59 protein-coding genes, 3 tRNA genes and 1 pseudogene are annotated in these 54482 nt (G+C 61.7%); 41 read left to right on the top strand and 22 right to left on the bottom strand.

What is annotated here, in order from left to right; all coding sequences use genetic code 11:
- Positions 1 to 12: 12 nt before the first annotated feature.
- From OGL93_RS17300 to OGL93_RS17260, 9 genes are all read left to right on the top strand, one after another.
- Positions 13 to 528, top strand: a complete 516-nt coding sequence (locus OGL93_RS17300; RefSeq protein WP_263264036.1) for a phage baseplate assembly protein V — start codon at positions 13 to 15, stop codon at positions 526 to 528.
- A gap of 2 nt (positions 529 to 530) precedes the next feature.
- Positions 531 to 929, top strand: a complete 399-nt coding sequence (locus tag OGL93_RS17295) for a phage GP46 family protein (RefSeq protein ID WP_263264125.1) — start codon at positions 531 to 533, stop codon at positions 927 to 929.
- Entirely contained in the window at positions 919 to 1959 is a 1041-nt protein-coding gene (locus tag OGL93_RS17290; RefSeq protein WP_263264035.1) for a baseplate J/gp47 family protein, read from the top strand. The genes OGL93_RS17295 and OGL93_RS17290 overlap by 11 nt, the downstream gene beginning before the upstream one ends.
- Entirely contained in the window at positions 1947 to 2546 is a 600-nt protein-coding gene (locus tag OGL93_RS17285; RefSeq protein ID WP_263264034.1) for a YmfQ family protein, read from the top strand. Before OGL93_RS17290 ends, OGL93_RS17285 begins: the two co-directional genes overlap by 13 nt.
- 9 nt (positions 2547 to 2555) lie before the next feature.
- Complete coding sequence (locus OGL93_RS17280) at positions 2556 to 3716, top strand: hypothetical protein (protein WP_263264033.1); 1161 nt, start codon at positions 2556 to 2558, stop codon at positions 3714 to 3716.
- Positions 3716 to 4228 carry a DUF4376 domain-containing protein gene (locus OGL93_RS17275; RefSeq protein ID WP_263264032.1) on the top strand — a complete coding sequence of 171 codons (513 nt, stop codon included), beginning with the start codon at positions 3716 to 3718 and terminating at the stop codon, positions 4226 to 4228. The genes OGL93_RS17280 and OGL93_RS17275 overlap by 1 nt, the downstream gene beginning before the upstream one ends.
- Positions 4229 to 4430: 202 nt before the next feature.
- Entirely contained in the window at positions 4431 to 4700 is a 270-nt protein-coding gene (locus tag OGL93_RS17270) for a DUF1353 domain-containing protein (RefSeq protein WP_263264031.1), read from the top strand.
- Positions 4701 to 5059: 359 nt separating this feature from the next.
- A complete protein-coding gene (locus tag OGL93_RS17265; RefSeq protein ID WP_263264030.1) occupies positions 5060 to 5611 on the top strand; it encodes a glycoside hydrolase family 19 protein in 552 nt (183 codons plus the stop codon).
- Positions 5608 to 6141: a DUF2514 domain-containing protein gene (locus OGL93_RS17260; RefSeq protein WP_263264029.1), complete on the top strand. Its 534-nt coding sequence runs from the start codon at positions 5608 to 5610 to the stop codon at positions 6139 to 6141. Before OGL93_RS17265 ends, OGL93_RS17260 begins: the two co-directional genes overlap by 4 nt.
- 358 nt (positions 6142 to 6499) lie before the next feature.
- On the opposite strand, the gene OGL93_RS17255 is transcribed toward OGL93_RS17260, so the two are convergent.
- Positions 6500 to 6898, bottom strand: a complete 399-nt coding sequence (locus OGL93_RS17255) for a general stress protein (protein ID WP_263264028.1) — start codon at positions 6896 to 6898, stop codon at positions 6500 to 6502.
- 334 nt (positions 6899 to 7232) lie between these two features.
- Here OGL93_RS17255 and OGL93_RS17250 point away from each other — a divergent pair, with 334 nt between their 5' ends.
- The 3 genes from OGL93_RS17250 (at position 7233) to recX (ending at position 9401) form a co-directional block, all read left to right on the top strand.
- The gene (locus OGL93_RS17250) at positions 7233 to 7733 is read left to right on the top strand and encodes a nicotinamide-nucleotide amidohydrolase family protein (RefSeq protein ID WP_263264027.1); all 501 of its coding nucleotides are present in this window, start codon (positions 7233 to 7235) and stop codon (positions 7731 to 7733) included.
- 105 nt (positions 7734 to 7838) lie between these two features.
- The gene (gene recA / locus OGL93_RS17245; RefSeq protein ID WP_263264026.1) at positions 7839 to 8897 is read left to right on the top strand and encodes a recombinase RecA; all 1059 of its coding nucleotides are present in this window, start codon (positions 7839 to 7841) and stop codon (positions 8895 to 8897) included.
- A 42-nt stretch (positions 8898 to 8939) separates the two neighbouring features.
- Positions 8940 to 9401 (top strand): recombination regulator RecX, encoded by a 462-nt coding sequence (gene recX, locus OGL93_RS17240; RefSeq protein ID WP_263264025.1) that lies wholly within the window; start codon positions 8940 to 8942, stop codon positions 9399 to 9401.
- A gap of 11 nt (positions 9402 to 9412) precedes the next feature.
- Here the strand turns inward: recX and OGL93_RS17235 are convergent, their stop codons facing one another.
- Both OGL93_RS17235 and OGL93_RS17230 read right to left on the bottom strand, forming a co-directional pair.
- Positions 9413 to 10480 (bottom strand): LOG family protein, encoded by a 1068-nt coding sequence (locus tag OGL93_RS17235; RefSeq protein WP_263264024.1) that lies wholly within the window; start codon positions 10478 to 10480, stop codon positions 9413 to 9415.
- A gap of 206 nt (positions 10481 to 10686) precedes the next feature.
- Positions 10687 to 11097: a quorum-sensing-regulated virulence factor family protein gene (locus OGL93_RS17230; RefSeq protein WP_263264023.1), complete on the bottom strand. Its 411-nt coding sequence runs from the start codon at positions 11095 to 11097 to the stop codon at positions 10687 to 10689.
- 181 nt (positions 11098 to 11278) lie between these two features.
- On the opposite strand from OGL93_RS17230, the gene OGL93_RS17225 reads away from it, so the two are divergent.
- On the top strand, positions 11279 to 11962 hold the full coding sequence (locus tag OGL93_RS17225) for a tRNA-uridine aminocarboxypropyltransferase (RefSeq protein ID WP_263264022.1): 684 nt from the start codon (positions 11279 to 11281) through the stop codon (positions 11960 to 11962).
- A 1-nt stretch (position 11963) separates the two neighbouring features.
- Here OGL93_RS17225 and OGL93_RS17220 read toward each other — a convergent pair whose 3' ends face one another.
- Positions 11964 to 12854, bottom strand: a complete 891-nt coding sequence (locus OGL93_RS17220) for a DMT family transporter (protein WP_263264021.1) — start codon at positions 12852 to 12854, stop codon at positions 11964 to 11966.
- Positions 12855 to 13021: 167 nt separating this feature from the next.
- Here OGL93_RS17220 and erdR point away from each other — a divergent pair, with 167 nt between their 5' ends.
- On the top strand, positions 13022 to 13672 hold the full coding sequence (erdR, locus tag OGL93_RS17215; RefSeq protein ID WP_263264020.1) for a response regulator transcription factor ErdR: 651 nt from the start codon (positions 13022 to 13024) through the stop codon (positions 13670 to 13672).
- 68 nt (positions 13673 to 13740) lie between these two features.
- A complete protein-coding gene (locus OGL93_RS17210; protein WP_263264124.1) occupies positions 13741 to 14109 on the top strand; it encodes a diacylglycerol kinase in 369 nt (122 codons plus the stop codon).
- Here OGL93_RS17210 and OGL93_RS17205 read toward each other — a convergent pair.
- Positions 14106 to 15032: a LysR family transcriptional regulator gene (locus OGL93_RS17205; protein WP_263264019.1), complete on the bottom strand. Its 927-nt coding sequence runs from the start codon at positions 15030 to 15032 to the stop codon at positions 14106 to 14108. The two genes, OGL93_RS17210 and OGL93_RS17205, sit on opposite strands and share 4 nt — an antisense overlap.
- 135 nt (positions 15033 to 15167) lie before the next feature.
- Here OGL93_RS17205 and fpr point away from each other — a divergent pair, with 135 nt between their 5' ends.
- Positions 15168 to 15947: a ferredoxin-NADP reductase gene (gene fpr, locus OGL93_RS17200; RefSeq protein ID WP_263264018.1), complete on the top strand. Its 780-nt coding sequence runs from the start codon at positions 15168 to 15170 to the stop codon at positions 15945 to 15947.
- A gap of 50 nt (positions 15948 to 15997) precedes the next feature.
- On the opposite strand, the gene tsaA is transcribed toward fpr, so the two are convergent.
- From tsaA to rimO, 4 genes are all read right to left on the bottom strand, one after another.
- Positions 15998 to 16693, bottom strand: a complete 696-nt coding sequence (gene tsaA / locus OGL93_RS17195; RefSeq protein WP_263264017.1) for a tRNA (N6-threonylcarbamoyladenosine(37)-N6)-methyltransferase TrmO — start codon at positions 16691 to 16693, stop codon at positions 15998 to 16000.
- A gap of 1 nt (position 16694) precedes the next feature.
- Entirely contained in the window at positions 16695 to 17156 is a 462-nt protein-coding gene (locus OGL93_RS17190) for a DUF1456 family protein (RefSeq protein WP_263264016.1), read from the bottom strand.
- A 61-nt stretch (positions 17157 to 17217) separates the two neighbouring features.
- Positions 17218 to 17685 carry a GNAT family N-acetyltransferase gene (locus OGL93_RS17185; protein WP_263264015.1) on the bottom strand — a complete coding sequence of 156 codons (468 nt, stop codon included), beginning with the start codon at positions 17683 to 17685 and terminating at the stop codon, positions 17218 to 17220.
- Between the two features lie 48 nt (positions 17686 to 17733).
- Positions 17734 to 19068 (bottom strand): 30S ribosomal protein S12 methylthiotransferase RimO, encoded by a 1335-nt coding sequence (rimO, locus tag OGL93_RS17180; protein ID WP_263264014.1) that lies wholly within the window; start codon positions 19066 to 19068, stop codon positions 17734 to 17736.
- 230 nt (positions 19069 to 19298) lie between these two features.
- On the opposite strand from rimO, the gene OGL93_RS17175 reads away from it, so the two are divergent.
- Entirely contained in the window at positions 19299 to 21197 is a 1899-nt protein-coding gene (locus tag OGL93_RS17175; RefSeq protein ID WP_263264013.1) for a potassium transporter Kup, read from the top strand.
- A gap of 166 nt (positions 21198 to 21363) precedes the next feature.
- On the opposite strand, the gene OGL93_RS17170 is transcribed toward OGL93_RS17175, so the two are convergent.
- The 4 genes from OGL93_RS17170 to OGL93_RS17155 form a co-directional block, all read right to left on the bottom strand.
- Positions 21364 to 22638 (bottom strand): AcvB/VirJ family lysyl-phosphatidylglycerol hydrolase, encoded by a 1275-nt coding sequence (locus OGL93_RS17170; RefSeq protein WP_263264012.1) that lies wholly within the window; start codon positions 22636 to 22638, stop codon positions 21364 to 21366.
- Positions 22638 to 25268 (bottom strand): bifunctional lysylphosphatidylglycerol flippase/synthetase MprF, encoded by a 2631-nt coding sequence (gene mprF, locus OGL93_RS17165; RefSeq protein ID WP_263264011.1) that lies wholly within the window; start codon positions 25266 to 25268, stop codon positions 22638 to 22640. The genes OGL93_RS17170 and mprF overlap by 1 nt, the downstream gene beginning before the upstream one ends.
- A 244-nt stretch (positions 25269 to 25512) precedes the next feature.
- Positions 25513 to 25589, bottom strand: a tRNA-Met gene (locus OGL93_RS17160).
- 160 nt (positions 25590 to 25749) lie between these two features.
- Positions 25750 to 25826, bottom strand: a tRNA-Met gene (locus OGL93_RS17155).
- 173 nt (positions 25827 to 25999) lie between these two features.
- Between OGL93_RS17155 and dinB the strand changes: the two genes are divergently transcribed.
- Positions 26000 to 27064, top strand: coding sequence for a DNA polymerase IV (gene dinB, locus OGL93_RS17150; RefSeq protein ID WP_263264010.1), 1065 nt, complete (start codon positions 26000 to 26002; stop codon positions 27062 to 27064).
- A 75-nt stretch (positions 27065 to 27139) separates the two neighbouring features.
- Here the strand turns inward: dinB and OGL93_RS17145 are convergent, their stop codons facing one another.
- The 3 genes from OGL93_RS17145 to OGL93_RS17135 form a co-directional block, all read right to left on the bottom strand.
- Positions 27140 to 28087 carry a hypothetical protein gene (locus OGL93_RS17145; RefSeq protein WP_263264009.1) on the bottom strand — a complete coding sequence of 316 codons (948 nt, stop codon included), beginning with the start codon at positions 28085 to 28087 and terminating at the stop codon, positions 27140 to 27142.
- 17 nt (positions 28088 to 28104) lie between these two features.
- A complete protein-coding gene (locus OGL93_RS17140) occupies positions 28105 to 29820 on the bottom strand; it encodes a proline--tRNA ligase (RefSeq protein ID WP_263264008.1) in 1716 nt (571 codons plus the stop codon).
- Positions 29821 to 29940: 120 nt separating this feature from the next.
- The gene (locus OGL93_RS17135) at positions 29941 to 31299 is read right to left on the bottom strand and encodes an OprD family porin (protein WP_263264007.1); all 1359 of its coding nucleotides are present in this window, start codon (positions 31297 to 31299) and stop codon (positions 29941 to 29943) included.
- 742 nt (positions 31300 to 32041) lie between these two features.
- Here OGL93_RS17135 and OGL93_RS17130 point away from each other — a divergent pair.
- The gene (locus OGL93_RS17130; protein ID WP_263264006.1) at positions 32042 to 32470 is read left to right on the top strand and encodes an HIT domain-containing protein; all 429 of its coding nucleotides are present in this window, start codon (positions 32042 to 32044) and stop codon (positions 32468 to 32470) included.
- Positions 32467 to 32673, top strand: a complete 207-nt coding sequence (locus OGL93_RS17125; RefSeq protein WP_263264005.1) for a SlyX family protein — start codon at positions 32467 to 32469, stop codon at positions 32671 to 32673. Before OGL93_RS17130 ends, OGL93_RS17125 begins: the two co-directional genes overlap by 4 nt.
- A gap of 9 nt (positions 32674 to 32682) precedes the next feature.
- Here the strand turns inward: OGL93_RS17125 and OGL93_RS17120 are convergent, their stop codons facing one another.
- Positions 32683 to 32916, bottom strand: coding sequence for a cold-shock protein (locus OGL93_RS17120; RefSeq protein WP_263264123.1), 234 nt, complete (start codon positions 32914 to 32916; stop codon positions 32683 to 32685).
- Between the two features lie 48 nt (positions 32917 to 32964).
- Positions 32965 to 33285: pseudogene (locus tag OGL93_RS22250) on the bottom strand (cold shock domain-containing protein membrane protein); the annotation flags it as partial.
- 372 nt (positions 33286 to 33657) lie between these two features.
- On the opposite strand from OGL93_RS22250, the gene OGL93_RS17115 reads away from it, so the two are divergent.
- From OGL93_RS17115 to OGL93_RS17030, 18 genes are all read left to right on the top strand, one after another.
- Positions 33658 to 34131 carry a Dps family protein gene (locus OGL93_RS17115; RefSeq protein ID WP_263264004.1) on the top strand — a complete coding sequence of 158 codons (474 nt, stop codon included), beginning with the start codon at positions 33658 to 33660 and terminating at the stop codon, positions 34129 to 34131.
- A 179-nt stretch (positions 34132 to 34310) separates the two neighbouring features.
- On the top strand, positions 34311 to 34649 hold the full coding sequence (locus OGL93_RS17110) for a ribbon-helix-helix domain-containing protein (RefSeq protein WP_263264003.1): 339 nt from the start codon (positions 34311 to 34313) through the stop codon (positions 34647 to 34649).
- A 122-nt stretch (positions 34650 to 34771) separates the two neighbouring features.
- Complete coding sequence (locus OGL93_RS17105; protein ID WP_263264002.1) at positions 34772 to 34993, top strand: zinc ribbon domain-containing protein; 222 nt, start codon at positions 34772 to 34774, stop codon at positions 34991 to 34993.
- Positions 34994 to 35076: 83 nt separating this feature from the next.
- Entirely contained in the window at positions 35077 to 36852 is a 1776-nt protein-coding gene (aspS, locus tag OGL93_RS17100) for an aspartate--tRNA ligase (RefSeq protein WP_263264001.1), read from the top strand.
- Between the two features lie 95 nt (positions 36853 to 36947).
- Complete coding sequence (locus OGL93_RS17095) at positions 36948 to 37694, top strand: YebC/PmpR family DNA-binding transcriptional regulator (RefSeq protein WP_263264000.1); 747 nt, start codon at positions 36948 to 36950, stop codon at positions 37692 to 37694.
- Positions 37691 to 38221 carry a crossover junction endodeoxyribonuclease RuvC gene (gene ruvC, locus OGL93_RS17090; protein WP_263263999.1) on the top strand — a complete coding sequence of 177 codons (531 nt, stop codon included), beginning with the start codon at positions 37691 to 37693 and terminating at the stop codon, positions 38219 to 38221. Before OGL93_RS17095 ends, ruvC begins: the two co-directional genes overlap by 4 nt.
- Positions 38222 to 38333: 112 nt before the next feature.
- Positions 38334 to 38945, top strand: coding sequence for a Holliday junction branch migration protein RuvA (ruvA, locus tag OGL93_RS17085; protein WP_263263998.1), 612 nt, complete (start codon positions 38334 to 38336; stop codon positions 38943 to 38945).
- 1 nt (position 38946) lies between these two features.
- Positions 38947 to 39999: a Holliday junction branch migration DNA helicase RuvB gene (ruvB, locus tag OGL93_RS17080; RefSeq protein WP_263263997.1), complete on the top strand. Its 1053-nt coding sequence runs from the start codon at positions 38947 to 38949 to the stop codon at positions 39997 to 39999.
- Positions 40000 to 40139: 140 nt separating this feature from the next.
- On the top strand, positions 40140 to 40607 hold the full coding sequence (ybgC, locus tag OGL93_RS17075) for a tol-pal system-associated acyl-CoA thioesterase (RefSeq protein ID WP_263263996.1): 468 nt from the start codon (positions 40140 to 40142) through the stop codon (positions 40605 to 40607).
- Entirely contained in the window at positions 40597 to 41292 is a 696-nt protein-coding gene (tolQ, locus tag OGL93_RS17070) for a protein TolQ (RefSeq protein WP_263263995.1), read from the top strand. The genes ybgC and tolQ overlap by 11 nt, the downstream gene beginning before the upstream one ends.
- Before the next feature lie 13 nt (positions 41293 to 41305).
- Entirely contained in the window at positions 41306 to 41758 is a 453-nt protein-coding gene (gene tolR / locus OGL93_RS17065) for a protein TolR (RefSeq protein ID WP_225775070.1), read from the top strand.
- Positions 41758 to 42861 carry a cell envelope integrity protein TolA gene (gene tolA / locus OGL93_RS17060; protein ID WP_263263994.1) on the top strand — a complete coding sequence of 368 codons (1104 nt, stop codon included), beginning with the start codon at positions 41758 to 41760 and terminating at the stop codon, positions 42859 to 42861. The genes tolR and tolA overlap by 1 nt, the downstream gene beginning before the upstream one ends.
- Positions 42862 to 42878: 17 nt before the next feature.
- The gene (gene tolB, locus OGL93_RS17055; protein WP_263264122.1) at positions 42879 to 44156 is read left to right on the top strand and encodes a Tol-Pal system beta propeller repeat protein TolB; all 1278 of its coding nucleotides are present in this window, start codon (positions 42879 to 42881) and stop codon (positions 44154 to 44156) included.
- A 52-nt stretch (positions 44157 to 44208) separates the two neighbouring features.
- On the top strand, positions 44209 to 44715 hold the full coding sequence (pal, locus tag OGL93_RS17050) for a peptidoglycan-associated lipoprotein Pal (protein WP_263263993.1): 507 nt from the start codon (positions 44209 to 44211) through the stop codon (positions 44713 to 44715).
- A gap of 6 nt (positions 44716 to 44721) precedes the next feature.
- Complete coding sequence (gene ybgF, locus OGL93_RS17045; protein WP_263263992.1) at positions 44722 to 45552, top strand: tol-pal system protein YbgF; 831 nt, start codon at positions 44722 to 44724, stop codon at positions 45550 to 45552.
- Between the two features lie 159 nt (positions 45553 to 45711).
- On the top strand, positions 45712 to 46359 hold the full coding sequence (gene queE, locus OGL93_RS17040) for a 7-carboxy-7-deazaguanine synthase QueE (RefSeq protein ID WP_263263991.1): 648 nt from the start codon (positions 45712 to 45714) through the stop codon (positions 46357 to 46359).
- Positions 46360 to 46373: 14 nt separating this feature from the next.
- Entirely contained in the window at positions 46374 to 47048 is a 675-nt protein-coding gene (gene queC / locus OGL93_RS17035) for a 7-cyano-7-deazaguanine synthase QueC (protein ID WP_263263990.1), read from the top strand.
- Positions 47049 to 47108: 60 nt separating this feature from the next.
- A tRNA-Lys gene (locus OGL93_RS17030) sits at positions 47109 to 47184 on the top strand.
- Positions 47185 to 47256: 72 nt separating this feature from the next.
- On the opposite strand, the gene OGL93_RS17025 is transcribed toward OGL93_RS17030, so the two are convergent.
- The 4 genes from OGL93_RS17025 to OGL93_RS17010 form a co-directional block, all read right to left on the bottom strand.
- Positions 47257 to 49389 carry a TonB-dependent siderophore receptor gene (locus tag OGL93_RS17025; RefSeq protein WP_263263989.1) on the bottom strand — a complete coding sequence of 711 codons (2133 nt, stop codon included), beginning with the start codon at positions 49387 to 49389 and terminating at the stop codon, positions 47257 to 47259.
- Positions 49390 to 49589: 200 nt separating this feature from the next.
- Entirely contained in the window at positions 49590 to 50126 is a 537-nt protein-coding gene (locus OGL93_RS17020; protein WP_263263988.1) for a cytochrome b, read from the bottom strand.
- Complete coding sequence (locus OGL93_RS17015; RefSeq protein WP_263263987.1) at positions 50123 to 51181, bottom strand: catalase family peroxidase; 1059 nt, start codon at positions 51179 to 51181, stop codon at positions 50123 to 50125. Before OGL93_RS17015 ends, OGL93_RS17020 begins: the two co-directional genes overlap by 4 nt.
- Before the next feature lie 74 nt (positions 51182 to 51255).
- Positions 51256 to 52188: a LysR family transcriptional regulator gene (locus tag OGL93_RS17010; protein WP_263263986.1), complete on the bottom strand. Its 933-nt coding sequence runs from the start codon at positions 52186 to 52188 to the stop codon at positions 51256 to 51258.
- A gap of 130 nt (positions 52189 to 52318) precedes the next feature.
- Here OGL93_RS17010 and OGL93_RS17005 point away from each other — a divergent pair, with 130 nt between their 5' ends.
- The 3 genes from OGL93_RS17005 to OGL93_RS16995 form a co-directional block, all read left to right on the top strand.
- Entirely contained in the window at positions 52319 to 53011 is a 693-nt protein-coding gene (locus OGL93_RS17005) for a DsbA family protein (RefSeq protein ID WP_263263985.1), read from the top strand.
- Complete coding sequence (locus OGL93_RS17000) at positions 53008 to 53631, top strand: NAD(P)-dependent oxidoreductase (protein WP_263263984.1); 624 nt, start codon at positions 53008 to 53010, stop codon at positions 53629 to 53631. The genes OGL93_RS17005 and OGL93_RS17000 overlap by 4 nt, the downstream gene beginning before the upstream one ends.
- A gap of 165 nt (positions 53632 to 53796) precedes the next feature.
- Positions 53797 to 54482: GAF domain-containing protein (locus tag OGL93_RS16995; RefSeq protein WP_263263983.1), on the top strand; the 686-nt coding region annotated here is incomplete at its 3' end.

The raw sequence follows: 54482 nt of genomic DNA, 5'->3' as shown, positions 1-54482 counted from the left end.
CTGGAAAGACACATGACTCGACTGATGAACATGCTCACCCGCGGCGTGGTGGCGCTGGCCAAGCCCACCACCAAGATGCAAGCCCTGCAGATGCGCCTCACTCACGGCGAAGTGAAAGACAGCATGGAACACCTGGAGCCCTACGGCTTCACCAGCTGCCCTCACGAAGGTGCCGAAGGGTTGGCGGCCTTCATGGGCGGGGATCGTTCCCATGGTGTAGTGGTGGTGGTCGCCGACCGCCGCTATCGGCTGACAGCTTTGCAAGCCGGCGAAGTGGCCATTTATACCGACGAGGGCGACAAGATCCACCTCAAACGGGGCCGGATCATCGACATCGAGACGGGCACGCTGAACATCCGCGCGGCGACGGCCGTGAACATCGACGCCCCGGTCATCAACCAGACCGGCCGGATCGTAAGCCAGGGTGACCAAGTCGCCGGCGGCGTCAGCCAGATCAACCACCTGCACGCGGGCGTGAAGCAGGGCACCGACCAGAGCGGCGCGCCTATCCCAGGGGGTGGTGCGTGACCGTGATCACCTTCGACGATCAGGAAACCAGCCTTCGGCGCGCGGTGGAAATCAGCTGGTTCACGTGGCGCCGGGCCAAACCGGGCGACCTGCTCGACGACGACGAGCGCTACGGCTGGTGGGGGGACAGCTTCCCGCTGGTGGCCAATGACCGCATCGGCTCGCGGTTGTGGCTGCTGCGTCGTCGCAAGTTGCTGCCGGAAACCATTAGTGCCGCCATCACCTACGCCCGCGAGGCCCTGCAATGGCTGCTCGATGATGGCCAAGTCCTCGACGTGCAGATCCTCACCGAGCGCGCCGGCGCCAACCGGCTGAACCTGGGTGCCGTGCTGACACTGCCTACGGGCGAGCGGCTGTCCCTATATCCCAACGAGAATTGGCAGGTGCTCTATGCCGTTTGAAACACCGTCCCTGCCCACGCTGATCAGCCGCACCGCGGCCGACCTGGCCAGCGAGGCATTACGCCAATCCGACGCCCAGGTCCTAGCCCGGGCCATCAGCGGCGCCGCCTACGGGCTGTATGGGTACATCGCCTGGGCCGCCAACCAGATACTTCCCGATACCGCCGACGAGGCCACGCTGGTGCGCGAGGCGCTGCTGCGGCTGGAAACGCCGCGCATCGATGCCACGCGCGCTAGCGGCACCGCTACCTTCCAGGCCGCCGCCGGCGCCGTGCTGGACGCCGACCAGGTGCTGCAGGCCAGCGATGGCCGGCAATATCGGGTGGCCACGGCAGTGACGACGAGCGCCGGCGCCAATACGGCCAACCTCGAAGCCGTGGCCGGTGGTGCGCTGGGCAACGCTGCTCAGGGCCAGATACTGAACCTGGTGCAGCCGGTGGTGGGCGTGGACGAAACCTTCACCGTGCTCGCGCCCGGGCTCACCGGCGGCACGGAACAGGAATCCATCGAATCGTTGCGCGCCCGGGTGGTGCGCAGCTACCGGGTCATTCCGCACGGCGGCGACGCCGACGATTACGTCACATGGGCGCTGGAATGCGCCGGGGTTACCCGGGCCTGGGCCGTGCCGAACTACATGGGACCGGGGACCGTGGCCGTGTTCTTCGTGCGCGACGGCGATCCCGACATCATCCCCGATGCCAATGAAATCGCTACGGTACTGGCCTATATCCGCGCCCGCGCGCCGGTGACCGCTGAGGTCTACGTGCTGGCACCGGCGCTGAAGGCAGTGAACTACACCATCAAGCTCACCCCAGACACCACCGCCGTGCGCGCCGCAGTGATCGCCGAGCTGGCGGACCTGCACGAGCGCGAGGCGGGCCTGGGTGAAAGCCTGCTGATCAGCCACATTCGCGAAGCCGTCAGCGGCGCCGAAGGGGAGACGGACAACGTGGTGGTGAGCCCGGCGGGCGATGTGCCAGCGGCGGCCAACCAACTCCTCACCCTGGGAGCCTTCACATGGCAGCAGTGAGGACAGCCGAGCAGTACCGAGCACAGCTGCAGGCGCTGTTGCCCATCGGGCCGGCATGGGACCCCGAGCGGGCGCCCGAGCTTGGTCTGGTTCTAGCGGGGATTGCCGCCGAGCTAGCCCGCATCGACGCCCGCGTGGTGGCGCTGTGCGGTGAAATGAACCCCGCCACGGTCAGCGAACTGGTGCCGGACTGGGAAGCGGTCATGGGCCTGCCCGACGCCTGCCTGGGCAGCTCGCCGTCATTCGGCGACCGGCAGCTCGCCGTGCAGCAGCGGCTCACCGCGGTGGGGGGACAGACCGCCGCCTACTTCGTGAGCATCGCCAAGGGCCAGGGCTACCCGAATGCCACCGTCACCCAGCACCGTACGCCCCGGTTCGGCAAGTCCCGGTTCGGGCGGGCGCACTTCGGCACCTGGGGTGCGCAGTTCATGTGGACCCTGAACACCGGTGGCCGCCAGCGGGTCGGCCGCCGCTTCGGCGCCAGCTACTGGGGCGAGCGTTTCGGCACCAACCCAGGCAGCGCCCTGGAGTGCCTGATTCAGCGCTACGCCCCAGCGCACACCCTTTCGCATATCAATTACAACTGAGGAAAGAACGTGGATTATCCCAAGAGCGTGCCCAATGTGGGACTGGTAGGCGGGAAGTTCGTCGACGAAAACGCGGCGAGTGGGGTTGTGGGGTCGCTGATTCCCTCGGCCTGGGGAAATGCCGTCACCGATGAAATGCTGGCAGTTATCCAGGCGGCCAATCTAACGCCAGCGGAGGGGCAGTCGGATCAACTGCTCACGGCCATTCGGCAAATCGATCAAACAGGCGCCGCCAGTTACGCTGTGGATACGGGCACCGCCAACACCTATAAAGCCGCTTACACCCCGAAAGTCACGGCGTTGGCTGATGGGCTGATACTGCGCTTCAAGGCCAAAACAGCTAATACAGGCGCGGCTACCTTTGCGCCGGATAGCGTGACTGCAAAGCCGATTATCTTGAGCGCGGGCGCGCCTCTGATTGGGGGGGAGATCACCGCGGCAGGTTTCATTACCGTTCAATACAGCTCCGCGCTCGATGCCTGGCTGTTGCTGAGCGCCACGGGCGGCAGTGCACAACAGGGCCGGCTGCTGCGTGTGTGGATCTTCGATGTCACCTCCACCTACTACCCAGCTGCGCAAGTCCGCAGGGTTGAAGTAGAGCTAGTGGGCGGCGGGGGCAGCGGCGCTGGCTCGGCGGCGCTTAGCAGCGGAAACGCCAGCGTGGGCGGTGGTGGAGGGGCGGGCGGCTATGCCCATTCGCTGCTCGACGTAACCGACACCATGCGCGCGACGGGCGTGCCGATCACCATCGGCGCCGGTGGCGCTGGGAGTCAGGCAGGCGGCAATGTCGGTGGCACCTCCTCATTCGGCACATACCTTTCTGCATTGGGTGGGACTGGCGGTACGCGCACGGTGTCGGCAAGCACAAACCTCTTCGTCAGCTCCGCTGGCGTGGGCGGGCGCGCCGCTGCTGACGGAGTGTTTCCAAGCTGTGCTGGTGAAGATGGCGCGTATGGCGAGAACAACCCGTATCAGGGCACTGCAAGCCATGGTGGCGCAGGCGGCCGGTCGGCAATGGGTTACGGCGGCGTAGCCCAATCGGTCAACTCCAATGGTAACGACGGCAGCCGGGGCGGTGGTGGCAGCGGCGTTTATTCGGTTTCCACGACGACAGCCTACAACAGCGGCAAAGGCGGCAACGGTTGCTGCGTGATCCGGGAGTATTACTGATGACTCATTACGCACGCGTCGAGAACGGCCTAGTCGCCGAGCTGTTCGAAACAGACGCCGATATCTCCACCTTGTTTCACCCTGACCTGGTGTGGGTGAGCTGTGAAGGCGTCGACGGCGTCGATATTGGCTGGACCTATGCCAAGAAAAAGTTCGCAGCCCCCCAGGCACCGACCAAGACCGATGAACAGAAACGGGCTGATATCGCCGCTCGTCGCTACGTGGCGGAGGCCGCAGGTATCAAGATTAACGGCATCAGCGTCGACAGCGACCGCGACAGTCAGGCGCTGATCACCGGTGCGGCATTGGCCGCAAGCCTGGATGCTTCTTACACCTGCAACTGGAAAGCTGGAGATACCTTCGTGAAGCTTGATGCTCAGACCCTCCTGGGCATTGCGATGGCTATGCGTGCCCATGTGCAGGCGTGCTTCGACAGGGAGGCCGAGTTGCTGACAGCAATGAAGCAGGGCAGCTACACGGAAGCCATGCTTGACGAGGGGTGGCCATCGTGATGCTTGCGCCCGGCAAATTCGCCGCCGGCGCCGCGACGCGCCAGATTAGCCGCTGGCGCTTCCAGCTCTTGGAGCCGCTGGTGTTCAACGACCCCGAGCACGGCGAACTGATCGTGCCTGAAACCTTCGTCAGCGACCTGGCCTCAGTGCGCGTGCTGCGCGAGATCTGCAGGTGGGCTGCTCTGTCTGCGGTGGTGCTAGGATGTTCTTCGCGCATCTGGCCTGGGCCGTCGCGGTGTGCTGGGCGGTCGCCGCCGGTGCCCTGGCGCTCTACGGCCTGGCGGTCGGCTACGGCATGCGCGCGGCCATCCTCCACGACTGGCTTTACAGCACGGCGCTGCTGCCCCGCATTGATTGCGATGCCGTATTAAGCCGCGCGATGCGGAGCGGCGATGGTACTGCGCGTTGGCGCACCTTCCTATTTTGGGCGGGCGTCCGCCTGGGCGGCTCGAGCCGCTATGGACAATTGTAAGGCGCGCCCCAGTCTGGGCCATTGCATTTTTTACACATAAATGCTCTGGAACATCCCCCTCCTATAGTTGGTTCGCCGGTACACCATCGATGGACGCCCCCAGGAGGGTATTCCGAGCCATTCCCTAGCGGACAATTGGCGGCCATAAAAACAGCGGTTGTATGCGATGGGCTAGCACAAGCGAGTAAAGCAATTGATACCAAGCAATAGAAGGAATGCTTCAGGTGGAAACTACCCTTCCATAAAGTCCCGTTGTTCATGATGAGATCTCCATTGGAAGAGTTTGGAGTGTAGTCCTGCCTTGAATGATGCGATCAACCCGCCCGCTTGAGGCGGGTTTTTTTATGCCCGGAGAAACCATGCAGATCACCGAAGAGCAACTGCTGCGCATCATGCCCAAGGCGGGCAGCCGCGCGGCAACGTACGTCGGGCCGCTGAACTCGGCCATCGCCTACTACGGCATCAACACCACCCAGCGCGTGGGGGCCTTCCTCGCCCAGATCGGACACGAATCCGGCCAGTTGCGGTACGCCAAGGAGCTGGGCGATGACGCCTACCTGGCCCGGTACGACACCGGCACGCTGGCAAAGCGCCTGGGCAACACGCCTGCCGCCGACGGCGACGGGCAGATGTACCGCGGCAGGGGGCTGATCCAGGTCACCGGCCGGGACAATTACCTGGCCTGCAGCCTGGCGCTGTTCCGGGACGATCGCCTGCTGAATCAGCCGCAGCTGCTTGAGCAGCCGCAGTGGGCGGCGATGTCCGCCGGCTGGTACTGGTCCACGCACCGCCTGAACGAACTGGCCGACACCGGCGACTTCGAGGCGATCACGCGAAAGATCAACGGCGGTCTGAATGGCTTGCCCGAGCGCGTGGCGCTGTATGAGCAGGCAAAGAAGGTGCTCGCGTGACAGCCCTGCAATGGAAGCTGCTCGGCTATGCCGGCGCCGTGCTTCTTGTGCTGGCGTTGATCGCCGGCGCGTTGTTCGGTGCATACCGCCACGGGGAGACGATCGCCGACGCCCGCTGGAAAGCGAAGGCCGCGGACCAGCAGGCGCTCCAGGCAAAGGCCCGCGCCGCGGCGGAGGGTAATGCACGAACGGAAGAACAGCGCCGGCAGACGGCCGTCAACGAGGTGGGCAGCAATGCAAGGCAAAAAAGCGCGGCGCTGGCCGCCGATGTGGCTGGGGCTACTGGTGCTGGCCAGCGGGTGCGCGAGGCAGCCGACAAGCTTGCCGCCGGAGCCAGTTGCTCCCCCGGTGATCCCGGCGTTGCCCGCCGAGGCGAGGCAGCCACCCGCGCCGCCATGGTGCTCTCCGACCTGTACAAGCGCGCTGACCAAAGAGCGGGAGAACTCGCTGAAGCGTATGACCGAGCCCGAATAGCCGGGCTGGCCTGTGAAAGTGCCTACGACGTACTGAGCAATGGACCAGGGGGATGATGCTGCAGACCGTGATGAAGGAAGAACCACCCGGGCAAGGTGGAAGAGGCTGGCCGTGTAGGCCGTTGGCAGCTCCGTGGCGGTGTAGATCAGAATGGGTATCGCTGCGTGGGTGCGGTTTTAACCGGGGTTGCAGCGGGCGGAAGCCTCGACGATCCCGCAAAGGCTTCAATATGCCTTTGATATCGATAGACTTAGAGAATGAAGCTACAGTAGCGAAGCAGTGGGTCAATGTTTTAGTTTTGATTTAGATCAATATTTGGTTAAAACTAAATGCCGCTATTCCAGCTATCTAGCGACAGACAGAGCCCGGGCGTCGCCGGGCTCTTGAATCGCTGCCTTTTAATTAGTGGCGCAGTTATTGACGGTTTCCGCCTGGGCTGTTTTGGCCGCCTTTCTGGCCTGCTTCAGATGCCTTTTCCCGATCGTTGGCAAAATTGCCGCTGTTTTTATCGGCGCCTCGGCTACCGGACTCCATATTTTGCTGCAAGTCGCGCTGGCTGCCCGAAGTTTGGCCGCCTTTGCGGCCGGCTTCAGCGGCGCGTTGAGGATCGTCGGCGAAGTTGCCCCGATTATCGCTACCCTTGCTACCTTGCTGCATATCTTGCTGGGTATCGCGTTGCCCACCAGACGTCTGGCCGCCTTTGCTGCCAATTTCTTGATAGAACTCTTTGTCGTGGGTATCGGCCGTCGCTTCGCCGCCTTTCCTGCCCGCTTCCTGAGTAGTCATCGAAGGATCTTGTTTTTTGTCAGTCATGATATTACTCCTTTGGTTAAAAACCGATCATGCATAGGGTATGACTGAGGTGCGCCGGTAGTGCTCACTTGCACCGACGAAACGCAGGAAACATTCACTCTTTCAATATTGGCCGGCAATTATCTTTAGCGGAGATCGCTGGGGTTTGATTGTTTCATTCGCTTACGGTCGATATAGCTTTCAGCGGCAGAAACCCATAGTGCGGCCTATGTGTGTGCAGCCTGGCAATTCCCGGTTGCGTATTGGTCGTGGACAAGTTTGCGCCGGCGTTGGAAAGTCTTCCCTGCGGCGCCGTAGCTAGCGGCGTTCAAGTTCAGCGTATCGAGGATTTCCGATGGATGACATCACTCACTTGGCTACCAGCCTGGGTAGCCGCCTGCAGGCACTGGGTGCCGCCGTAACCACAGCTGAATCCTGTACCGGTGGCGGCATCGCCGAGGCTATCACCCGGGTGGCGGGCAGTTCCGCGTGGTTCGAGGCAGGCTATGTCACGTATTCGAACCGGCAAAAACAGCGCCAATTGCAGGTTCCTGAAGCCCTCTTCGCCGAGGTTGGGGCTGTCAGCGAGCCGGTAGTGCGAGCGATGGCCCTGGGCGCCAGTCGCCATGCGCAGGCGCGTTTCTCGGTGGCGGTCAGCGGGGTGGCAGGGCCAGGTGGAGGGTCCGAAGAAAAGCCGGTGGGGACGGTGTGGTTCGCTTGGGCTGATGGCGAGCTTCTGTTCACGGAGCGTCGTCAATTCAGCGGCGATCGACACGCCGTGCGCCACCAGACAGTGATCGTTGCCCTACAAGGCTTGCTGGCGCTGGCCAGCGGAGAAAAACCAGGGCGGGGGTAGGCGATCCGCCGAAGGTGTGGAATAATACTGTCTACTTATACAGTTATTGGCCAATGCAGGTCGCGCGCGGCGCGCTGTCGGCCTTGTCGAAATCGTGAGGAATCAATGGACGACAACAAGAAGCGTGCCTTGGCTGCGGCCTTGGGTCAAATCGAACGTCAGTTTGGCAAGGGCGCGGTCATGCGCATGGGCGACCATGAGCGTTCGGCTATACCTGCCATCTCCACTGGCTCGCTCGGGCTGGACATCGCCTTGGGCATCGGCGGCTTGCCAAAGGGGCGGATCGTTGAAATCTACGGGCCGGAATCGTCGGGTAAAACCACGCTGACCCTTTCCGTCATCGCTCAGGCGCAGCGCAATGGCGCTACCTGTGCCTTCGTCGACGCGGAGCACGCGCTGGACCCTGAGTACGCCGGCAAGCTGGGCGTCAATGTCGACGACCTGCTGGTCTCGCAGCCAGACACTGGCGAACAAGCGCTGGAAATCACCGACATGCTGGTGCGCTCCAATGCCGTGGACGTGATCATTGTGGACTCGGTGGCCGCGCTGGTGCCCAAAGCCGAAATCGAGGGCGAGATGGGCGACATGCACGTGGGTCTGCAGGCCCGCCTGATGTCTCAAGCGCTTCGCAAGATTACCGGCAACATCAAGACCGCTAACTGCCTGGTTATTTTCATCAACCAGATCCGCATGAAAATCGGCGTGATGTTCGGTAGCCCAGAAACCACCACCGGTGGTAACGCCCTTAAGTTCTACGCTTCCGTTCGCCTCGATATCCGTCGCACAGGCTCGGTGAAGGAAGGGGACGACATCGTGGGTAGCGAAACCCGCGTCAAGGTCGTCAAGAACAAGGTATCCCCTCCGTTCCGTCAGGCTGAGTTCCAGATTCTGTACGGCAAGGGCATCTACCTGAACGGTGAAATCATCGACCTCGGCGTAGCCAATGGTTTCATCGATAAATCGGGTGCCTGGTATGCCTACCAAGGCAACAAGATTGGCCAGGGCAAAGCCAACGCAGCGAAATATCTTGAGGAAAATCCCGAGGTCAAGGCTGCGCTGGAGAAGCAGATTCGCGACAAGCTGCTTAACAGCGGAGCCGCGCCTGAGCCGAAGAAAGGCGCCGTGGCGGCTGATGAAGTAGTCGACGCCGAAAACGACTTCTGATTTGGCACTCGGTAAGCACAGGGCAGGACCGCGGCAGGTCACATGGCAACCATAGCCCTCGATACAGCGGTTGCCGTGCGTCGGGCCGCAATGGATCTCCTGGCGCGCCGTGAGCATGGGCGTGTTGAGTTGGAGCGGAAGCTTCGACAGCGGGGCGCACCTGCTGAGCTCATCGCCCCCGCGCTTGATCGTCTTGCCGAAGAAGGGCTTCTCTCAGAGGCCCGCTATCTTGAAAGCTTTATCAATTACCGTGCCCGCTCCGGCTATGGCCCCGCGCGTATCCGTGAGGAGCTGACGCAACGAGGTTTATCCCGTTCAGACGTGGATGAGGCCCTCCGTAGTTGTGGTTTCGATTGGGCATCGTTACTTCGCGAAGTATGGCAGCGTAAGTTCGCAGGCGAACTGCCGATGGATACGAAGGAACGGGCTCGGCAAACCCGTTTCCTTCTGTATCGAGGTTATTCAATGGACCTGATCGGCCGGCTCATGAGCGGTCGCGACTGAATTGAGGTCGCCTACGCCCAATGTTCCGGAACGTTGATGAAGTCTACCAATTCTCTTAGCCGGCCTTGATTGCGGCCATTGAAGGCAAATGTCAGCCTGGCCAAGTGATACAACTCGGGTTCGTCCGCATGTTCAGGGGCAGACACATGCTGCTCGAACGAGCCGCTCAGCTTCAGGTCTTTGAAAGCTGCGTCGAGTTGAGCAAGTGCTTCACTGTTCAATGGGCGACGCATGCGAACGATGAATAGGTTCTTGAGCCACCGGGTGGAATGGAAGTTAGCGTAGAAGCGATTGATTTCCTCTACCGCCTCTTCCGCGCTGTACACCAGGCGCATCAGCTTCAAGTCACTGGGCAAGATGTAGTGATTGGCTTCCAATTGCTCGCGGATAAAGGTCAGCGCACCCTCCCAGAAAGTACCGCCCGGTGCATCCAGCAGAACAACTGGCACCAGAGGGCTTTTGCCGGTCTGGATCAGCGTGAGCACTTCCAGTGCTTCGTCCAGGGTGCCGAAGCCGCCGGGGCAGAGCACCAGGGCGTCAGCTTCCTTGACGAAGAACAACTTGCGCACAAAGAAGAAGTGGAACGGCAGCAGGCGGTCCGTGCCGTCTACGATCGCGTTGGCATGCTGTTCGAACGGCAGGGTGATGTTGAAACCCAGGCTGTGTTCACGCCCCGCGCCTTCATGCGCCGCAGCCATGATGCCACCGCCTGCGCCTGTGATGACCATGAGGTCTGCCTGAGCAAGTGCTTCGCCCAATGCTTGCGCCAGCGCATACACAGGATGCTCACGCGGCGTGCGGGCCGAGCCGAATACGGTAACTTTACGCCGGCCCTTGTGGGTTTCCAGAATGCGGAATGCATGATCGAGTTCACGCAAGGTCTGGAGAACGATCTTGGCGTTCCAGCGGTTGCGGTCTTCTTGTGCCATGCGCAGGACCGTCAGCAGCATGTCTCGATAAAGAGGGATATTCGGGCTGTCCGGCGCTAGCCGGGCAAGTTGGGATTCAACGGCTTCCAGCATGTCTTCGCCGTTGGCTTTGAAGTGATTCGTGAGGGACTCGTTTGGCTGGTAGGGCATGCAACCTCTCCTTCGACTTCAGGACGGCTGCCCGATGCGCTAACCGGGGCAGCGCCAAGGGTGCGTTTATCCCGGTTCAAGCCCCCGAGGATGATCGCACCAAGCTGTGATTGATCACTGGTCGATCATCTCTGGGGGAAACGTACTTCGCAACCGGATTTTGCCAAACAGGCAGAAGCAGACAGCCGTACAAAGGCAAGGATGGATCAGGGCTTTTTACCGCAATCGGCAGCGGTATAGCGCTGGGTCGTAACAGGTTTCTTGGTTTTATATTCGGTGAAGTCGTAGCGCATGACCGCACCTTGGGCCATCAGCTGCTGGTAGCCCGGGTTACGGCAGACGCTCGCCCCTAGCTGCAAGTAAACGTCTCGCGGGTTCTCGCGCATCTTCACTGCATGGCTGGCACGCACCTCAAGATGGTTGATTAGCTCATTGCCCTTGACCGTGTAGCCACTGTCGATAATGTCCTCGTTGATAGCCCGAGGCGTGCCCACGCTGCTTTCCTTCGCTACTTTTTCGAGGGTTTTGGTCAGCTCGTAATTCTGTAGGGAAGCCGCCTGTGCAATGCCTAGCGGCATGGCCAGAAGCAGGGAAACAGCGATGGTGAAGCGTGGCATGAAACCTCCTCGATCAGATGGCGCCCCAGGGCGCGAGCCTGTTGGACCGGCCCCGCCCGCCGGTGTTCCGGCCGGGGCAGGGCAGTATATACCCCGGTGGAACCCTGTGTGGAACGAGGCAGGCGCGCTCATAGCAAGGCGCGATGATAGAATGCATCTTTGCCTTCCAACGGGCCGCCACATGTCCCATGCCGTTTTTCGCCTGCGCGCCGAGCGCTTGGCGCGCAGTACCCGGCCCTTTATTGCCAGAGGTTCGAAAAGCCCTCGCTGCCCGCGCTGCCGAGTTCTCCCAAGCCATTGCCTGTGCGCTCTGCAACCCATGGTAGCGAGCGATGTGGGTGTATGCCTGCTGATGCATGACGTGGAGGCACTCAAGCCGACCAATACCGGCTGGCTGATTGCCGATGTCGTGACTGATACCTTCGCCTTTGGCTGGCAACGGACTCAGGTGGAGTCGCAACTGCTAACGCTGCTCGCTGATGAGCGTTTCCAGCCTTACCTGGTATTTCCCGGTGAGTTCGTCGAACCGCAGAGCCGCGTGGTCAGTGAAGTATGCCCGGTGCCCGGCAAGCGGCCGTTGTTCATCCTGCTGGATGCGACCTGGACCGAGGCGCGAAAAATGTTCCGCAAAAGCCCTTATCTGGACCGTTTCCCCGTGCTCAGCCTGGCGCCGGAAGAGATTTCCCGCTACCGCTTACGACGCTCGCGCCGGGATGACCACTTTTGCACGGCTGAGGTAGCAGCGATGTGCCTGGGGCTGGCGGGCCAAACCCAAGCCGCTGAAGCCCTGGACCGCTGGCTGGACCTGTTCAGTGCTCATTATCTTGCCGCCAAGCGCGGCTTGCCGGTGCCCAGCGCGGGGTAGCTCAGGCTGCCACCGGGTGTGACCTCGACGGCCATAGCTGAGCGACCAGCATGCCGGCCAGCATCACGGCACAGCCCAGGTAACCGCGGGGGCTGAGCACCTCGCCCAGGCACAGGGTTGCGGCAATGGCCGCAAATACGGCCTCGAGCGAGAAGATGATAGCGGCATGGGAGGTAATGGCATGCCGCTGGGCAATGACCTGCAAGGTATAACCCAAGGCCGCGGCAACCATGCCGCCGTAGGCTACAGCCGGCGCCGCGGCAAGTATCGCCTGGCCATCCAGCGGCTCGAACAGCAGCGCCAGGGCAAGGCTGGCTAGTGCGCACACCGCGAACTGAATAAACGCCAGGCGGATCACGTCATACCGGCTGGCAAAATAGCCCACAAGCAACACATGGCCGGCCCACACGAATGCCCCGACCAACTGCAGCCAATCCCCGGCAGCGACTTCGAAGTGCTCATTGACGCTGAGCAGATACATGCCTGCAACGGCAAGGCAGGCACCGAGCCAAGTGCCGGCGCCAGTCGCCTGCCCAAGCAGCAAGCTCACAGCCGGCACCACGATCACATACAGGCCGGTGATGAATCCGGCATTGGTGACGGTGGTGAATTGCAGCCCAAACTGCTGCAGGTTGATCCCTAGGGCTAACGCCAAGCCCATGGCAGCACCGGCGGCCCATTGCCCGCGAGGCTGGGCAACTGACCTTGATAGCTGTCGGCCGCGCCAATAAAGCAGGGGTAGCAGGCAGGCCGAGCCCAGCGCGAAACGCAAGCCGGAATAAAGGAAGGGGCCAATGTGCTTCATGCCCGTAGTCTGCGCAATGAACCCGGACCCCCAGATCATCGCGGTGAGCAGCATCAACAGGTCAGCGCGTAGGGCTTGGCGTTGCATCATTCGATCCTTGAACAACCAGGGGGCGAACTCTGCCCTAGTGCAGGCAACTTGACCACCCCCGCTTGCCTCGGCATGCTTGGCGCCGGTTCAGCTGCGGCGAATCGCCACGTCAGGCCGCGCTGTCGCCGCCGTGCCTTGCCCGTTCACACAGGACCCCGCACCTGATGCCCAGCCACGACATTCTGATCGCCGATGACCACCCGCTTTTTCGCAGTGCGCTGCGTCAGGCGCTGACCTTGGGGCTTGGTCCCTCGGCGAGGGTGTCGGAAGCCGAAAGCATTGCCGAGCTCGAAGCCCGGCTGGCGCAAAAGGACGACTGGGACCTGGTATTGCTCGACCTGAACATGCCAGGCGCCTATGGGTTTTCCGGCCTGGTGCTGCTGCGGGGGCAATACCCCCAGGTGCCTGTGGTGATGATATCCGCCCAGGACGAACCCTCCGTGGTGGTGCGCGCGCGCGAGTTCGGCGCAAGCGGCTTCATCCCCAAGTCGAGCTCGCTGGAAGTCATTCAGGAGGCCGTGCAGGCAGTATTGCAGGGCGATGACTGGTGGCCGGCACAGGCATTCGAGCCGGTCGAGGTCAGCGCGCAGGCGCGCGCGGCGGGAGAGGGGCTGGCTAGCCTCACACCGCAACAGTTCAGGGTGTTGACCATGGTCTGTGAAGGCCTGCTGAACAAGCAGATCGCCTTTGAGCTGGGAGTATCGGAAGCGACGATAAAGGCCCATGTGACGGCGATCTTCCGCAAGCTTGGGGTACGCACCCGCACCCAGGCGGCGTTGCTCTTGCAGCAGTTGGCCTCGGTGGCCGGCGGCTGAAAATGAGCCGCGCGGCAGCTGCATCGCCCGCGTTCATCAGGTAAGGTGCAGCACCCCAACCGTAGGGCCTGTTCATGTCACCTTTCAAGGGCCACAGTGGCCTGAAACGAATCTTCAACGCCGCCGGGTACTCCTTCGATGGCTTGCGCGCCGCGTTCACCGGCGAAGCGGCGTTCCGCCAGCTCGTATTGCTCAACGTGATACTTATCCCTGTGAGCTTTTTGCTGCCCGTCAGCCGGGTCGAACGGGCCGTGATGATCCTCGCCTGCCTGGTGGCCTTGATCGTCGAGCTGCTTAATTCCGCAATCGAAGCCACCGTGGACCGCATTTCCCTAGAGCGCCATCCGTTGTCCAAGAACGCCAAGGACATGGGCAGCGCCGCACAATTCGTAGCTCTCGGGCTGATTGGGGCGGTGTGGGCGGTGATCCTTCTTTAGGCGACCGGCTGCAGCACGATCTCGTCGCTGCGCCGTACCCCCGCGGTAAACGCCCGGCACAGTTCGAGAAACTCGCGCATGGCGCACGTTTGGTACTTCTGTTTGTGCCAGATGAAAAAGAACTGCCGGGCCAGGTCCAGCTCGGGGGTGGCGATATGCACAAGGCTGCCCCGGCGGAAGGCATCGCGCAGGGCCAGACGAGACACGCAACCGATCCCCAGGCCGGATTCGACCGCGCGCTTGATCGCCTCGGTATGCTCCAGCTCGAGCCGTACGTTGAGCATCGAGCGATGATGACGCAGTGCCTGGTCGAAGGTCAGGCGCGTGCCTGAACCCTGTTCGCGAAGGATCCAGGCTTCGCTGACCAGCTCTTCCACGCGGGCCTCACCCTTGGCTGCCAAGGGGTGGGATGGCGAGCAGAACACCGCCAGCTCATCCTCCACCCAGGGCTGGACGGCGATGTCCCCATGGTGACAGTCGCCCTCGATCAGTCCCAGGTCCAGCTCGTGCTGGGCAACCTGTTGCACGATATGCGCGGTGTTATGAACGTGTAGCTTGACCTGGCTTTCCGGGTGCCGCTGCATGAAACTGCCGATCAGCAGCGTCGCCAGGTAGTTGCCGATGGTCAAGGTAGCGCCCACCGCCAGGGAGCCGAAGCCAGACTTGCCGTTGAGCAGGTCTTCGATTTCCTTGGCCTGATCGAGCAACGCCACGGCCTTGGGCAGCAACTGATGACCCAACGCGTTCAGGCTTAGCCGTTTGCCGGCTCGATCAAAAAGTTGGCAGCTGGATTGGCGCTCCAGCTCGGTAATTGAAGTGCTAGCAGCCGACTGGGACAATGCCAGCATGGACGCTGCACGGGACACGCTTTCTTGTTGGGCAACCGCTACGAAAACCTGCAACTGTCTTAAGGTGAATCGCATATCTATATAACCGATTAGGTATATCTTGATAATTCATTTAACAGATATTGTCGCTGCCACTAGAATACCGCGCAACCATGCCGCAGTGCCGGCACCTGCCAGGCAGGGTACCGAGTTTTCAGGAGTCTTTCTTCAATGAGCAACTTCAACCACGAGCGCGTGCTCAGTGTTCATCACTGGAACGATACCCTGTTCAGCTTCAAGTGCACCCGCGATCCAGGGCTGCGCTTCGAGAATGGGCAATTCGTGATGATCGGCTTGCAACAGGCCACCGGCCGGCCGCTGATGCGCGCTTACTCGATCGCCAGCCCCAATTATGAAGAGCATCTGGAGTTTTTCAGCATCAAGGTCCAGGACGGCCCGCTGACCTCGCAGTTGCAGCACTTGAAGGAAGGCGACGAGATCCTGATCAGCAAGAAGCCTACCGGCACCTTGGTGCTCGATGATTTGCTGCCCGGAAAGCACCTGTACCTGTTGAGCACCGGCACTGGCCTTGCACCTTTCATGAGCGTCATCCAGGACCCAGAAACCTACGAGCGCTTCGAAAAGGTCATCCTGGTGCATGGCGTGCGCTACGCCAACGAAGTGGCCTATCACGAGTTCATCACCGAACACCTGCCGCAGAACGAATACTTCGGTGAGTCTCTGCGTGACAAGCTGATCTACTACCCCACGGTTACCCGTGAAGACTTCCGCAACAAAGGCCGGCTCACCGACCTGATGCGCAGCGGCAAGCTATTCGCGGATATCGGCCTGCCGCCAATCAACCCGCAAGATGACCGGGCCATGATCTGCGGTAGCCCCAGCATGTTGGACGAAACCAGCGAAGTGCTGGATAGCTTCGGCCTGAAGATCTCCGCGCGCATGGGTGAACCGGGCGACTATCTGATCGAGCGTGCCTTCGTCGAGAAATAGCCCCCGTTGCGCTACGAAGAGCCGCCCCGCCGTAAGGCCGGGCGGCTTTTTCATGCCTGCGCCACGACCTCCAACACCCTGATGGTATCGACGGTTGGATAGTGCCAGCGCACCTCCACGTCCCACAGCCGGACCCCATAGTGGCGCTCGGGCGGCGGAACTTGATAGGCCGGCCGCGGATCCTGTGCCAGACATTGCTCGATCAGTTCCACCAGCGGTTCGCCCAGGCGGTGGGCATGCTGGTGGGCCTGTTGCAAGGCTGGCTCGCTCCAGCCCACGGCAACCAGCGCCGGCGGGGCGTCGGCCAAGCGGTTTATCGCGCCCGGGACGTGGTCCGCATAAGGCACATACGGCTTGATGTCGATCACGGGGGTGCCATCGAGCAGGTCGATTCCCGACAGCCAGAGCTTGCCAGGCTCGGCCCGCTCCAGGCGTACCACGGACTGGCCAATGCCATTGGGGCGATGGGTGGCGCGGGTGGCGAAGACGCCGATGCTGCGATTGCCACCCAGGCGGGGCGGACGGACTTTCAGCCGGGGTTGGGATTCGAGTGCCTGATGGAACATGAACAACAGCCAAACGTGACTGACGCCTTCCAGCCCTTCGATCGCCTCGGCCCGGTCATAAGGCGCCAGCAGCTCCAGGCAACCCCGGGCTGCGCTGGCCAGGGCAGGCTGGCGGGGTATGGCGAACTTCTCCTTGAAGCAGGAGCGCACATGGCCGATCGGCATCACGCTGTAGGTCATGTCAGGGGCGCAGCCGGGTCGTCAGGCCCTTGAGGAAGTTGCGCAACAGCTGGTCGCCGCATGAGCGGTAGTTGTCATGCCCAGCCTTACGGAACAAGGCACTGAGCTCGGGCTTGGACACTGGAAAGTCGACGCTGGCGAGGATCTGCCGAATATCGTCCTCACGCAGTTCGAACGCCACCCGCAGTTTCTTCAAGATATCGTTATTGCTTACCGGCAACTGCACCGGCTGCGGTGGGCGGCTTTCATCCTTGCCGCGGCGATGGATCACCAGCCCGTCGAGAAAATGGCCCATGACCGCGTCCGGGCAGCGGGCGAAACCAGCTTCTTCTTCTTTTTTAAGGTAGGTACGCAGCGCTTCGATAGGGACGTCCAGGCCGCCGAGCTTGATGATGTCGACGAGTTTGCCGTCGCTGATATTGAGCAGATAGCGCAGGCTGCGCAGTACATCGTTGTGAATCATGAGTGGTCACAAGCCCTTGGGCGAAAAAACGCATAGTGTACCCGTCGCCGCCGGGGCGCGCTCAGGCCGAGCGCGCGGGCCGGGCCGTCAGGCGCAGGTGCAGGAGAGGGAATGGCTGGCCCATGCCATCGAACGCGCTGCGCCCGACAACCTCGAAGCCTTGGCTGAAATAGAAGCCGATTGCCTGGGCATTTTGTTCGTTGACGTCCAGCGCCTCGGCGTTCAGATGTTCTACGGCGTACCAGAGCAAGCGCTTGCCCAGCCCCTGGCCGAGGAACAGCGGGTCGATGAACAGCATCTCCACCCGGCCCGCTGCAACCCCCGCAAAGCCGACGATCCGCTTGTGCTGATCGCGCACGCAGATGAGCATCACAACGTCCAGGTAGCGTTCCTGCATCAGAACCCGGAGTTCGTCGATGTATTCAGTAGGCAGGAAGGCGTGGGTCGCACGCACCGATGCTTCCCAAACCCTAAGAAGCTCCGGGTAGTCTCGAACGCTTGGCGTACCGATCGAAAAGGGCGCTGGCATGGCTCTGGTCTCCTTGACACCTGCCAGCACACTATAGACGCCTTGTAGTCAGAGCGCCGTTGCCCAGAGGTCGTACTCGTCGGCCTCGGTTACTCGGCACAGGACCTTGTCGCCCGGCCGCAGCGGTCGGTCGGCTTCCACATACACGTTACCGTCGATCTCCGGGGCATCGTAGAAGCAGCGGCCGATAGCGCCTTGCTCGTCCACTTCGTCGATCAGTACTTCGATTTCGCGGCCTACGCGGGTTTGCAGGCGCGCGGCGCTGATCGCCTGTTGGTGCGCCATGAAGCGATCCCAGCGGTCCTGCTTGACTTCATCGGGCACCGGGTCGGCCAGTTCGTTGGCCGGCGCGCCGTCCACCGGCGAATACTGGAAGCAGCCCACGCGGTCGAGTTGCGCCTCGCTGAGCCAGTCCAGCAGGTACTGGAAGTCTTCCTCGGTTTCGCCGGGGAAGCCGACGATGAAGGTGGAACGGATCACCAGCTCGGGGCACAGCTCGCGCCACTTCTTGATGCGTGCCAGGGTCTTGTCTTCAAACGCTGGGCGCTTCATCAGCTTGAGCACTTTTGGGCTCGCATGCTGGAAGGGGATGTCCAGGTACGGGAGGATCTTCCCGGCCGCCATCAACGGGATCAGCTCGTCCACGTGCGGGTACGGATACACGTAGTGCAGGCGGACCCATACGCCAAGGGTGCTCAGCGCCTCGCACAGTTCGGTCATGCGGGTCTTTACCGGCTGGCCGTTCCAGAAGCCGGTACGGTACTTCACATCGACCCCGTAGGCGCTGGTGTCCTGCGAGATCACCAACAGTTCCTTGACCCCTGCCTTCACCAGGCGCTGCGCTTCATCCAGCACGTCTCCTACCGGGCGGCTGACCAGCTTGCCGCGCATGGACGGGATGATGCAGAAGCTGCAGCTGTGGTTGCAGCCTTCGGAAATCTTCAAGTACGCGTAGTGGCGCGGGGTGAGCTTGATCCCTTGCGGCGGCACCAGGTCGATCAGCGGGTTATGGTCCTGGCGCGGGGGCACCACTTCATGGACCGCCGTCACGACCTGTTCGTACTGCTGCGGGCCGGTGACGGCAAGCACGCTTGGATGCACGTCGCGGATGGCGCTTTCTTCCACGCCCATGCACCCGGTGACGATCACGCGGCCGTTTTCGGCGATGGCCTCGCCAATCACTTCGAGCGATTCGGCCTTGGCACTGTCAATAAAGCCACAGGTGTTGACCACCACCACGTCGGCATCCTGATAGGTGGGGACGACCTCATAGCCCTCCATACGCAACTGGGTCAGGATCCGCTCCGAATCCACCAGAGCCTTGGGGCAGCCCAGGGAAACGAAGCCGACCTTCGGGGCGGCGGGCGCGGTGACAGTAGACATGGCTAACCTCGGTATGGGGCGAAGCCGAAGGTTCGCCCGGTTGCGCGCTGGGCGCGTCTGATCAAAAAGTGCGCAATTCTAGCGATGCAGGCGCCGCAATGCCAGCGTTAAACGGGGGAAATACGACCAGCGCTGCGCTATGCTTCGCCCCCTCGCGGGTTTGTAAAAGCTTGAAAGAAAAAACACCGCTCGGTAATCGCGGCCGGGATAAAGGGTAGCAGGAGAGGTTAATGGTTCAGGCAAGCAGTGAGGCAGAGAGCGGCCATGCCGTCGCGAAGCCACTGAGCATGGTGGTGGCGGCAGTCGGCGTGGTGTACGGCGACATCGGTACCAGCCCTTTATATACCCTTAAGGAAGTGTTCACCGGAGGTTACGGCGTCACTGTCACCCACGAGGGCGTGCTGGGCGTGTTATCCCTGATTTTCTGGGCGCTCATCTGGGTGGTCTCGATCAAGTACGTGTTGTTCGTGCTTCGGGCGGACAACCAGGGCGAAGGCGGAACCATGGCACTGCTCTCGCTGGCGCGCAGGGCGGTAGCTGGATTTCCACGGCTCACGTCTGTACTGACCGCCTTCGGGCTGGTGGGCGCGGCGTTGTTCTATGGCGACAGCATGATCACCCCGGCGGTATCGGTACTGTCCGCGGTGGAAGGGCTGGAGCTTGCGTTCGACGGGGTGGAACGCTGGGTCATCCCCATCGCCTTGATCATCCTGATCGGCTTGTTCGTGCTGCAAAAGCACGGCACCGCCAGCATCGGCAAGCTCTTCGGGCCGATCATGGTGTGTTGGTTCCTCGTGCTCGCTGCCTTGGGCGTACTGGGCATCTCCGCGCACCCTGAAGTGCTGCATGCGATCAATCCGGTATGGATGCTGCGCTTTTTCGCCAGCCACCCGGGCATTAGCGTCGCCGTGCTCGGCGCTGTGGTCCTGGCGCTGACCGGCGCCGAGGCGCTCTATGCGGACATGGGGCACTTCGGCCGCAAGCCGATCGCTCGTGCCTGGTTCGCGTTGATCCTGCCGGCGCTGGTGCTCAACTACTTCGGCCAGGGCGGGCTGCTGCTGGACAATCCTGAAGCCGCGCGCAACCCGTTCTTCCTGTTGGCGCCAGGCTGGGCGCTGATTCCCCTAGTGGGCTTATCGACCATGGCTACCGTGATCGCGTCCCAGGCGGTGATCTCCGGAGCCTTCTCGCTGACCCATCAGGCGATCCAGCTCGGCTACATCCCGCGCATGCACATCCAGCATACGTCCAGCAGTGAGCAGGGCCAGATTTACATCAGTGCGGTGAACTGGATGCTGATGGTCGGGGTGATCCTGCTGGTGCTGGGCTTCGAATCCTCGAGCGCGCTGGCCTCGGCCTATGGCGTGGCAGTGACCGGCACCATGCTCTGTACCACGGTGCTGCTGTCGGCGGTCATCCTGCGGCTGTGGAAGTGGCCACCGGTGCTGGCGGTGCCCTTGCTGTGTAGCTTCCTGATGGTGGACATGCTGTTCTTTGCCGCCAACGTACCGAAGATCGTCCAGGGCGGCGCCTTCCCGGTACTGGCTGGTAGTGCCTTGTTTATCCTCATGACCACCTGGAAGCGCGGCAAGCAGTTGCTGGTGGAACGGCTCGATGAAGGCAGCCTGCCGCTGCCGATCTTCATTGGCAGCATTCGCGTGCAGCCGCCTTTCCGGGCGCAGGGTACGGCGGTATTCCTCACCGCGCGCCAGGATGCGGTGCCCCACGCACTGCTGCATAACATGTTGCACAACCAGGTGCTTCACGAACAGATCGTGTTATTGACCGTTCTCAGTGAAGACCGCCCGCGGGTGCCGGCGCAAGACCGGGTAGAGGTCGAAGCTTATGGCGAGGGCTTCTACCGGGTGATTTTGCACTACGGCTTCATGGACGAACCCGATGTGCCAGGAGCCTTGGCGCTGTGCCAGCTGGAAGATCTGGACTTCAGCCCCATGCGCACCACTTTCTTCCTGAGCCGGGAAACCATCATCCCGTCGAGGCTGCCGGGCATGGCCCGCTGGCGAGAGGGGTTGTTCGCGTTCATGCTGAAGAACGCCAATGGCAACCTGCGCTTCTTCAGGCTGCCGTTGAACCGGGTGATCGAATTGGGGACCCAGGTAGAGATGTGATGCCTGCGCTTTGTAGGGGACTGTGCGAAGCCCGCGAATCCGGGCTCGCCGGCCCCGCCTCGTGGCCTGATAGGCCGTGTTCGCGAGCTGGCGTTCGCGCTACACCGGGCAAGTAGCGTCCCAGGTTCGCAAGCGTCGTGGAAGCCTGCGAACCCAGGCCAACGGTTTAGTTGGCCTTGCGCTTGTTGATCGCTTCGATCAGCCGTTGCGCCAGGGCAGGGTAGTTCTCGTCGAAGTGGTGCCCACCGGGCAGTTGTAGCTTTTCCCCGGTGTCGGTGGCTTCGGTGCAGCCGCTTTCGTCGGCCTCTTCAGCGCCGTATACACACAGCACTTTTGCCCCAGGCACCTTCGCCAGCTCCACGCCGGTGGGGGCTTCCTTGCCTTCCTGGCCTAGCCAGCCTTCTACCTGGATTTCGAAGCTGCCGCTGCGGGCGAAAGCCAGCAGGATCATGCTGTCGACCCGGCCTTGGTCTTCGGCGGGCAAGCGGTTGTAGATAGCGGGCAGCACGTCCGCGCCGAAGGAATAGCCGGCGAGCACGAAGCGCTTGGCGCCCCATTTCTGCCGGTAGTACTGCATCAGTTCTACCAGGTCCTCAGCGCTTTCCTCTGGGGATTTATGCTGCCAGTAGTACCGCAGGGTATCGATCCCCACCACCGGGTAGCCGGTCTTGGCCATGTCTTCGGCCACGTCCTTGTCCAGGTCGCGCCAGCCGCCGTCACCGGAGAGGAACAGCGTGACGGTGTCGTTAGGTTGCGTGGAAGGCACCTCGACCACCGGCATTTTCAGGCCCTTGTCGTTTTCGCCCTTCACCGCCTGCGTCAGCTGGGTCTTGAGCAACTGGGGAAGCTTGACGTCGTAGTCGCTGATGCTGTTCTGGGCGTTGTTCTGGCCCCGGACGAACGTCGCGCTGACGTCGTCGGGCCAGTCATTCCAGGCGACCGACCACGTACCGTGCTCGGCCTTTTTCGGCACATCCACCTTGCAATCAGGCTGCTCGAGGGTGAAATCCACCGACACCGCCCGGGCCTTGTCGTTGTTCTGGCCAGCGAGCCATTGCCAGGCCAGCGAAGCGCCCGGGCCGATCCCACCGACCACATCCGGGGCGCTCCCCAATTGCTTGAGGCCGGCGTCGAATGCCTGCTGCTGCGCCACGCAATCCTGCTTGGGAAGCACCACCTGAAGAATGCGCGCTGCGCCCGTGCGGCTAAGATCGGTCAACTGCCGCTCGCTCATCGCTTGGTCCGCTGGCACGGCCACGGCCATCACTATCCGCGCCCGTTGCCCCGGCGTTACCAGCGTGGCATCGCTGCCATCACCGAGCTTCACCGCTTCTGCGGTGGCTGGCGGAACAGGCCGGGTGGCCCACCAGAAGCCTGCAGCGGCCAATGCGATCACGATCAACAACACAATCAGCGCCAGGCGCCAGTAACGTCGAATCATCAGCGTTTCACCAATCCAGTCAAGCCGCCCGCGATCAGGGCGGCGGTGTCAGCCAGCGCCACGAGCGGATCGAGGCCCGCCGGCACGGCCATGTAGCGAGGCTCCCAGTCAGGCTGGAACTTGTCCTTGAACCGGCGAAGCCCCTGGAAGTTGTAAAGCTGCTCGCCGCGGCGGAACACCATTGAGCCCAAACGCTGGGTGAGGGGCGCGCCTCGCCGTGGCTGCAGCCCGGAAAGCGGCACCATGCCCAGGCTGAAGCGGCCATAGCCAAGGGTTTTGTAGTGCTGGATCAGCCCTACCATCATGAATTCCATGGTCAGTTTCGGCGCCTCCGGGTGCGATCTCATCAGGTCCAGGCTGGCCAGCTCATGACCGTTGGTCTCAAGCAGGTTGGCGAACGCCACGGGGCGCCCTTGGAAATGAATGATCACAATCCGGAAGTGCTTGAGGTACTCAGGGCTGAAGCGGCCGAGGGAGAAGCCTTTTTCCCGCACATTCTTACCTGATAACCAAGCGTCGGAGATGACTTTGAGTTCATCCAGCGGGGCGGTGCCTGGCTCATAGATCTCCATGCTCAGCCCGTCGCGCGTGCCGCGGTTCCAGGTGTAGCGCAGGTCTTTCATTTCCTTGCCCTTGGCTTCCAGATCGAAGCGGCGCAGGTCTACCCGAGCCTCCTCCCCCAGCTTGATCGCGGTCAGGCCGATATCCATGTAGAAGGGGAGGTTCTCCGCGCGCACTTGGTAGAACACCGGGCGGGCGTGGTGGAAATCGCACAGGTCGCGGAACTGCCAGATCATCTCGGCCCGCGGCTGGGTCGGGCCGATCGGATCATAGAGCGCGACTAGGCTGCGCCCGCGCCGGGCATACATCAAAAACGCCTTGTCATCGGGATGGAAGAGCAGCGCTTTGTCGCCGGTCAGGGCGAGGCCGCCGTCGGGCTGGTGCGAGGCCATCAGAATGCGCTTGGCGCGCTCCAGTTCCTCGCGGGTCGGCAGATGAATCACCGGCCGAGCCGTACGCAACAGCCAGGTCAACGCCACGATCACCAGCAGCACGGCACTGCCTAGCGCCGAGCGCAGGCCACGCGGAGCGTCAGCATTCAGGGTGAACTGCCACCACAACTGAGTGCTGTAGGGCACATCTTGGTAGGCGAAGAACAGCAGCCAGATCGACGCCCCGACCACACAGGCCGCCGCCATCAAGTAAAAGGGTGAGAAGGGCAGTTCCATCAGCCGGCTGGGGCGATAGAACGAGCGCCGGAACAGTGCCAGCAGGCTGGCCGTCAGCACAAGGATGCTGGCCTCTTCCCAATCGAAGCCTTTGAGCAGCGACAGCAGGGCACCGGTCAGCAGCAGGATCATGGTGAGCATCCAGGCAGCCGACAGGCGCCGACGCAAGCCCTGAGCGAGCAGCAGGCAGAGCACACCGATCAGGCTGGCGGCGAAGTGCGAGGCGTCGATCAAGCGGTGCGGGATCAAAAAGCCCATGTGCTTAAGGCGTGTGTCGATCTCCGGCGTGGCGCCAGAGAACAGCAGCACCATGCCAGACAGGAACACCAATACCGCAAGAATAGGCGCGGCCAGCCCGGAGGCCACCCGGATAGCCTGGCGTGCGAACAACAGCCGCCGCGCTTCAGTCGCCAGCAACAACAGGCAGGCGAGCAGGAACGGCAGCATCACGTAGATCAGCCGATACAGCAGCAGCGCGGCCGCCAGCGGCGCGGCGCCCAGCTGGTTGGCGAACGCCGCCAGCAAGATGGCCTCGAACACGCCAACACCGCCTGGCACATGACTGAGTACGCCCGCAGCCAGGGCCAGCAGGTACACCAGCAAGAAAGCGCCAAAAGGTGGCGCCTCTGGGAGCAGGCTATAGAGCACGGCGGCGGCCACCGCCACGTCGAGGGCAGTGATTGCCAGTTGCAGCAGGCACAACCGCAGCGAAGGCAGGCGCAAGCTGCCGCGCCCGGCACGAACGATCAGATTGTGGGTGAAGGGTTGCACCGGAGTACGCCTGCGGTACACGCCGACCGCCAGGCCTATGGCCAACAGCAGGATCGCTACGGCAACCACGCCCAGAATGGCCGGATGTACGCCCAGCGCCGTCGAGGCGGCCGAGAGGTCGCTCAGGCAGGCCAAGGCCGCCAGCGGCGGTAGGGCACACCCGAGGGACAGGCTTGCGAACAAGGTCATCCGCGCTACTTCCGCGGGGCCCACGCCTTCACGGGAGTACAAGCGGTAGCGTACCGAGCCGCCCGACAGCAGCGACAGCCCCACCGCATTGCCGATTGCGAAGGCGGTGAAGCCGCCCAACAGCAGCGATGGAGGCTTGAGGTTAGCGCCGGCGTAGCGCGCAGCCGACCACTCGTAGCCAAGCAGCACCACGAAACCTACCGCGGTAAAACCCAGGGCGGCCAATAGCGCGGAGGCAGGCGTGGCCGCCACGGAATCGTGCAATGCATAGATATCCAGGTCGCGGAGCATCCGCCGGCAGGCGATCAATGCAACCGCGAACATCACCAGGGTCAGGCCAATGCCAAGCGGCTGGCGATACCTGCTCAGTGTTTCCAGCCAGCGCAAGCGCCCGGCGGGAAGAGGTTCAGAAGGTGTTACGGAGTCGTTTACTTCAGGCATTTCAGGGCGCATCAATGACCTCGCCTATTGAGCGCGACAGGATGGAGGTATCTGGCCAACTAACCAATCCCTACTAAATGAAATTTTTGCGAAAACTTCAGGTTCCTGCCCACTCTTCGACCAGACCCCTTGGTCCGGGTGGAAGTTTCATGAAGGGGGTTCGCTGCGACACTGGAGGGGAGGGGCGCGTGAGCCGGCTCGAGACCAAAAAAAAGGCCACTTTTTCAAGTGGCCTTTCTCTGTTTGGTTGCGGGAGCCGGATTTGAACCGACGACCTTCGGGTTATGAGCCCGACGAGCTACCAGACTGCTCCATCCCGCGTCTGTGGTTGCGCATTATAGAGAGGTTTGGCTGCCTGTCAACCTGAATGTGATTCAACTTATGCGGTACGTATATGAATGGCATGCAAAAGAGTTGAGAAAAGGGCGAAGTGTTTTGCAGGCAATAAAAAAGGCCACTTCGAAAAGTGGCCTTTTGGATCTGGTTGCGGGAGCCGGATTTGAACCGACGACCTTCGGGTTATGAGCCCGACGAGCTACCAGGCTGCTCCATCCCGCGTCAGTGGGGTGGATTCTACGCGCACCGCTGCGCCTGTCAATCGTTATTTGGAAAAATATGCTTGTCGTTCAAACATTTACCACCCGCGCTGGGTGTATACCCCGCTGATCGAAGGCAACGCTTGGTAAAAGACTGTATATTCATTCACCTGTATCCATAAGTTTCGGTCAGTAATGGCGCAGCGGAAAATCCTTCATATCGACTGTGACTGCTTTTATGCAGCCATCGAGATGCGTGACGATCCGCGCCTGGCAGGCAAGCCTCTTGCGGTTGGGGGGTCTGCCGACCGGCGTGGGGTCATCGCTACCTGCAATTACGAGGCGCGGGCCTATGGCGTTCGCTCGGCCATGTCTTCGCGCCACGCGCTTAAACTGTGCCCTGACCTGACCATCGTGCGCCCACGCTTTGAGGCGTATAAGGAAGCGTCACGGGAAATTCACGCGATCTTCCAACAATACACCGAGCTGATCGAGCCACTTTCGCTGGACGAAGCTTATCTGGACGTCACCGATTCACCGCACTTCCATGGCAGTGCCACGCGTATTGCCCAGGCCATCCGCCATGACGTAGCCCGGCGGCTGCACATCACCGTATCCGCAGGCGTTGCGCCAAACAAGTTCCTTGCCAAGATCGCCAGCGACTGGCGCAAGCCCAATGGGCTTTTTGTAATTACGCCTGGCGACGTGGAAGCATTCGTGGCGCAGCTGCCGGTGGCCAAGCTGCACGGCGTGGGCAAGGTAACCGCAGACAAACTGGTGCGCTCGGGAGTAGAGCGCTGCGCAGACCTGCTCGAATGGTCTCGGTTGAACCTGATTCGCGAATTTGGCGGCTTTGGCGAGCGCCTGTATCAACTGGCTCGGGGCATTGACGATCGGCCGGTGCATGTGGACAGCCGGCGCCAATCCGTGAGTGTGGAGAACACCTACGATCAGGACTTGCCCAGCCTGGAAGCGTGCCTGGACAAGCTGCCCGAACTGATGGAAACCCTGGCCGGGCGGCTGCAACGGCTGGACGACAGCTACCGGCTGGGCAAGCCCTTCGTGAAGGTCAAGTTTCACGATTTCACCCAGACCACCTTGGAGCAGGCCAATGCCGCCAGGGATCTGCACAGCTACCGCAGCTTGCTCAGCCAAGCCTATGCCCGTGGCAACAGGCCGGTGCGGCTGCTAGGGATTGGGGTGCGCCTGCATGACTTACGCGGTGCCCTGACTCAGCTGGAGCTTTTTGGGGACCTGTAGGCGGGGCCGCGGCGAATCAGATTGCCAACGCACCTCGCCCTATTGGTAGGAATGGCGCGCAGGCATCGCCCGCTTCTACAACCCTTGATCCACCGTGCGAGCACCGGGGCCCTTGGCCAGGGCCTTGATAAAGTCGTGCTGCAACTCGGGGTCGTTGCGGGTGAGTTCTACCAGGCTTTGCTGCAGCTCGTTGGCTTCGTCCTCCAGCCCCAGCTGTGCCAGCCGCTTGACCCGGTAAACCCACTGGCTCACTTCATCATCTTCGAGGTCGTCATAGATCAAGCCATGTGCTTCGGCGACCTTGGCACGCAAGGCGGGCGCCAGTTGCAGGGTCGCGTCGGCCCGGGAAGTGCCATCATCGTCCTTCACTGCCAGCACCAGCCGGTTTACCCGCTGCATGTCCTGGTCGGCGAAGGGTGCATCCAGCAGGTTCAGCCGCAGGTAGCCCTTGCGGTCGGTGTTGAGTGCGTACACCTGCGTGCCGGCAGTGACCTCCACCGGCTTTTCGACCCAAGGCTCGGTAACGACTTCCTGCCGTTTATCCTTCTGTATTTCGTCGATACCAGCCAGATTTTGTTCTGCGCGGCCGTTGGACTGCGCGTTCATGAACGGGTTGATCCCGGCGAAACCGTAATTGATCCACCCGTAGGTGACGTTTTCCGGAAGGCGCCCGAGCGCCACCACGTTAACGGCATTGGCTGCTATGCCGGCCACGATCGCAACCGCGCCCAGCGGTACTTCATAAAGCTCCCGCCAGGGCTGATACGGCGTATAGCGGTCGTAGCGGCGGGTTACCTCGAAATCAGTGACCTCGAAAGTGGCTTGCTCACTCACCCGCACACGCCGCTGGGGCTGGTCCAGCAGCGGTTCTCCGGCGTCTATCAGCAGTTGATGGTCGACCGGTTTGCGCTCGGTGCGCTCCTCGTGTTCGCTGCGTTGCGACATTTGGTTGGCGCAGCCCGTGAGAAGGCAGGCGCCGCATATCGCGGCGCCCCCGAGCAGCAAAAGACTTCGTGTAGACATGAACGCTTACTCGATGATCAACGGCCCAGGCGTGCCCGCAGGAAGGGCAGCACCTCGGCGATATCCAGGCTTTGCACTTCGCTTTCAGTACGCTGCTTGTACTCAAGCTTGCCCTCTGCGAGGGAACGATCGCTGATGACGATTCGATGCGGTACGCCGATCAGCTCCATGTCGGCGAACTTGATGCCAGGGCTGGTTTTCTTGTCGCGATCGTCGAGCAGCACCTCGAAGCCCGCGGCCGTCAGCTCGCGGTAGAGCGCGTCCGTGGCTTCGCGAACCTGCTCCGTCTCGTAGCGCAGGGGCACCAGGGCTACCTGGAACGGCGCCAGGGTGTCGCTCCAGATGATGCCGTTGGCGTCGTGGTTCTGCTCGATGGCGGCGGCTACCACACGGGACACGCCGATGCCGTAGCAGCCCATGGTCATGGTGACCGGCTTGCCGTTTTCACCCAGCACCTGGGCTTTCATCGCATCACTGTATTTGGTGCCGAGCTGGAAGATATGCCCCACTTCGATGCCACGCTTGATTTCCAGGGTGCCTTTACCGTCCGGGCTTGGGTCGCCTTCGACCACGTTGCGCAGGTCCGCGACTTCCGGCAGCGGCAGGTCGCGCTCCCAGTTCACGCCAAAGTAGTGCTTGTCGTCGATGTTCGCGCCCACGGCGAAGTCACTCATCATGGCAACCGAGCGGTCGATGATGCAGGGCAGCGGCATGTTCAGTGGGCCCAGAGAGCCGGCGCCCGCGCCGATCGCGTCGCGCAGTTCGGCTTCGCCGGCCATTACCAGTGGGCTGGCGACCAGAGGGTGGTTGCCGGCCTTGATTTCGTTGAGCTCATGGTCGCCGCGTATGACCAGTGCCACCAGCTTGCCCGCTTCGGCGGCGTGAACGACCAGGGTCTTCACAGTGCGTTCGATAGGCAGGGCGAAACCTTCGACCAGCGCTGCGATCGTTTTGGTGTTGGGGGTGTCGACCAGGCGCAGTTCCTCGCTGGCCGCGGCACGCTCGGCTTCCCGAGGCAGTGCTTCGGCCTTTTCGATGTTGGCTGCGTAGTCCGAGCCGTTGCTGAACACGATGTCGTCTTCGCCCGAGGACGCCAGCACATGGAATTCATGCGAGCCGGCGCCGCCGATGGAGCCGTTGTCGGCTTCGACCGGGCGGAAGTTGAGCCCCAGGCGGGTGAAAATGTTGCAGTACGCCTGATGCATACGGTCGTAGGTTTGCTGCAGCGATGCCTGATCGGCATGGAAGGAGTAAGCGTCCTTCATGATGAATTCGCGGCCACGCATCAGGCCGAAGCGGGGGCGGATTTCATCGCGGAATTTGGTTTGGATTTGATACAGATTGATCGGCAACTGTTTATAGCTGTTGAGCTCGTTGCGGGCGATGTCGGTGATGACCTCCTCATGGGTAGGGCCGGCACAGAACTCGCGGTCATGACGGTCTTTGAGGCGCAGCAACTCGGGGCCGTATTGTTCCCAGCGGCCAGACTCCTGCCATAGCTCGGCGGGTTGGATGCCTGGCATCAGCACTTCCAGGGCGCCCGCGGCGTTCATCTCTTCGCGCACGATAGCCTCGACCTTGCGCATCACCCGCAGGCCCATCGGCAGCCAGGTGTACAGGCCGGAGGCGAGCTTGCGAATCATGCCCGCGCGCAGCATCAGCTGATGGCTGATGACCACCGCGTCGGACGGGGTTTCTTTCAGTGTGGCGAGCAGGAATTGACTGGTGCGCATGGTAGGCCGTGTCGGTTGCTGAATTCGTATTGAAGCTGGGCATTGTACGGAGCAAGCGCCGCCAATGAAAAGCCCGGCGCGGGGGCCGGGCTTTTCAGGCAAAGCGTACCGCTGGGTCGATTACAGGATCGAGATCGGGTAGTCGACGATCAGGCGGAACTCTTTTACGTCGCCGTCTGCTTGGTCGGCGTTGCCAGTATGCCAGGCTTGGCGGATGCGGAAGGACAGGTCCTTGGCTGGGCCAGTTTGAACCACATACTTGGCTTCCAGGTTGGTTTCGTGGTGGTCGCCATCGCTGCCATAAAGGGTGCCGTTGACAACACCATTTTCGTCATGGGTGACATAGGCGCCGGACAGGTCTGCCCCCGAACCGTCGATGTCATAGCCGTACGCGTAGCGGGCCATGAAGCTCAGACCAGGAACGCCGTAGGAGGCCAGGTCCAGGTTGTATTGCAGCTTCCAGGATTTCTCGCCAGGGGCGTTGAAGTCCGAGTACTGAATGGAGTTAGCCAGGAAGATCGAGTCGCCACCGCGGTTGTTGTCACCCACACCGATATAGTCGAACGGGGTGTCGCCGTTAACCTTCTGGAAGGACAGGGTCAGTGTCTGGCCTGGCAGGAAGGCGTAAGCCGCCGACAACGAGTAAGTGTTGTTGTCAATTTCACCAGCTTTAGAGCTGCCTTCATCGGTGGTGCGGTAGTAGTTGACGTCGAAGGTCAACGATTGGTCGCCAGCCAGCGGCAGAACATAGTTCACGTTGCCGTAGTATTGGTTCCAGATATCTTCAAGCTTGGAGCCATATACGCCAACGCTTAGTTGGTCGTTGAATGCGTAGCGGCCACCCAAGTAGTCGGCGCTCTTGGCGGAGACGCCTGCGTAGTTGGCCCACAGCTCACCATCATGGCTGGTGTCGTTCTGGCTGGTGCCTGAGTAGAAATGCCCGGCCTCGAGGTCCAGGCCCGTCACCTCGCTGCTCATCAAGGTGATACCGCTGGCGGTTTGCGGAACCAGGCGGCTACCACCTACTGCGAAGACAGGGCTGGTGCTTGGCTGTTGGTCGCCAATTTTCAGCATGGTCTTGGAGATACGGAACTTAGCAGCGGCGCCGACCTTCCCATAGTTACTATGGTTGTCACCGTCGGAGTCCACGGTCAGGTTGGTTGAGCCAGAGTATTTATCTAGGCCCCACAGGCGTAGACCGCCGTAGGCAAACGCATCAACGCCCACACCGACGGTGCCGGTGGTGAAGCCGGAGCTGAACACACCGTGGATGCCTTGGGTCCAGTCACGCTGGTCGTGACCACCGTTCTTGTTGTCACGGTTGAAGTAGTAGTTGCGAAGCAGCAGGTTCAGTGTGCTGTCTTCAACAAAGCCTTTGGCTTCGGCCTGGTCGCTGACGAAGGCTTCAGCCATTGCCAGTTGCGAGGTCGCCGCCGCGGTTACTGCCAGTGCGATTGCGCTCCACTTCATCACTTTCATCGTGACTTGCTCCTTTGGTTTTAGGAAGAGTACTGCCGGCCGCTTGGTTTTTATTCAGGTCGGCTCTTTCTTTTTAGTGAGGCGTAACCTACATCACGCCCACGTTGTCCTGCGATACGGCTGCTCGGGTTCTTCGAGAAATGCCGGCTGGCGTGTCGCTTTTAACCTCCTGCATGTCGTGTTCGCTCGCCTAACCGGTTCACGGTCCGGGAGGTGAGCGTCTTGGCGAAGCATATTGCAACAAGTGTGCAAACTTACCTCGCCAGCTCACAAAATTTTCACTTTTCTGCTCAAAGCAGCGAAAAGCCCCGAAATCACTGGGTCCAGCCCTCGGGTGCATGTGGTTGACAGGCCCTGCGCTTTAAGATGGTGCTCCGCCGCTCCTAACCAAAGTGTTACCTTAATCACGTTACCCTTTGATGGCGAAGGGTTATAGCGCACCTTTAAAAGCCGGCATGTGCATTTATGGTGCGAAAAGTAGCACTGGCGCTTGGAGAGGCTAGCGCAAAGTTGCCGCTTGGCAAGCGTGCTGCTCCTCTACCTAAGGATTTGCGATAAAGGTTGGCGCCCCATTGGATGGCGTCGCGGTTTAATCATAGCAACGTACATCGCGGCCGCTTCGTTTTGGTGCGTCGTCGCGCGGCGCCGAACCAAGCCGGGGCGGGCCAGCCGCCGACATTTATAGGCTCAAGCGGTATGCTTGGGCATTGCCATCAAGGCACTATCCATAGGAGGCCAGCCTTTGTTCGAACTCGACCCCCGCTTGCAAGCCGATACCTGGGTGCTGGGGGACTTTCCCCTTTGCCGGCTGCTGCTCAGCCGGGACGCCAACTATCCATGGCTGATCCTGGTGCCGCGCCGGCCCGGCATTACCGAAGTCTTTGAGCTGAGCGAGGCTGACCAGGCCCAGCTGGCCGTGGAAACCGGGCGCCTGGCGGAGGGCCTCAAGCATGCGCTTGGGGCAGACAAAATGAACGTAGCGGCCTTGGGCAACGTCGTCGCCCAACTGCATGTGCATGTGATCGCCCGCTACTGCGCGGATGCTGCCTGGCCCGCGCCCGTATGGGGCAGGGTGCCCGGCACGACGTATGAGCCAGCTCGGCTCGAGGCGCTGAAGGATCAACTCAAGGCCCTGCTGGGCAGCGACTTCACATGGGTGCAGGCGGGATGAGCGTCGAGAATCGTGTTACAGAACTGGAAACCCGTCTGGCATTCCAGGACGACACCATCCAGGCGTTGAACGAAGTGCTGATAGATCAGCAACGTCAGTTGGAGCGGTTAGGGTTGCAGCTGGCTCAGCTGACGGAGCGCTATCGGGAGCTGGCGGGGCAATACGGGGAGGCGGGCGACGAGCCGCCGCCCCCGCATTACTGAGAGCAGTGCTCAGCGGCCCGGGGCGGCCGCCACTACATCTTCGGCCTGCAGGCCTTTGTCGCGGTTCATCACCGAAAACTCCACGCGCTGGCCTTCGACCAATACGCGGTGACCTTCACCGCGGATGGCCCGGAAGTGGACGAAGATATCGTCGCCCGAATCCCGGGAAATGAAGCCGAAGCCCTTGGATGTATTGAACCACTTCACGGTACCCGTATCGCGGTTGCCGCCGGTGAATGTCACCGGCGCGGCCGACACGTACTTCTTTGGCCGGCTGGCTGCCAACTGCAACACGACTGCGGCAAGCATCGACAGCAAGCCCAGCCATACCGCGGGTTCGCCAGCCACCAGCGGTAGGGGAGCATATAGCACCAGCGCTTGCAGCACGGCCGCCAGTACCAGCAGAGCGCTGACAAAGCCCTGCAGGGTTTGCCGCGGATTATGTTTCCATTGCGGAATCAAGGGCGCGAACAACAGGTTGCTCAGGCCGATAAAGGCCAGATGAAAAGCATCGGTTTGAGAAAGGTAAGGCAAGGCACCCGGCATCACGCCGGGTAGGGCAGCCAGCAGTACTGCGCCCGCGCCTGTAAGGAGATGAACGGTTTTCAACATATTTATGACTCACATTTTTCTAGAGGATCAAGAAGCGCTGATCCCTCACAGTGCACGTGTGCGGTATTAAGCGAAAAACGGCAGGAGGGACTGGCCTATGCGCCTGCGAGCCAACCCTGCGTGACGCCGCCTGGAACAAGAAAAAAAGCGGCGGCTCGAAGGGTGTTGGCAACGCATTGGTGGCACGCCGGCTATTTAACAGGAAACAGGCCTAGAGACTCAATTCCATCCGCCATGACATGGCGCATTGATGGCCTTTTGGCGACGCCCGGCGCTCTGCAGCGTATACCTGAGGATGGCTGCGAGGCCCGGGCACTCTTGCTACAGTAGCCGGCGCACCTTTGAAATACTTCAATCAACAAGGGGAACCTCATGGCAATTGATATCGGCATCAATGAAGAAGATCGCAAGTCGATCGTGGACGGCCTGTCGCGTCTGCTGTCGGACACCTACGTGCTGTACCTCAAGACCCATAACTTCCACTGGAACGTCAGCGGCCCGATGTTCCGCACCCTGCACCTGATGTTCGAAGAGCAATACAACGAATTGGCGCTGGCGGTCGACTCAATCGCCGAGCGCATCCGCGCGCTGGGCTTCCCGGCCCCGGGCACTTACACGACCTACGCGCGTTTGTCCTCGATCAAGGAAGAGCCGGGTGTGCCGGCCGCAGAAGAAATGATCAAGCAGCTGGTCGATGGCCAGGAAGCAGTAGTGCGTACCGCGCGCAGCCTGTTCCCATTGCTGGATAAAGTCAGCGACGAGCCAACCGCGGACCTACTGACCCAGCGCATGCAAACCCACGAGAAAACCGCCTGGATGCTTCGCGCCTTGCTCGAAGGAAACTGATCTGGAGCCGTCCGGTAGCTGGCGCCGCCGGATGGCGCCTTTCTGGCATATAGCACCGCCTTTTCCTACCTTCGGGATCGTTACTGTCGCTCCCACGCGCCACCTCCCGGCGTTTTCATAGGCTTCCGAAGCGCGCTGCCGCGCGTTTGGATTACGCCAAGGAAGGTGCTGTGATGCTTATGAATTGCTCTCATTTCAGCCGCGGCTGTGGCTCTGCCAAACTCCTGCTCGACCCGTTTCAGAAAAACTTCGACATGGCGCTGGCCCGGCCCATGGCCCGCTCCGTGCGGCTCAATGGTTTTGCCACCTGCCTGCGCCTGGAGCGGGTGTACTGGAATATTCTCGAAGCCCTGGCCGAACGCAATCAATGCACAGTCAACCAGCTGTTGTCTTACCTGGACCGGGAAGTCCACCTGCGGCATGGCGGCGTGAAGAATTTCAGCGGGCTGGTGCGGGTCATCTGCGTAGCATATGTGCTCGATAAAGCGGCCTCGCCCCAAGGGCAGCCTGGACCCTGAGCGCGCCGCGCGATAAACGCGATATCGGGGAGCTTGCAGCCGGGCGCGGTTAACCAGATATAATTCCGCGCTTAAGTTAACCAGCGCCCCGCGCGCCACGTTCGTAGCCGAGCACCTGTAATATGCCCTTGTACAATTACCAATGCGAAAGCTGTGGTCACCAACTGGAAGCCATCCAGAAGCTCAGCGAAGCTCCTTTGACCGATTGCCCCGCCTGCGCGGCCCCGCGGCTGACCAAGGCCGTGTCCCGGGCGGGCTTCCGCTTGAGCGGAACCGGCTGGTACGAAACCGATTTCAAGACTGGCGCCAAGAAAAACCTCGCCGGCGCCGACAAGGCCGACTGAGTTGAACCCCTTCGCCGGGTACTGCACACTGCCGGTGATGCGGGCCCGCCCGAACACGACTGACTATAAGTGAACCGACCATCATGATGCGCAGCCACTATTGCGGCCAACTGAACGAGAGCCTGGACGGCCAGGAAATCACCCTTTGCGGCTGGGTCCACCGCCGTCGCGACCATGGCGGGGTGATCTTCCTCGACGTTCGTGATCGCGAAGGCATGGCCCAGGTGGTGTTCGACCCCGACCGCGCCGAGTCCTTCGCCGCCGCGGACCGCGTGCGCAGCGAATACGTGGTGCGCATCAGCGGCAAGGTGCGTTTGCGCCCCGCTGGCGCGGTGAACCCGAACATGGCCTCCGGCGCCATCGAAGTGCTCGGGTATGAGCTCGAAGTGCTCAACGAAGCCGAAACCCCGCCGTTCCCGTTGAACGAATACTCCGACGTGGGCGAGGAAACCCGCCTGCGCTATCGTTTCATCGACCTGCGTCGCCCGGAGATGGCCGACAAGCTGCGCCTGCGTTCGCGCATCACCAGCAGCATCCGTCGCTACCTGGACGAGAACGGCTTCCTCGACGTCGAGACGCCGATCCTTACCCGCGCCACCCCGGAAGGCGCCCGCGACTACCTGGTGCCTAGCCGTACCCACCCCGGCAGCTTCTTCGCCTTGCCGCAGTCGCCGCAGTTGTTCAAGCAACTGTTGATGGTGGCCGGCTTCGACCGCTACTACCAGATCGCCAAATGCTTCCGCGACGAAGACCTGCGCGCTGACCGCCAGCCGGAATTCACCCAGATCGACATCGAAACCAGCTTCCTGGACGAAAGCGAGATCATGGGCCTGACCGAAGGCATGATCCGCAAGCTGTTCAAGGAAGTGCTGGACGTCGACTTCGGCGACTTCCCTCACATGACCTGGGACGAAGCCATGCGCCGCTTCGGTTCGGACAAACCGGACCTGCGCATTCCCCTGGAGCTGGTCGACGTTGCCGATCAACTCAAGGACGTTGAGTTCAAGGTGTTCAGCGGCCCGGCCAATGATCCCAAGTGCCGGGTCAGCGCGTTGCGCCTGCCGGGCGGCGCCAGCATGCCGCGCAGCAAGATCGACGATTACACCAAGTTCGTCGGCATCTACGGCGCCAAGGGCCTTGCCTATATCAAGGTCAACGAGCGCGCCAAGGGCGTCGAAGGCCTGCAGTCGCCGATCGTCAAGAATATCCCCGAGGCCAACCTCAATGTCATCCTCGACCGCGTAGGCGCGGTGGACGGCGACATCGTGTTCTTCGGTGCCGACAAGGCCAAGATCGTCAGCGAAGCCCTGGGCGCGCTGCGTATTCGCCTAGGCCACGACTTCGAACTCTTGACCGCCCAGTGGGCACCGCTGTGGGTGGTCGATTTCCCGATGTTCGAAGAGGGCGACCAGGGCAGCTTCGCCGCACTGCACCACCCCTTCACTTCGCCGAAGTGCAGCCCGGCCGAGCTGGAAGCGAACCCCGCCGGTGCGCTGTCGCGGGCCTATGACATGGTGCTCAACGGCACCGAGCTGGGTGGCGGTTCGATCCGTATCCACCGCAAGGAAATGCAACAGGCCGTATTCCGCCTGCTGGGTATCGAAGCGGCGGAACAGGAAGAGAAATTCGGCTTCCTGCTCGACGCGCTCAAGTTCGGTGCTCCGCCACATGGCGGCCTGGCCTTCGGCCTCGACCGCTTGGTGATGCTGATGACCGGCGCGCAGTCGATCCGCGAAGTGATTGCCTTCCCGAAAACCCAGAGCGCCGCCGATGTGATGACCCAGGCACCTGGGGCAGTCGATGCCAAGGCCCTGCGCGAGTTGCATATCCGCCTGCGCGAACAGCCCAAGGCCGAGTAAAACGGGCGCGCGACAGCGCTCCCGGCAAAACCCCAGCGCCCCCGCCGCGTTTCGCGCGCGGGGGCCGTTTGTCATGTAAATGTTTCGGAGTCTGTATGGCCGGTCATTCCAAGTGGGCGAATATCAAGCACCGCAAAGAACGCCAGGATGCCAAGAGAGGCAAGATCTTCACCAAGTGGATTCGTGAACTGACGGTCGCGGCCAAGCAAGGTGGAGGCGACCCGAACGCCAACCCGCGCCTGCGTCTGGCGCTGGACAAGGCACTCGGCGCCAACATGAGCCGGGATATCATCGACCGCGCCATTGCCCGTGGCGCTGGCTCGACCGAAGGCGAGAACGTCGAGGAGCTCAGTTACGAGGGCTATGGCCCGGGTGGAGTCGCGGTCATGGTCGAAGCCATGAGCGACAACCGCAACCGCACCGCTGCGGCTGTTCGGCACGCGTTCAGCAAATGCGGCGGCAACCTGGGTACCGACGGTTCGGTGGCTTACCTCTTCGAGCGCAAGGGCCAGCTCAGCTTCGCTCCGGGCGTGGATGAGGACGCTCTGATGGAAGCTGCGATGGAGGCCGACGCGGATGACGTGGTCAGCCATGAGGATGGCTCGGTCGATGTGTTCACCTCGTTCGCCAGCTTCTATGGTGTGCGCATTGCTCTGGAAGCCCAGGGTTTCAAGGCGGCGGATGCGGAGATCATCATGGCGCCGAGTACTCAGGCGGAGCTGGATCGAGACGGCGCGGAGAAAGTGCTCAAGCTCATCGACATGCTCGAAGACCTGGACGACGTGCAGAACGTCTACTCCAATGCCGCGATCGCCGACGACATCATGGAACAGCTCGGTTGAGCCTCATCCTGGGTATCGACCCCGGCTCGCGTATCACCGGCTACGGCGTGGTGCTTGATCGGGGGCTGGGTCGGGGCTGCGAATACGTTGCCTCTGGTTGCATCCGTACCGGCAGCGGTGAACTTCACGAGCGCTTGCAGGTGGTGTATCGCAGCGTGCGCGAGGTGATCTGCGCTCACGGGCCGATCACCATGGGCATCGAGCGGGTGTTCATGGCGCGCAATGCGGACTCCGCCCTCAAGCTTGGCCAGGCGCGGGGCGCTGCGATCGTCGCGGCGGCAGAGGAAGGGCTGGAGATCGCCGAATACTCCGCCACCCAGGTCAAGCAGGCGATCACCGGCACCGGTGGCGCCAGCAAAGAGCAAGTGCAGTTGATGGTCATGCACTTGCTCAAACTCACCAGCAAGCCCCAGATCGACGCCTCGGACGCCCTGGCGATCGCGCTGTGTCATGCCCATACCCGTTCCAGCCTGGTGCCGCATGGGCTGAGCGCGGCCCGAAGTCGCGGCGGCCGGCTGCGTCTATAGCAGCATTACCTAAAACTTTTTCATTTGCCGATGCCCCTCGTGCTGCGATCATGCGCACTGGCTCGTGAACAGCCCCGGTGGCCAGCAGGCCCCGGCATTTCAGGACTTCAACGTGATCGGACGCTTGCGCGGCACCCTGGCGGAGAAACAACCGCCGCACCTTATTCTCGACGTGAACGGCCTCGGCTACGAGCTGGAGGTGCCGATGACCACGCTTTATCGGCTGCCATCGGTGGGCCAGCCCTTGACGCTGCACACGCACCTGGTGGTGCGTGAAGATGCTCAATTGCTCTATGGTTTTTACGAACGGCGCGAGCGCGAGCTGTTCCGCGAGCTGATCCGCCTCAACGGCGTAGGTCCCAAACTTGCACTGGCATTGATGTCCAGCCTGGAGGTAGACGAGCTGGTTCGCTGTGTCCAGGCCCAGGACACCAGCGCGCTGGTCAAGGTGCCGGGGGTGGGCAAGAAGACCGCCGAGCGCCTGCTGGTCGAGCTCAAGGATCGCTTCAAGGCCTGGCAGACGGTGCCGGCGATGTTCGAGTTGGTGCCCGATGATGGAGGCACGCCCCGAGGGCCGGTCGCCACGGCGGAGACAGATGCGGTGAGCGCACTCATCTCCCTGGGCTATAAGCCACAGGAGGCAAGCAAGGCCGTCGCCGCGGTTAACGAAAAAGGCCTGTCCAGCGAAGACCTGATCCGCCGCGCCCTCAAAGGGATGATCTGACGTGATTGAAGCCGACCGCCTGATCTCCGCCGCCGGGCGAGACCGCGAAGAACAACAGGACCGCGCCATCCGCCCGCTGCAACTCGCCGAGTACATCGGCCAGCCGGTGGTCCGCGAGCAGATGGAGCTGTTTATCCAGGCCGCCCGCGGGCGCGCCGAGTCCCTGGATCACACCCTTATCTTCGGCCCGCCGGGCTTGGGCAAGACCACCCTGGCTAATATCATCGCCCAGGAAATGGGCGTATCGATCAAAAGCACGTCGGGCCCGGTACTGGAGCGCCCAGGGGACCTGGCAGCCATGCTGACAAACCTGGAGCCCCACGATGTGCTGTTCATCGATGAAATCCATCGGCTGTCGCCCATCGTCGAGGAAGTGCTTTATCCCGCGATGGAAGACTTCCAGTTGGACATCATGATTGGCGAAGGGCCGGCAGCACGGTCGATCAAGCTCGACCTGCCGCCCTTTACCTTGGTCGGCGCCACTACCCGCGCAGGCATGCTCACCAACCCGCTGCGCGACCGCTTCGGTATCGTGCAGCGGCTGGAGTTCTACAGCGATGCGGACCTGGCCACCATCGTTGCCCGTTCGGGGCGAATTCTAGGCCTGGCCATCGACCCCGAAGGTGCTTACGAAATCGCCCGCCGTGCCCGCGGCACCCCACGCATTGCGAACCGTCTGCTGCGGCGCGTGCGGGACTACGCGCAGGTTCGCGGCAAAGGTGACATTACCAAGGCAGTCGCCGACCTTGCTTTGAATCTTTTGGACGTGGACGAGCGCGGCTTTGATCACCAGGACCGCCGCTTGCTGCTGACCATGATCGAGAAGTTCGATGGCGGGCCGGTGGGTGTGGATAACCTGGCCGCTGCTATCAGCGAAGAACGCCACACCATCGAGGATGTGCTAGAGCCCTACCTGATCCAGCAGGGCTATATCATGCGCACCCCACGGGGGAGGGTGGTTACGCGGCACGCGTATCTGCACTTTGGCCTGAACCGCGCCGAGCGCCCAGACGCCGCTTTCCCCGAAGCGGGCTCTCCGGAAGAATCGGTATGAAGACCCGAAACCCGGGTGATCGAATGGCCAATTCGGTGGTCCTACGCCCTGATGTGACGGTTACCTCGCCAAGGGCCTCCAAGTCATTGAAAAAACAATTGTCTGGCCGGATTGGCAACCCAGGGAGTTCGCACTAGAGTATGCGCGCGCAAAACGGGCTAGCGCCGTTCGTTCATCGTTGTCGCGTGTACTACGAGGACACCGATGCCGGCGGCATCGTTTATTACGTCAACTACCTCAAGTTCATGGAGCGGGCACGCACCGAGCGTCTGCGCGAACTGGGCTACGTGCAGTCAGTGCTTGCCGCGGAGAATCTGCTATTTGTCGTGCATTCCAGCGAGGCGCGTTACCACGTGCCGGCGCGGCTGGACGACGAACTGCTGGTGAGCGCCGAGGTAGGCGAGCTCAACCGTGCCAGCCTGCGCTTCGTGCAGCAGGTACGGCGCGCTTCGGATCAACGGCTGCTATGTGAAGGCCAGTTTCTGGTGGCCTGCGTGCGTGCCGACAATTTCAAACCCCGAGCCATTCCACCCGCCATGCATGCGGCCTTCGCCGCCGATGATGGCCCGGGTACAACTCAAGAGCAGGAGAACCAGCGTGGAAGCTAACGCCGTCGACCATACCTCCATGTGGAGCCTGGTCAGTAACGCCAGTATCGTGGTGCAACTGGTAATGCTGATCCTGGTGGCCGCATCGGTCACCTCGTGGGTCATCATCTTTCAACGCAGCAACCTGATCCGAGCAGGGCGTCGTGCGCTGGATACGTTCGAAGAGCGCTTCTGGTCGGGCATCGACCTGTCCAAACTGTATCGACAGGCTGGCAGCAATCCTGACCCGGATTCGGGGGTGGAGCAGGTGTTCCGCGCAGGCTTCAAGGAATTCTCCCGCTTGCGTCAACAGCCAGGGGTCGATCCCGATGCGGTCATGGAAGGCGTGGGCCGTGCCATGCGCGTAGCCATCTCCCGTGAGGAAGAGAAGCTCGAGCAAACGCTGCCGTTCCTGGCCACCGTGGGTTCCACCAGCCCTTATATCGGCCTGTTCGGTACCGTATGGGGGATCATGAACTCCTTCCGTGGCCTGGCTGCCGTTCAGCAGGCGACGCTGGCCACTGTTGCGCCGGGTATCGCCGAGGCGCTGGTGGCCACCGCCATCGGCCTGTTCGCGGCCATTCCCGCGGTGATCGCCTACAACCGGTTCGCGGCCCGTAGCGAAACCCTGATCAGCCGTTACTACACCTTCGCCGATGAGTTCCAGGCGATCCTGCACCGCAAAGTGCACACCAGCGAAGAGTAAGCAGGTACTTCCAATGGCTCGAGTTCGGCAAAAACGCAAGCCGGTGGCCGAGATGAACGTGGTGCCCTACATCGACGTGATGTTGGTACTGCTGGTCATCTTCATGGTCACCGCACCCATGCTCAACCAGGGTGTGAAAGTGGACTTGCCCAAGGTGTCCAGCGAAGCCTTGCCGCAAGACAACAACACCCAGGTATTGACCATTTCCATCAAGGCAGACAAAACCTACTACTGGAACCTTGGCAGCGAGGTCGATACCGACAAGCAGATGGATCGCGCCCAGAGCCTGCCGCAGATGACCCAGGCAGTGACCGCGATCATCAACCAGGGCAACGCCAATGGCAAAAAGACCCAGGTATTCATCCGCGGCGACAAGGCCGTCGACTATGGCGCCGTGATGGGCGCGATGGGCGGCTTGCAGAAAGCTGGCGTGGGCAATGTCGGCCTGATCACCGAGGCCCCCTGATGCGACAGCGAGAGCACTCCGCCTCGGAAAACTACTTCTGGCCCTCAGTGTGGGCCATAGCGCTGCACGTCCTGATTTTCGGCATGCTTTTCGTCAGTTTCGCCATGACGCCAGAGTTGCCGCCCGCCAAGCCTATCGTTCAGGCAACCCTGTACCAGCTCAAGTCCAAGAGCCAGGCAACGACCCAGACCAACCAGAAGCTTGCAGGCGAGGCGAAGAAATCCGCTGCGCGCCAGACTGAAGTTGAGCAGATGGAAACGAAAAAGGTCGAGCAGGAGGAAATAAAGGCGGCGGAACAAAAGAAAGCCGAGGCTGCTCAAAAAGCCGAAGCCGCTCAGAAGGCCGATGACGCGAAGAAAGCTGACGCTGCCGCCAAGGCCGCAGAAGCCGCCAAGGCTGCGGAAGCTGCGAAAGCCGCGGACGCCGCGAAGGCAGCCGAGGCCAAGAAAGCCGAGCAGGCCGAAATCGCCAAGAAGCGCGCTGAAGACGAGGCCAAGAAAGAAGCCGAGGAAGAGGCCAAGAAGCAGGCGGCCGATGAGGCCAAGAAAAAAGCCGCCGCCGATGCTGCGAAGGCAGCTGAAGAGGCGAAGAAAAAAGCCGCTGACGATGCCAAGGCCAAGGCTGCCGATGAAGCCAAGGCCAAGGCCGCGGAGGAGGCGAAGAAGAAAGCCGCCACCGACGCTGCGAAGAAGAAGGCGCAGGATGCAGCACGCAAGGCCGCTGAAGATAAAAAGGCCCAAGCGTTGGCAGACCTGCTGTCCGATACCCCGCAGCGGCAACAGGCACTGGCTGACGAACAAGGGGATGAGGTTGCCGGCAACTTCGATGACCTGATCCGCTCACGCGCCGCTGAAGGCTGGGCCCGCCCGCCGAGCGCGCGCAAGGGCATGACGGTTGTGCTGCAGATCAACATGTTGCCCGATGGCACCGTTACCAACGTCAGTGTGGCCAAGTCCAGCGGTGACGCGCCGTTCGACAGCTCCGCAGTGGCGGCGGTAAAGAACATTGGCCGCCTGACCGAGATGCAGGGTCTCAAGCCAGCCGACTTCAACCCATACCGTTCCTTCAAAATGACATTCACACCTGAGGATCTTGCGTTGTGATTAACCTTCTTCGAGGACTGCTTGTCGTGCTCTGCTGCGCGGCGGGGTTCGCCAGCGCTGATGAAAAAAACATTCTGGTCACCAGCGGTTCGGACCGCGCAACGCCTATCGCCGTGGTGCCGTTCGGCTATCAGGGCGGCACGCTGCCCGATGACATGGCCCAGATTATCGGCGACGACCTGCGTAACTCCGGCTACTACGCGCCGATTCCCCGGCAGAACATGATCAGCCTGCCCTCGCAGCCAAGCGAAGTGATCTTCCGGGATTGGAAAGCGCTGGGCGCGCAATACCTGATGGTAGGTAGTATTGTGCCCGCCGGTGGACGCCTGCAGGTGCAATACACCCTGTTCAACGTGGCGACCGAGCAACAGGTGAGCACCGGTAGTGTGAGTGGCGGCGTAGATCAACTGCGCGACATGGCGCACTTCATCGCGGATCAATCATTCGAAAAACTCACCGGCATCAAGGGCGCATTTTCCACTCGCATGCTCTATGTGACCGCCGAGCGTTTCGGTGGCAACAACGTGCGTTATACCTTGCAGCGTTCCGACTATGACGGTGCTCGCGCAGTAACCCTGTTGCAGTCCCGCGAGCCGATTCTGTCGCCTCGTTATGCGCCGGACGGTAAGCGTATTGCCTATGTGTCCTTCGAACAAAAACGTCCTCGTATCTTCATTCAATATGTAGATACTGGCCGTCGCGAACAGCTGACCAACTTCGAAGGCCTCAACGGCGCTCCGGCGTTTTCTCCCGACGGTAATCGGCTGGCGTTCGTGCTGTCCAAGGACGGCAACCCGGAAATCTATGTCATGGACCTCGGCAGCCGCGGTTTGACCCGCGTGACCAATAGCCCGGCGATCGACACCGAGCCTTTCTGGGGCAAAGATGGTTCGACTATCTATTTCACCTCCGACCGTGGCGGCAAGCCGCAGATCTATAAAACGTCGGTAGGCAGCGGTAACGCTGAACGGGTAACTTTCGTCGGTAACTACAATGCCAACCCTAAATTGTCCGCCGACGAAAAAACTTTGGTGATGATCCATCGTCAGGATGGCTTCACCAATTTCAAAGTGGCTTCTCAAGACCTTGAACGCGGTAACGTGAAGATCCTCACGGACTCAAGTCTTGATGAGTCGCCTACTGTTGCGCCCAACGGCACCATGGTAATCTACGCCACCCGCTCGCAGGGCCGGGGAGTCTTGATGCTCGTGTCTCTTAACGGACGCGTGAGGCTCCCGCTTCCTACCGCTCAAGGCGAAGTCAGAGAACCGTCCTGGTCCCCTTACCTGAACTGACGCGGCGCACAACGTTACACTTAACACACTGGGGTTCATTAGGAGTTTCACGATGGAAATGCTGAAGTTTGGTAAATTCGCTGCGCTGGCTCTGGCCATGGCCGTGGCTGTAGGTTGCTCCTCCAAGGGCGGCGACAACGCTGGTGAAGGCAACGGCGCTGCTGTTGACCCGAACGCTGGCTACGGCGCAAACACCGGTGCCGTCGACGGCAGCCTGAGCGACGAAGCTGCTCTGCGCGCTATCACCACCTTCTACTTCGAGTACGACAGCTCCGACCTGAAGCCGGAAGCCATGCGTGCCCTGGACGTCCACGCCAAGGACCTGAAAGCTAGCGGCGCTCGCGTCGTTCTGGAAGGTAACACCGACGAGCGCGGTACCCGCGAATACAACATGGCGCTGGGTGAGCGTCGTGCCAAGGCCGTTCAGCGCTACCTGGTTCTGCAGGGCGTTTCCCCAGCTCAGCTGGAAATCGTTTCCTACGGCGAAGAGCGTCCAGTCGCCACCGGCAACGACGAGCAGTCCTGGGCTCAAAACCGTCGCGTCGAACTGCGTAAGTAATTCGTCATGCGAACGTGCCGCCGTGCTGTAACTGTTTTGGCGCTTGCCCTCCCGGTTTCGGTGTGGGCAGCGGTTCCCGTGGTCGATGGAAGTGGTTCCGGCAACGGCACCAGCTATCCACCCTCCGGTTATGGCACGAGCGGCGCCTACGCCGGGACAGGGGCCCCTTCGGCTCCCGTCTCGGCGCAGGGTGAGCTGTTCATGCAGTTGCAACAAATGCAGGAAGATATCGCCCGCTTGCGCGGTCAGGTTGAAGTCCAGCAAAACGATATCCAGCGGATGAAGCAAGAAGCGCTGGATCGCTATCAGGACCTGGATCGCCGCATCGGCACCGGCACCCCTGTGCAACAACCGGCAGCCCCTGCCGACCCTTCGAATCCCGCCGTCGGCGGCGCTCCAGGCGCTGACGTGGCCCCGGCTGCTCCGGCCGACCAAAGCGCTGCTGGTACCGAGCCGGCAGATCCTGCTAAAGAGAAGCTCTACTACGATGCGGCCTTCGACCTGATCAAGGCGAAGGACTTCGACAAAGCGAGCCAGGCGTTTTCCGCCTTCTTGCGCAAATATCCCAACAGCCAGTACGCGGGCAACGCCCAATATTGGCTGGGCGAAGTGAACCTGGCCAAAGGCGACCTCCAGGGTGCCGGCCAAGCATTCGCCAAGGTGAGCCAGCTGTACCCCAAGCACCCCAAAGTGCCGGATTCGCTATACAAGCTGGCCGACGTAGAGCGCCGCTTGGGCCATACCGACCGCGTCAAACCGATCCTGCAGCAGGTCATCAGCCAATACCCGGGCACTGCGGCCGCTCAGTTGGCGCAGCGTGATCTGCAAAAGCTCTGACCGCTTGCCACGCCGAATGAACGAACCCGCGCACGTCGCGGGTTTTTTCGTTAGAATCGGCGCCCTTTATCAACGACCTTCGCCCGTTTGGCTTCGCACAACGGTCGCGGGTGCTAGCGGAGGCGGGTGGCCTGTTTAGCTGCCACGCCCGTGGCGACCATGTCTGACACATTACGTATTACCGAGATCTTCCACTCGTTGCAGGGGGAGACGCGAACCGCTGGCTTGCCCACGGTTTTCGTTCGCCTCACCGGCTGCCCTTTGCGGTGCCAATACTGTGACAGCGCCTATGCATTCAGCGGCGGCACCCTATACACCCTCGACAGCATCCTCGAACAGGTAGCGGCGTTGCGTCCGCGCTATGTGTGCGTGACTGGCGGCGAGCCCCTGGCTCAGCCCAACGCCATCCCTCTGTTGCAGCGATTGTGCGATGCGGGCTACGAAGTGTCGCTGGAAACAAGCGGCGCGCTGGATATCAGTGCTACCGATACCCGCGTCAGCCGGGTGGTGGACCTGAAAACACCAGGCTCTCGTGAAGTTCACCGCAACCGCTACGAAAACATCGCGCTGCTGACCCGTAATGATCAAGTGAAGTTCGTGATCTGCTCAAGGGAGGACTATGACTGGGCCGTGTCCAAAGTCATCGAGTACAACCTGGCCGAACGCGCTGGGGAGGTGCTGTTCTCCCCCAGCCATCACGACCTGAAAGCTACCCAATTGGCCGATTGGATAGTGGCGGATAACCTGCCGGTTCGCTTCCAGACGCAACTTCACAAGTTGCTGTGGAACGACGAGCCTGGCCGCTGAACGAGGGAATACCGATGTCTGACAAAAAAGCCGTTATCTTGCTGTCCGGGGGGCTGGACTCAGCCACCGTGGTCGCCATGGCCCGAGCCGAAGGCTACGCCTGCTACACCATGAGCTTCGACTACGGCCAGCGCCACCGCGCCGAGCTGGACGCCGCCGCGCGCGTTGCCCGCGACCTGGGCGCGATAGAGCACAAGGTCATAGGGCTGAGCCTCGATGGGATCGGCGGTTCGGCGCTGACCGATAGCAGCATCGATGTACCCGAAGCGCCCACCGAAGGCATACCGGTCACCTATGTGCCTGCACGCAACACGGTATTCCTTTCCCTGGCTTTGGGCTGGGCGGAAGTACTGGGCGCCCGAGACATATTCATCGGCGTGAACGCCGTGGATTATTCCGGTTACCCGGATTGCCGGCCGGAGTTCGTGGAAGCATTCGAACGCATGGCCAACCTGGCGACCAAGGCAGGCGTGGAAGGGCAGGGGTTTAGCATTCGGGCGCCGCTGCAGAATCTAAGCAAGGCCGATATCGTTCGCGCTGGGGTCGCCCACGGGGTGGACTACAGCTTGACGGTGTCTTGCTACCAGGCTGATTCCGCCGGCCAGGCATGTGGCAAGTGCGACAGCTGCCGCCTGCGCGCTGAAGGCTTTGCCGCCGCCGGCTTGGCAGACCCTACCCGCTACGCCTGATTTTTTGCCCAGTGGTGCTTGATTACTGCTTGAAAATCAGTATGATGCGCACCACCAAGCGGGTCGTTAGCTCAGTTGGTAGAGCAGTTGGCTTTTAACCAATTGGTCGTAGGTTCGAATCCTACACGACCCACCATATTTCCTCAGAACCCTCCCTCGCGGAGGGTTTTGTGCTTCTGATGGCTCAATAATTGGGCCTTATACCCGTTCAAAAGGTCATGCTGGCGGTGATCCGCGCGGTACGCGGTTCGCCCTCGTTGACTTGCAGCTGCCCGCTCCCAGTGTTCGATGGGTAATAGTGCTTGTCGAACAGGTTGTCGACGTTCAGTTGCAGCCGGGCCTTGTAGCTTGAAATCGGCAGATCCCAGCGCAGGAACGCATCGGCCACGCTGTAGCCGCTCATCCAGAAGCTGTTCTGGTTGTCGCCGGCACGCTTGCCGACGTAGCGGCCGCCGGCTCCCAGGTGCCAGGCTCCCGTGTCAGTGGGCAACGCCAAGTGATGGGTCAGGTACGCGCTGGCAGTGTGCATGGGCGCGTTGTTCAGGCGGTTACCCTCGTTGGCAGGGTCGTCAAGAATTTCCGTATGGGTATAGGCATAGGTGCCGATCAGCTCCCAGCGCGGCGCTAGGCGCCCGGTCACATCCAGTTCAACGCCACGGGAGCCGACCTTGCCGGCAGCCTCGGACGCTGTGTTGCCATTGGCCAGGGTGGTGGTGGTAACGACGTTTTTCTTTACGATGTCGAACAGCGCCAGGTTTAGGTTCAGCGCGCTGGACGGGGTGAACTTGGCGCCGATTTCGTAGCTGCGGCCTTCCTCTGGCTTGAACGTGTTGCCTTGGTCGTCGGTGTCGGTATTGGGCACGAACGAACGGCTGGCGTTGGCATACAACGACCAGGCCTCCGCCGGTTGGTAGACCACGCCGCCGAAGGGAATGAAAGTGTCGCCGTTGCTATCGCGAAGCACACTGTGAGAGGCGCCCAGACCTTGGCTGCCGTATTGGTCATAGTGTTGCTGGCGCCCCCCGAACACGAGAATCCATTGGTCACTAAGGTGCCAGTTGTCCTTGAGGTAAAGCGACGTAGAGAGGAGCTGGTTCTTCGCATTGCTCTGGGTCGCGTCGACGGTGGCAGGCTCGCCCAAGTGGCCGTATGCCGGGGCGTTGATGTTCAAGTCGCCGGCAGTGCTGCTGGCATTGCGGTAGGTCTTGCCGCGATAACGGTCCTGTGCCTCGTTGTCGACGCCCAACAGCAGCTCATGGCGTTGGCCGAACCATTGCTGCTCGCCGATGAAATCGAACGAGGCGTAGCGGGTTTCGTAGTCATAGTGGCCGCCATTGGCCTGGCGGCGTAGGGTTCCCGTGGCCAGGTCAGAGCCTTTGGCCTGTGGCTGGGCAATGGCCAGGCTGTAACGGTCATTGTTCCAGCCATAGGTGAGGCGGGATTTCCAGCTGTCAGTGAGCTGATATTCAAACTTGGCCGTGGCGGTTTCGCTGATACCGGTCGTTTTCGCCCAGGTTTCGTCGAGGCGATCCTTATAACTGATGGGGGCTGGATGGCCATCGATGAACACGGTGCCACGGTCGAACGGGCTGGAATAATCATTGTAGGTATAGGCCAGGCTTAGGCTGGCGCGCTCCCCGGTCCAGTTCAGCGACGGGGCAACCAAGGTGTGCTCGTTACTGCCGTAGTTACGCCAGTAGTCCTCATGGCCGTGCTCGGCTACCAGCCGGTAAGCGAAGTCGCTGTCGCCGATACCGCCGGTAGTATCGATGCCCAGGCTGCCGCCACCCTCGCTGTAGCCTGTGCCGGTGAGGGTAGTCTGGCGGATGAATTGCGGCTGCTTGCTGATCACGTTGATCGTGCCGCCGGGGTCCATCGCGCCATACAGCAGCGAGGCCGGGCCCTTGAGCACTTCAACGTGGTCGGTGGTAGCGCCCAGGTTGTGACCGATCACCGAGCGAATGCCGTCGCGCAGGGTCGAGCCATCGTCGTTGCTGCCGAAGCCTCGCTTGATCAGCGCATCCTTGGTGTTGCCGAGGGTGTTGCTCTGGGACACGCCGCTGACGAACTTCATAGCGTCATCCAAGGAGCGGACCTGATAGTCGTCCAGGGTCTGCCGGGTGACGGTATTGACCGTTTGCGCTTCGTCCTTGATCAGTGTGTCGGCCTTGCTAGCGGTGCTGGTGCGGGGCTGGGTATAGCCCTCGGGGATGGCGGCCTCGTTGCCTGCCGCTTCGATGACGGTAGAAGGCAATTCGATTGCCGACGGTACGGCCAATGCCAGGCCGGGCAGCGTGCCGCACAATGCCAAGGCGATGCACGAAGGCGAAGAAATAGACATCAAGGGCAAGGCTTCCAGCGGGCTATATGATAACGGTTATTATTAACAATATAGCGCTTTGATTCTATCTCTTTGATTTTGCAGGCATGCGTCCTATTGCCGCTGAGGCCTGGCTGATACCCGCGCATTCTTCTATGGCAACTCTCATATGGCCACCAGCCCCTGACTATCCTCCATCGCAGGGGCTGGCGTTTCTATGCCTATCGCCCACGTGCCATGCTGCGCAACACCCCGTCGCGGCGGATCAGCCCGTGATAGAGCGCGGCGGCCAGGTGTACCAGCACGGTGCAGAACAGCAGGTACGCCAGGTAGCCATGCGCCGTGCGCAACACCGCGAAGGTTGCGGCATCTGGTGCCAGCAAGGGCGGCAAACGCACGCCCGCGCCTAGGCTGACCGGGTCTCCAGCGGCCGACAGCATCGCCCAGCCAAGCAAAGGCAAGGTCAGCATCAAGCCATACAACAGCCAATGCGAAGCTTTGGCGGCCAGTGCCTGGAAGGCCGGAAGGTCCGCTGGCAGCGGCGGCTGGCGGGTGGCCAGGCGTACGCCCAAACGAATGACCGCGAGGGCTAGAAGGGCGATCCCAAGGGGTTTATGCAGTTGGATCAGCCATTGATGCCGTGTCGACACCGACGCCACCATGCCTGCGCCAATGAACAGCATCGCCAGCAAGGCCACGGCCATCGACCAGTGCAGCCAGCGCGCCAGCGGCACGAAGTGATCGAGAGGCTTGTTCATGGGCGGTGCTCCTGTGCGGTGTGCAATGCGTCGACTTCGCCAGTGCGGCGCAGGTAGGAATCGGCATAGGCGGCCGAGCGGGCAGGCAGCAAGGGGTCGGCGGAAATCTCGATCCCGGATGGCAGTATCGTCGGATCATAGTTGACGTCGCGGCACTGGCCGTCGATTTGCGCAACGGCGCGATCCAGCACGAGGGTGCCGGCTTCTACGGTGCGACGGTCTTGCGGCCAAGGCTTGCTGGCGTCGTCGACAGGATCGTCAGGGTTGGCAAAAGTCATTCGCAGTGCCCAACGCAAGGGGCCCGCGGTCAATCGCTGTTGCAGGTCTTGCGCCAGGTAGTCGGCGCCCTCGGCGCCATTGGCCGAAACGGCTGCGCTTTCTGGTATTACCGCCCACCGCACCGCCTGCCGCCTGCCGTCGGCGGCCACCAGGTAAAAAGCATTGAGGCTGTCGTAGCGCTCGCTGGCGTAGCTTGCCGATGGCTTGGCGGTTTTCACCCAGGCCAGGAAAGCTCCGGTTTCCGGATGGCTGGCAAAGAAGGCTTGCTGCGCCGCTGGGTTCGGCTTGCCGGTGGCAGGGTCGGGGCGGCCAGCCTGTAAACTCTCGAAGAACGCCTCCGGCGTGCCCACTGGAAACACGGGCATGCTGTTCATTCCGGTGCGCCATTGCTGGCCGTCCGCCTGGGTAAACCGTAAGGCCAGGCTGCGGATCGGTACGCTGTTGTCCGGTGCATAGGGATTGCCTCCGGGCAAGGCGAAGCGGCCCACCACGGGCGTGCGGCCTGGGGCGAACACTGCGGCTTTCGAATCCTGGGCCAGCTCGCCGTTGCTTTCGAACCAGCCGCTCACGCAGATGCCCTTGGCGTGGTTGCGTCGATAGCCAGCGTGTAGGCCGCCGTTGGCTTGGAGGTTGTCAACGATGCGGGCAGGCGTCACCCGGTGTGGGTCGAGCCAGCCATGTACGTAAGCCATGCTGGCCGCTAGCAGCACGACCGGCACGGCGATCAGGCCATAGCGGGCGAGAATCGCCTTGTTCGAAGGTGGGGGGGTGGACATCGCTAGGGGCCTCCGGGCCGAATCAGGTGCCCAGATTGACGCGCCCCTCAGGCGTTTATTCCAGTGCGCATGTGCTATTCGTTTGACAGGCCGCCCAGCACGGTGAAATAGCGTTGGAGCGCAGCCACGGCCACCCGTACCTTGGCGGGTTCGCCCTTGCGCCGGGTGGTGACCAAAGTGACCGGGCGCGAAGGTAGCCGCCACTGCGGCAGCACCCGCGTCAGCGCCCCTCGTTCAAGGGCGGCGCGCACGTCGGCATAAGCGAGGCAGGCGATGCCCATACCTTGCTCGCAGAGCTGTTGCAGCGCTATCTGGTTGGTGGTGGCGATGCGGATAGGCAGCTCCAGCGCCTGCTCCTGGCCGCCCGGGGCAGTGAGCTCGAGCCGCAACGGAGCGGGATCGTTGCCTGCACCCGTTTCGGCTGTTTCTGGCGCCAATGCCAGCCAGTGATGACGCTCAAGGTCGGCAGGGCGCCCTGGAATGCCCTCCCGTTCCAGATAATTCGGCGCGGCACACAGCAGCATCTGCAGGTCATAGACCTTGCGGCCGGCCCATCGGGTATCGGACTGCCAGCCAACCCGTAACGCAATGTCGATGCGCGCCTCGATCAGGTCAATGAGCGCGTCATCGACGATCAAGCGCAGGCGTAGATGCGGCCACTGCGCCAGAACGGGGGCCAACGCCGGCGCAACATGCGCCCCAAAGCCTACCGGCGCGGCGATTCGCAACTCTCCCGTAGGTGCGTCTCGGGCTTGCTCCAGCGAGGCCGCCGCGGCATTCGCTGCCTCTAGCATTCGCAGGCAGTGGGGAAAGCAGCGTTCCCCTGCTTCGGTCAGCGAGAGCTTGCGCGTTGAGCGGTGAAGCAGTGCCACACCTGCCTGGCGTTCGAGGGCGGTGATGATCTGGCTCACCGCCGATGGTGTCATGCCCAAGCGCCGGGCGGCGGCGCTCATTGAGCCTGCTGCAACCGTTTCGGCGAAGACGGCATAGGCTTTCAGATCGCTCATTTGTTAGCTGTTCTTAAAAATGACTGAAGGCTTAGGCCTCTAATCAAGGCCATGTTAAGCCTTGATAATAGATCGAACGGCTCAGCTGTATCGAGCCCATTCCGGGCTAAACGGGCACAACGAGATAACGATGACCGATTCGATTCTGCATTACGTTCACGACCCCCTATGTGGCTGGTGCTATGCCGCCGCACCGCTGGTGGCCGCCGCCCAGGCGGCTGGCCTGAGCATCGTGCTGCACGGCGGCGGCCTATGGCAGCCTGCGGTCCAGCTCGATCTCCGGCAGCGTGAGCACATCCGAGAGAATGATGAGCGCATTGCGGCCCTGACCGGGGTGCCCTTCGGGGCCCCTTACTTAAACGGCTTGCTGGGCGACAGCCCCATGGTGCTTTGGTCACCTCCGGCCCATGCAGCGATCCTCGCCGCCAGCTCGCTCAAGGACGGCGCGGGCCTGGCGATGCTTCATGCCATTCAACGGGCGCATTACGTCGAGGGGCGGCCGGTGATCAGCGAGACGGTGCTGACAGCCCTGGCCGAAGGCCTGGGCCTAGACAAGGCAGCGTTCCTGCACGCTGTTGCGCTGGCCCCGGTGGACGAGCACATCCAGGCTACCCGCCGCTTGATGCGAACCCTCGGGCTGCGCGGGTTCCCCGGCTTTATCCTCGAACAGCACGGCAGCCTCGGCACAGTCGAGCATGCCCTCTTCTATGGGCAACCGGCCGCCTTCGCTCGTGCCGTCCTTGCCCTGGCCCAAAAACCAAACCTCGGCGCGCGGCACGCAAGCGCGCCCTCTGTGAATCACCACCTGAAGGTATTGCCATGAAAATCGCGTTGATCGGCGCCACCGGCTACGTCGGTAGCCCTTTGTTGCTGGAAGCCTTGGAGCGGGGCCATGAGGTGACCGCAATCGTGACTCGCCCGATGAACCTGCCGGATCATCCACGCTTGACCGCGGTTCAAGGCGATGCCACTGACAGCAGTCAACTGGCCGAGCGCGTCGCTGGGCACGACCTTGTCATCAGCGCCTTTAACCCCGGCCGCGACCCAAATGGCTCAGGGCCCCAAGCCATCATCGACGGGGTAAAGCGAGCCGATGTGCCGCGGCTGCTGGTGGTCGGCGGCGCCGGGACGCTCAAGCTCGCCTCGGGTGAGCGAGTGGTGGACCAGCCAGACTTCCCTCACGAATGGAAAGAGGGCGCGCTGCGCACGGCGGCGTTTCTCGATCAGCTCCGCCTGGAGCCTGAGCTGGATTGGGTATTCCTTAGCCCCGCCGCCATGCTCGTGCCGGGTGAGCGCACCGGGCATTACCGCCTGGGCCAGGATGAGCTGCTGCTCGATGCCCATGGCGAAAGCCGTATTTCGCTGCAGGATTACGCACTCGCGATGCTGGACGAAGCCGAGCACCCCCGCCACCATCGGCAGCGCTTCACGGTCGCTTACTGAAGCGTTTCACTGCTGCCATCGATCCGGAGGCGCCGCCCTCGCGGTGCCTTTTCGTTCCATACCCTTCAAGTTTGCCCGGCCCCTACCCGATACAGACCATGCCAAACCCGCGCGCGCCACGCCGTGGGGCCTGGCAACTGGTCTGATTGATCCCGGTCGAACATCATGCAAATTGCCCCCCTACCATCGAACGAAGCTGCCCGCCTGCGCATGTTGCAGAGCCTCGATCTGCTGGATACGCCGGCCGAGGAGTGCTTTGACCGCGCCACGCGGGTGCTGGCGCAGCTGCTGCGGGTGCCCATAGCCCTGGTGTCGCTGGTGGATGCCAACCGGCAGTGGTTCAAGGCCCGGGTGGGTTTGGAGGTCTGCGAAACCTCGCGGGACTTCGCCTTTTGTGCCCATGCCCTGCACAGCAAGGAGCTGTTGCTGGTCGAGGACGCCTGGGCAGACGCGCGCTTTGCCGATAACCCATTAGTAACCGGCGCGCCACATGTGCGCTTTTATGCCGGCGTACCGTTGAGCACGGACGACGGCTTGATATTGGGCACGCTGTGCGCGATCGACCACGTTCCGCGCCGGCTCAGCCAGAGCGAACAGGCGGCGATGATCGATCTGGCGCGGATGGTCGAGCGTGATCTGCTGCAACGCTCGCTCACCCGCGAGGTTCGCCAGGTGAACGAAGACGAGCGCAGGGCGCGGGCGCTGGTGGAGGCGCATTTTTCTACGGCATTCCAGAACGCCCCCACCGGCAAGGCCCTGGTGAGCCTGGAGGGCACCTTCACCGACGTAAACGCCAAATTGTGTGAAATCACTGGCTACAGCCGTGAGGTGCTGCTGGCCAAGAGCTTCGC

The sequence above is a fragment of the Pseudomonas sp. RIT-PI-S genome (genome assembly GCF_025642975.1).
Lineage (GTDB): Bacteria > Pseudomonadota > Gammaproteobacteria > Pseudomonadales > Pseudomonadaceae > Aquipseudomonas.
This window is presented reverse-complemented; position numbering and strand designations above follow the sequence as displayed.

Bases quoted from the DNA above. Each gene is read 5' to 3' on its own strand.
- pal (WP_263263993.1), top strand. From the start codon at position 44,209: ATGGAAATGCTGAAGTTTGGTAAATTCGCTGCGCTGGCTCTGGCCATG.
- erdR (WP_263264020.1), top strand. From the start codon at position 13,022: ATGCCCAGCCACGACATTCTGATCGCCGATGACCACCCGCTTTTTCGC.
- rimO (WP_263264014.1), bottom strand. From the start codon at position 19,068: ATGTCTACTGTCACCGCGCCCGCCGCCCCGAAGGTCGGCTTCGTTTCC.
- OGL93_RS17190 (WP_263264016.1), bottom strand. From the start codon at position 17,156: ATGATTCACAACGATGTACTGCGCAGCCTGCGCTATCTGCTCAATATC.
- OGL93_RS17300 (WP_263264036.1), top strand. From the start codon at position 13: ATGACTCGACTGATGAACATGCTCACCCGCGGCGTGGTGGCGCTGGCC.
- OGL93_RS17020 (WP_263263988.1), bottom strand. From the start codon at position 50,126: ATGAACAAGCCTCTCGATCACTTCGTGCCGCTGGCGCGCTGGCTGCAC.
- OGL93_RS17185 (WP_263264015.1), bottom strand. From the start codon at position 17,685: ATGCCAGCGCCCTTTTCGATCGGTACGCCAAGCGTTCGAGACTACCCG.
- OGL93_RS17005 (WP_263263985.1), top strand. From the start codon at position 52,319: ATGACCGATTCGATTCTGCATTACGTTCACGACCCCCTATGTGGCTGG.
- OGL93_RS17145 (WP_263264009.1), bottom strand. From the start codon at position 28,087: ATGTCTACACGAAGTCTTTTGCTGCTCGGGGGCGCCGCGATATGCGGC.
- OGL93_RS17000 (WP_263263984.1), top strand. From the start codon at position 53,008: ATGAAAATCGCGTTGATCGGCGCCACCGGCTACGTCGGTAGCCCTTTG.
- OGL93_RS17095 (WP_263264000.1), top strand. From the start codon at position 36,948: ATGGCCGGTCATTCCAAGTGGGCGAATATCAAGCACCGCAAAGAACGC.
- OGL93_RS17250 (WP_263264027.1), top strand. From the start codon at position 7,233: ATGGATGACATCACTCACTTGGCTACCAGCCTGGGTAGCCGCCTGCAG.
- tolA (WP_263263994.1), top strand. From the start codon at position 41,758: ATGCGACAGCGAGAGCACTCCGCCTCGGAAAACTACTTCTGGCCCTCA.
- OGL93_RS17290 (WP_263264035.1), top strand. From the start codon at position 919: ATGCCGTTTGAAACACCGTCCCTGCCCACGCTGATCAGCCGCACCGCG.
- tsaA (WP_263264017.1), bottom strand. From the start codon at position 16,693: ATGACCTACAGCGTGATGCCGATCGGCCATGTGCGCTCCTGCTTCAAG.
- OGL93_RS17140 (WP_263264008.1), bottom strand. From the start codon at position 29,820: ATGCGCACCAGTCAATTCCTGCTCGCCACACTGAAAGAAACCCCGTCC.
- mprF (WP_263264011.1), bottom strand. From the start codon at position 25,268: ATGCCTGAAGTAAACGACTCCGTAACACCTTCTGAACCTCTTCCCGCC.
- queC (WP_263263990.1), top strand. From the start codon at position 46,374: ATGTCTGACAAAAAAGCCGTTATCTTGCTGTCCGGGGGGCTGGACTCA.
- OGL93_RS17110 (WP_263264003.1), top strand. From the start codon at position 34,311: ATGAATTGCTCTCATTTCAGCCGCGGCTGTGGCTCTGCCAAACTCCTG.
- tolR (WP_225775070.1), top strand. From the start codon at position 41,306: ATGGCTCGAGTTCGGCAAAAACGCAAGCCGGTGGCCGAGATGAACGTG.
- OGL93_RS17105 (WP_263264002.1), top strand. From the start codon at position 34,772: ATGCCCTTGTACAATTACCAATGCGAAAGCTGTGGTCACCAACTGGAA.
- ybgF (WP_263263992.1), top strand. From the start codon at position 44,722: ATGCGAACGTGCCGCCGTGCTGTAACTGTTTTGGCGCTTGCCCTCCCG.
- OGL93_RS17225 (WP_263264022.1), top strand. From the start codon at position 11,279: ATGTCCCATGCCGTTTTTCGCCTGCGCGCCGAGCGCTTGGCGCGCAGT.
- OGL93_RS17125 (WP_263264005.1), top strand. From the start codon at position 32,467: ATGAGCGTCGAGAATCGTGTTACAGAACTGGAAACCCGTCTGGCATTC.
- OGL93_RS17135 (WP_263264007.1), bottom strand. From the start codon at position 31,299: ATGAAAGTGATGAAGTGGAGCGCAATCGCACTGGCAGTAACCGCGGCG.
- OGL93_RS17220 (WP_263264021.1), bottom strand. From the start codon at position 12,854: ATGCAACGCCAAGCCCTACGCGCTGACCTGTTGATGCTGCTCACCGCG.
- OGL93_RS17115 (WP_263264004.1), top strand. From the start codon at position 33,658: ATGGCAATTGATATCGGCATCAATGAAGAAGATCGCAAGTCGATCGTG.
- recX (WP_263264025.1), top strand. From the start codon at position 8,940: ATGGCAACCATAGCCCTCGATACAGCGGTTGCCGTGCGTCGGGCCGCA.
- OGL93_RS17285 (WP_263264034.1), top strand. From the start codon at position 1,947: ATGGCAGCAGTGAGGACAGCCGAGCAGTACCGAGCACAGCTGCAGGCG.
- OGL93_RS17175 (WP_263264013.1), top strand. From the start codon at position 19,299: ATGGTTCAGGCAAGCAGTGAGGCAGAGAGCGGCCATGCCGTCGCGAAG.
- fpr (WP_263264018.1), top strand. From the start codon at position 15,168: ATGAGCAACTTCAACCACGAGCGCGTGCTCAGTGTTCATCACTGGAAC.
- recA (WP_263264026.1), top strand. From the start codon at position 7,839: ATGGACGACAACAAGAAGCGTGCCTTGGCTGCGGCCTTGGGTCAAATC.
- OGL93_RS17010 (WP_263263986.1), bottom strand. From the start codon at position 52,188: ATGAGCGATCTGAAAGCCTATGCCGTCTTCGCCGAAACGGTTGCAGCA.
- OGL93_RS17230 (WP_263264023.1), bottom strand. From the start codon at position 11,097: ATGCCACGCTTCACCATCGCTGTTTCCCTGCTTCTGGCCATGCCGCTA.
- dinB (WP_263264010.1), top strand. From the start codon at position 26,000: ATGGCGCAGCGGAAAATCCTTCATATCGACTGTGACTGCTTTTATGCA.
- OGL93_RS17170 (WP_263264012.1), bottom strand. From the start codon at position 22,638: ATGATTCGACGTTACTGGCGCCTGGCGCTGATTGTGTTGTTGATCGTG.
- OGL93_RS17255 (WP_263264028.1), bottom strand. From the start codon at position 6,898: ATGACTGACAAAAAACAAGATCCTTCGATGACTACTCAGGAAGCGGGC.
- OGL93_RS17270 (WP_263264031.1), top strand. From the start codon at position 4,431: ATGTTCTTCGCGCATCTGGCCTGGGCCGTCGCGGTGTGCTGGGCGGTC.
- ybgC (WP_263263996.1), top strand. From the start codon at position 40,140: ATGCGCGCGCAAAACGGGCTAGCGCCGTTCGTTCATCGTTGTCGCGTG.
- OGL93_RS17015 (WP_263263987.1), bottom strand. From the start codon at position 51,181: ATGTCCACCCCCCCACCTTCGAACAAGGCGATTCTCGCCCGCTATGGC.
- OGL93_RS17275 (WP_263264032.1), top strand. From the start codon at position 3,716: ATGACTCATTACGCACGCGTCGAGAACGGCCTAGTCGCCGAGCTGTTC.
- OGL93_RS17265 (WP_263264030.1), top strand. From the start codon at position 5,060: ATGCAGATCACCGAAGAGCAACTGCTGCGCATCATGCCCAAGGCGGGC.
- aspS (WP_263264001.1), top strand. From the start codon at position 35,077: ATGATGCGCAGCCACTATTGCGGCCAACTGAACGAGAGCCTGGACGGC.
- OGL93_RS17025 (WP_263263989.1), bottom strand. From the start codon at position 49,389: ATGTCTATTTCTTCGCCTTCGTGCATCGCCTTGGCATTGTGCGGCACG.
- OGL93_RS17205 (WP_263264019.1), bottom strand. From the start codon at position 15,032: ATGCGATTCACCTTAAGACAGTTGCAGGTTTTCGTAGCGGTTGCCCAA.
- OGL93_RS17235 (WP_263264024.1), bottom strand. From the start codon at position 10,480: ATGCCCTACCAGCCAAACGAGTCCCTCACGAATCACTTCAAAGCCAAC.
- queE (WP_263263991.1), top strand. From the start codon at position 45,712: ATGTCTGACACATTACGTATTACCGAGATCTTCCACTCGTTGCAGGGG.